Below are 57,115 nucleotides of genomic sequence, written 5' to 3' on the forward strand. Positions count from 1 at the left end.
CGGCCACCACCAACTCAGCTCACACGAACAAACCGAACTGCGCCACCGCCACCTCGACTGGTACCGCCAACTCGCCGCTGAGCAAGCCGGCTTTGAGTGGTACGGCCAACACCAACTCGACTGGCTACACCGCCTCCGGCGGGAAACACCCAACCTGCGCCAAGCGATGCGATTCGCACTGGCAACCGAACCCTCGGTCGCCCTGGAAATGGCCACCACCCTTCGTGGGCTGTGGACCGCGATCGGCATGATGCAACAAGGGCGCCGGTGGATCGAGAAGGCCCTGGACGAATGCCCCAGCGAACCGTCTTTACTACGACTGCAGGCGGTTATCTCCGTCGCAGAAGTGGCAGTCTTGCAAGTGGATGTGCCGACCCTGAAAGCCAGGCAGGCCGAAGCTCGCCAACTGCTCACCAGCGTGACCGAATCACGGGCCCTTGCCCATTTCACTGCTAATGAGGCCGCTCTGGCTCTCCTGGAGGGGCAGCCACAGTCGGCACGCGCCTTGGCTCAGCAATCACTGGAGAGCACCGATTACGTTCCGGTGAAGATATATGCGCTGCTGTTGATGATCGGGGCGTCCGCGGCCGGCGGCGACGCCCTCACCGCGGTGGCCCATGCCGAGGAAGGCCTTGCGCTATCCGAAGCCCACGGCCAGGACATCGTTCTGCGCACCTACCTCTTGGCGGCCCTGGCGCTCAGCCGCCTGGCGCTGGGCGAGCTCGACCAGGCGGCATACGCTGTCCGCGAAGGGCTGCAACTGTCGCGGATGATCAACGACAGCGTCACCTGCGCGACTTTTCTGGAGACGGCATCCTGGATCGCCGCGGCAAGACAGGAACCATGGCGCGCCGCCGTACTGATGGCCGCCGCCGGCGCCATCGGCCGCGCCGCCGGCGCCACCGGCGCCGTCTCGGCGTATATAGGGCCGTTCCACGAGGCTTGCGAACGTCAAATACGTGAGCAGCTTTCGCCTGCCGACTTCCGAGCGGCCTCATACGAAGGTCGATCCCAGTCCCTTGACGAAGCCACCGCCATCGTCCTCGACGAACCCTTCTGACATCGATTCGCTGTGGTCTTCAAAGACGTTGCCGCGTAAGAGCTGCACCGATACCACCAATCCATCCAACGAAAATGTCGCAACGGAGATTAATTCGTTTCAATTGTCGCAAAACAGCGGAACGTGCGACTGAATTCGCTCAAAACAATCAATTATTCATCAACATTGGCCGTGAATATCCCCTTCACGAGAAGAAGGCCGGATCGTAGTATTGGCCGATGCCGGGACACTCCACAACACGCGATCATGCGAAGCCCGGTGGCCTTTTCGACGGCCTCAGTAAGATTGTAATCCGCTGGCCGTTGCTGGTTGTCGGGCTTTGGCTCGCGGCATCGGCTGCAATGGTAATGACACTGCCTTCTTTGCATTCCCAGGCCGCCAAGGGGCAGCAATCCCCACTGCCCGACACGGCTCCATCGATTGCCGTTAACAGGCAGCTAGGCCGGACTTTTCACGAAATAGAGGGCGGTTCCCTGCTGTTCGTGGTGTTGACCGATGACCATGGCTTGAGCCCCAGCGACGAAAATGTCTATCGCAGGTTGATCGACAACTTGCGGCACGACACTCAGGACAGAATCTTGGTGCAGGATTTCCTCAGCACACCCGCTCTTCGCAAGGTTTTCGAAAGCAAAGACAACAAAGCGTGGAATTTGCCGATTAATCTTCCCGGCGATGGTCCGTCCGCGGCAACCCAAGAGGCGTATCGGCGTGTCGCGGAAATTGTCAAGACGTCTGTCACGGGAACCAGCCTGACTGCCAGCCTCACTGGTCCGGTTGCCACGATAGCCGACTTTCAACGGCTGGGTGCAGAAGATTCTCGCGTCATCGAAATCGGCACTGTAATCAGCGTTCTGGCAATACTTTTCGTCGTGTATCGCAATTTCGTCACGATGCTGATTCCGATTGCCACCATCGGCGTATCCGTTCTGTTCGCCCAAGGCACTTTGTCGGCCCTCGCCGAGCTGGGCCTGGCGCTGAACATGCAGGTCATCGGATTCATCAGCGCGGTGATGATCGGCGCGGGCACCGACTACGCGGTTTTTCTCATCAGCCGCTATCACGACTGCCTCCGGCAAGGCCTCGACAGTGACCAAGCGGTCAAACGGGCGATGCTGTCAATCGGCAAGGTCATCTTTGCATCGGCCGCTACCGTCGCCGTCACATTCTTGGCGATGGTGTTCACCCGATTGAAGGTGTTCTCCGCGGTGGGCCCGGCGACAGCGGTCTCGATCGCGGTGTCACTGCTGGCGGCTGTGACCCTGTTGCCGGCAATCCTTGTCCTGACGGGTCGGCGGGGCTGGATAAACCCTCGCCGAGAACTGACAACCCGGTTCTGGCGCCGATCGGGGTCCATGATCGCGCGACGGCCCGCCAGATTCCTCATCGGTAGCCTCGCGGCGCTGCTGGCACTCGCCGGAACTGCCGGCCTTGCCCACTTAAGCTTCGACGACGTCAGGTTCCTGCCGCGCGAGGTGGGCAGCGTAGCCGGATACGAGCAGATCAATCGTCATTTTCCGATGAATGCGATGACGCCGGCCGTCCTGCTCGTGCAATCACCACGCGACATGCGTACTCCTGCCGCGCTAGCCGACCTGGAAGCAATGGCCAACAGAATCAGCGAACTGCCGGAGGTCGCCATGGTTCGGGGTCTGACCCGGCCTTTCGGCGAGCCCGTCGAGCAGATGACGGCGTCGTTTCAAACCGGCGAAGTGGGTGGCAAGCTCAATCAAGTTTCAGCGGCCATCTCAGATCGCACCGGGGACCTTGACACGCTCGCCGGGAGCAGTAGACATATGGCTGGCGAACTGGCACGGATACGCGAACGGGTCATGGACGCAATGTCCGGTGCCGACAAGCTCCTCACCGCTTTAGAAGAACTGCAGGGAGTTCTGACCGCCAGCCCTACCAGCCAACAGCTCGCCGGTGCGGCGCAGATACTCGGCCGCATGACCGCGCTCAGCGGCAACTTGAGCGCCACAGTGTCAGGTGCGCGACAAGTTGCGGGTTGGGCAGGCCCCATAGTGGCTGCGCTCTCATCCAGCCCCGTGTGCAGCGCAGACTCCGCCTGCATCCGCTCGCGCGACGAATTGGCGTCACTTGTCGCCGCCGAGAACGATGGCACTCTCGGATCGATTGCTGCGCTAGCCGCGAGTTTTCGCGAGATGCGGGATCCCGCGACCGTCACCCTGACGACGAACAAGCTCGCGCAGCAACTGAGCCAGGCCATCAACTTCTTGAAAACCGCCGGCGGCCTACGTTCCCGGATGGCGCAGATGACGCAGGGAGCCAGCGCTCTGGCCGACGGTGGAGCGGCGGTGGCCGACGGAGTGCAGCAGTTGGTCGAGAGGACCAAGCAGCTGGGGACGGGACTGAGCGATGCGTCCACTTTCCTGCTGGACATCAAGCACGACGCGCACCGTCGGTCGATGACCGGCTTCTACATCCCGGCGCAGTTCATGGACACCGACGAATACAGAAGTGGCACGAAATTCTTTCTCTCCGACGACGGCCACTCGGCTCGGTACTTTGTACAAAGCGCACTCAATCCCTTTACCGCGCAAGCGATGGACCAAATCGGCAAAATCATCGACGCCGCAAAGTCCACCCAGCCGAACACCGAGCTGGTGGATGCCTCGATCGCGATGACCGGCATTACCGCCGGCCTCAAAGACACGCATGACTACTACCGAAGCGACATGGAGTTCATCTTCATCGCGACCGTCATCATCGTGTTCCTCATCTTGGCCGCGCTGTTGAGAGCACTCGTGGCTCCGCTGTATCTGATTGTTTCGGTTCTCATCTCTTATCTGTCAGCGTTGGGACTGAGCGTTATAGCGTTCCAACTGCTCTTGGGACAGGACTTGCACTGGAGCCTGCCGGGCTTGTCTTTCGTCTGTTTGGTCGCGGTCGGCGCCGACTACAACATGTTGCTGATATCCAGAATCCGCGAGGAATCAGAGCATGGCGTTCGCGCCGGAGTCATCCGAACCGTCGGCGCCACCGGCGGCGTTATCACATCGGCGGGGATGATATTCGCAGCGTCGATGTTCAGTCTGGTGACAGCCAGCATCACCACGATGGTGCAGGCTGGTTTCACGATCGGTATCGGAATACTTCTCGATACTTTCCTGGTCCGCACGGCTACGGTGCCGGCGTTGGTCGCACTCATCGGTCGCGCAAGTTGGTGGCCCCTTGGCGCCGAATTTCGATACCTGAGACACGTCGGCAGGCTGATGACGCCGAACCCTCAGGGTCGTTTCTCTCGCATTGTCCCCACATACTTCCGCAGTCGCTTCCGGTCCGCGAATTTGCCAGCCACAGCAGCAAGCATCACATCGCGGGCGAAGCGAGAGAAGCCCGGCGAGTCCATCCCTCACAGAGGCATGCCGGAGCGGCACCTGGGCATCCATGCGCTCCCTCTGTTCGGCTGTGGCGATAAGTCCCCACTATTGCTTCACCGATCAAAGGCGGCATCAACAAGGGCGGGCGCTGCAAGGCATCTCCGTGCCCCACGTGGCGACACTTTGCAGCACGCACTACCGCTGTTTGATCTCAGAAATGCATCGATGGCAGCCACGGTTAATAGAGCGGCCCGCGATGCCCACTGACCGGAAATTCCTGCCGCACGTGTTGCGAGCAGCGGCGGGCTACCCTACTTCACTCCATATCGCGGCGGTTCTGCCTGGATATGTAGCAATAGCATCCACAACGCTCGGCGTATCAACCACTAGATAAGGAGTTCGATCATTAAAGTATTCGTCGTAGGCGGCGACGGCTTCTGCGGATGGCCATGCGCCTTGAACTTAGCTGACGCTGGTCACGAGGTGATGATCGTGGACAGTCTGGTGCGCCGAAAGACAGATATAGATTTGGGGGTCAAGTCCCTTTCTCCGATTGCGAATATTTTCGAGCGCCTCCAGTCATGGGAACAAACGGGCGGCAGCCCCATCGGGTTTGTACAACTCGACATCGCCACCGAGTATGAGCGGCTCCGCGATCTACTCGCCCAGGAGCGTCCAGATTCGATCGTGCACTGCGCCGAACAACGCGCAGCACCGTACTCGATGAAAAACTCGGCCACCAAACGCTATACCGTTCACAACAACATCAACGGCACGCACAACTTGCTCTGCGCCATCGTCGAAACGGGGCTGGATATCCATGTGGTGCACTTCGGCACCATGGGCGTCTACGGATACGGCGGATTACAACGCGGCTCGATCCCTGAGGGATATCTGGAGGTCGAGATACCCGACGGCGATAACGGCACATCCCGCAAGCAGATTCTCTACCCGGCCGACCCGGGCAGCGTTTATCACATGACGAAGTCCCTCGATCAGCTGCTGTTCTACTTCTACAACAAAAACGATCGAGTTCGGGTTACCGACCTGCACCAGGGAATTGTATGGGGCACGAACACGGTGCAGACCAAGCGTCATCCGAAACTCATCAATCGTTTCGACTACGACGGTGACTACGGAACAGTGCTCAACCGCTTCCTGATGCAATCGGCGATCGGATACCCGCTGACGGTGCACGGTACCGGCGGCCAAACCCGCGCCTTTATCCACATAACCGATTCCGTTCGCTGTGTCCAGCTTGCGCTGGAGAATCCGCCGAATAATCAGGAAAAGGTAAACATTTTCAATCAGATGACGGAAGTCCACAAGATCCGGGATCTGGCGACAAAGGTGGCCGCCCTCACCGGTGCGGAGATCTCCTATCTCCCCAATCCACGCAATGAAGCGGCGGAAAATGAATTGCAGGTCGAGAATCAACACCTGCTCAACCTTGGACTCAAGCCCACAACCCTCACCGAAGGCTTGATGACCGAACTTGTGGACGTCGCGAAACGCTTCGCCTACCGCTGCGATCCCACTCGGGTGCCATGTACAAGCGCCTGGCTCGACAAGGCGCGTGGCGGCGAGGAGGAGGCCATGAGCGCCACTTCGATGATTCCGTTGGGCGCGCTCACCGCTGAACTGTGAGATAACGCCCGCCACTGCCACGGATGGTGCCGTGCTGGTGACGCGAAAACCGGTCTCTAATCCCCCAACGCAAGGTTGACTCGATGCGCATTTCCATCTTCACCGACAATTTCCTGCCGAAAGTTGACGGCATCGTCACCAGGCTCACCATGACGGTGCAGAACCTCACCGCCGGTGGGGATCAGGTACAGGTTTTCTGTCCCAGAGGTGCGCCTGCCGACTACCACGGAGCCGAGATCATAGGTCTGCCGTCAGTCCGGTTGCCGTCGTATCCGGAAGTGAAATTGGGGCTGCCCACGCGCACCGTTTCCGTTGCACTGGGACGGTTTCAGCCGGATGTAATCCACATTGTCAATGCGTTCGGCATGTTAGGCGTGGGGGGAATCTGGTCCGCCAAGCGCAGGAAAATACCGCTGGTTGCCAGCTATCACGTCGATCTGCTCAACTATGCCGACTTCTATGGGTGGCCCGGGCCGGTGAAGCGAGCCAGTTGGAAACTCGTCAAGACCGCACACAATCAGGCGAAGCTGACGCTTTGCACGTCGTCGCCGCTGGAAGCCGACCTTCGCAACAGAGGCGTCCAGCGCGTCGCAAAGTGGCAGCGCGGTGTGGACACCGAATTGTTTCACCCCCACCGGGCGTCGTCGGAGTCGCGCAATCGATTGCTGGGAAACCATAGTGACAACGGCGCCCTGCTCCTCTACGTCGGCCGTCTGGCCGTGGAGAAAGAGATCGAACAGATGCGCGTGGTGCTCGATGCGTTGCCCGACGCCCGGTTGGCCCTCATTGGTGACGGCCCACACCGAAGACAGTTGGAGAAATATTTCGCCGGCACCGCAACCACGTTTCTGGGGTACCTCAGTGGTGAACAGCTGGCAGCGGCCTATGCCAGTGCCGACGCCTTCTTGCTGACCTCCCGTACCGAGACTCTGGGCCTGGTCCTGCTGGAGGCGATGGCCGCGGGCTGCCCCGTGATCGCTGCCAATCGCGGCGGCATTCCTGACGTCGTGCGCGATGGCGTGACGGGGTTTCTGTACGAACCCGACCGTCCTGGTGACCTGCTCGCGCAGAGCAAGCGGCTACTGACCAATAGCGCTCTGCGCCAAGCGATGCGCAGGTCGGCGCGGCAGGAAGCCGAGCAGTGGAGCTGGACGTCAGCCACGGAACAGTTGCGGCGCAGTTATGTCCGCGCTGTCAGCGGGGATGCCGCGGACGGGCGCTTGATCGACAGTGGCGCCGCGTCGGGAACGTAATGGGGCCGACTCCTTCACCGCTAACGCGGAGACAGCAGTCGTTCGGCGGCGGTATACGGGTCCTCGCGTCCGTCGACCACCGCCTCGGCGAGCGCATCCAGATCGGTGCGTGCCCGCAGCCGTGTTTGCGCCAGCGACAGGATCTGCGCGCGGGCCCGGGCCAGTCGCCGGGCGCGGCTGTCGGAGCGGTGATGGGCGTCGATGACGGCCACCAGATCGGCGAGTCCCTCACCCCGGGCGGCGATCAAGCTGACGATCGGGGCGGCGGTTTCGGCCCGCAGGTCGCGCACGGTCTGCTCGGCTCCGTCGCGGTCGGCCTTATTCACCACCACGATGTCGGCGACTTCCAGCAGACCCGCCTTGGCGGCCTGCACCGCGTCACCCGCTCCCGGGTTGAGGATCACGACGGTGGGATCGGCGACGGCGGCGATCTCGATCTCGGACTGGCCTACGCCCACGGTTTCCAGCAGCACGACGTGATAGCCGAGGGATCCGAGCAGCCGGATGGCGGCAGGAACGGCGGCGGCGAGGCCACCGAGATGGCCCCGGCTGGCCACCGACCGGATGAGCACGTCGGAGTCGTTGATGTGCGCGGTCATTCGGATGCGGTCGCCTAGCAGAGCGCCGCCGCTGAAGGGCGACGACGGGTCCACCGCCAGCACCGCGACCCGTTGATCCTGCTCGCGATAAGCGCCGACGAGCGCGCCGATCGTTGTCGACTTGCCGGCGCCGGGCGGGCCGGTGATGCCGATTACGCGCACCGGCGCCGCCGGGCCGATGGCGGTCAGCACCTCGTCTCGGCGCTCGCCCTCGACGAGGCTGAGCAACCGTCCGGCGGCACGCGGAGAACCGTTGCGCGCCTTGATGATCAGCTCGGAGACGTCCAGGATCGGGTCCGTTCGGCAGGGCGGGTGGTGGCGAGAACCCCATTCTCGCAGTTTCTCGCGAGCAGACGCAAAAGCCCCGGGGAGCGCTCGCTCCCGGGTGCTTCTGCGTCTGCTCGCGCACCCATAATGGCAGCGTGAACATGATTGAGGTGCCCGGCGGCCGGGTGTGGTTCAAACGGGTGGGCACGGGCGACGGCCTGCCCCTCCTGGTCGTGCACGGCGGGCCCGGCTTGCCGCACTACTACCTCAGCTCACTGGAACGCCTGGCCGACGAGCGCGAGGTCATCTTCTGGGACCAGCTCGGCTGCGGTAACTCCGAACGTCCGTCCGACCCGGACCTGTGGACCATGCGGCGCTCGGTGGGCGAAATGGACGCCGTGGTCCGGGCGTTGGGGCTCAGCGCTTTCCACATCTTCGGCAACTCGTGGGGTGGCATGCTGGCACAGCAGTACGTGCTCGACGTGCCCTCGGGCGCGGTCAGCCTCACCATCTCCAACAGCGCCGCATCGATCCCCGTGTTCGCCGAGAACGTGATCCGGCTGAAGTCCGAACTGGACGCAGCCACCCAGGACGCGATCGATCGCCACGAAGCCGCCGGTACCACCGATTCTGGGGAATACCAGGCCGCAATCACCACCTGGAACGAAACCTACCTGTGCCGGTCGTTGCCCTGGCCGAGCGATCTTTACCGGGCCTTCCAAAACATGGGCGCCGAGATTTTCCAGACGATGTTCGGGCCCAGCGACTTTCACATCGTCGGCACCATCCGGGACTGGGATGTGGTGGACCGGCTCGGCGAGATCACGCTGCCGACCCTGCTGCTCGCCGGCAGGTTCGACGAATGCTCACCGGAGCACATGCGGGAAATGCACGAGCTCATCAAGGGCTCGCGTTTCGAGTTCTTCGAGAAGACGGCGCATCTGCCGTTCATCGAGGAGCCCGAGCGTTTCGACGGCGTGATGCGCGACTTCCTGCGCCGACACGACCGAGCTTGATCGCCAGCGAATGCGGGTACAGGCCAGCTGTGGTTGGCTACACATGATGAAGCTGCGGCGTGATCGCAATAAGGGGGACTCGGTGATGAAGCGTCAGGTCGGGGCGAGCCTGCGGGTCACCGTCACCGACCCCACGGCTCTCGAGTTCCAGATCGCGGTCGCGGCGCTACCCGGGCTGCAGATCGACGAGTCGCTGACGGTGAACCTGGACGGCAAGCCGGTCGCAGTGCGTGAGATCGCCGGCGAACACGGCACGAGGATCCACACCGCCGATGTCGGGGTGGGTGATCTGCAGGTCACCTATGAGGCCACGGTGACCGGGCGGGCCGAACCGATCGCGGTCCGAGATCTCGACGTCTCGACTTATCTGCGCCCCAGCCGCTACGCCGAGGCCGACAAGTTCTTCGGCTTCGCGGCCACCGAGTTCGGTCAGTTCACCAACTCCGTGACGCTGCTGGAGAAGGTGTCCTCCTGGGTGGGGACCAGGTTGAAATACGTTCCGGGGTCTAGTGATCCGATCGACGGTGCGACGGACACCCTGCTGGCCGGCGCCGGTGTGTGCCGCGACTACGCACACCTGGTGGTGGCATTGCTGCGCGCGGTCAATGTGCCGGCCCGGCTGGTCGCGGTGTACGCCCCGGGTTGCGACCCGATGGACTTCCATGCGGTCGCCGAAGCGCTGATCGACGGACAGTGGCAGGTGGTGGACGCGACCTGTCTGGCGCCCCGGCAGACGATGCTACGGATCGCCACCGGACGCGACGCCGCCGACACCGCCTTCTTGGACAACCACCGCGGTTCGATCGAGCTGACCGAATCGGTGATCACCGCGGTGACCGTCGACCCGCTGCCCCGCGACTCAGTGGAAGACCTGGTCGCGCTAGGCTGAGTTACCTGGCGCGAGCAGACGCAAAAGCGCCCAAAATTGGGCATTTTGGGGCGCTTTTGCGTCTGCTCGCGAGGCTTCAGTTCTTTCCGGCGTTGAGCTTGCTGACGATCGCCCGGAAGTCCTCGGTCACGAACGACTGGTGTTCGGCCGACAGCGCGTAGTCCAGGCTGGCCAGCACCGCGCGTTCCAGGTGAATGTTGAGCACCCGTTTGGTGCTCTCCACCGCCTGCTGCGGCAGTTCCATGATCTTCTGGGCGCACTCCACCGCCGCGGCGAACGGATCGTCGGCCACGTGGTTGGCCAGCCCCAGCTCGACCGCTCGTTGGGCGCGAATCCTGGTGCCGGTCAACGCATATTCCTTGGCCAGCAGCAGGCTGATGTGCAGTGGCCAGGTCAGTGGCCCACCGTCGGCGGCCACCAACCCCACCTGCACATGCGGGTCGGCGAGAAACGCGTCCGGGGCAATGTAGACGATGTCGCTGAGCGCCACCAGGCTGCAGCCCAGCCCGACGGCCGGACCGTTGACGGCCGCGATCACCGGGATCCGGCACCGCGCCATGCCCAGCACAATCTCGCGTCCGTCCCGAATCGTCTTGGCGCGCAAGGCGGCGTCTTCGGCCAGTTCGGCCAGATACGCGAAATCCCCGCCGGCGGAGAAGGCCTTGCCGCTACCGGTGAGCACCGCGGCCCGGGCCGATGCGTCGTCGGTGAGTCGCTGCCACAACCGGGCGAGTCCGACGTGCAGACTGTCGTTGACCGCGTTGAGGTCGTCGGGCCGGTTCAGCGTGATGATCCGCAGCGGCCCGTCGGCGCGAACGTCGATTTCGCTTGGCATGTCGTACATGTCAGACTCCCAATCCCAAGATTCGCGAGGCGATGATGTTCTTCTGTATCTGTGAGGTCCCGCCCATCACGCTCTGCGCACGGCTGTACAGGTAGGCGTTGAACAGCCCGGGGTCGCGGGTCCCGCCGACGGCCAGGGCCGCGTGCCCGACGGACTGCTCCACCCACGTCATCAGTAGCTTGTCCAGCGAGCCCTCCGGACCGTGGGACACCCCGTCGAGTTGCTCGGACAACCGGCGCCGCACGTGGTGTGTCAGCATCTCGGCCTGCACCGCCGCCCACGCCAGGTCATCGTCGACCTCTCCGTCACTGCGGGCCACCAACTCGGCGACCAGCTTGTTGTAGCGGGCCGCGTAGCCCAGGGTGGACGGTTCCCGCTCGTGCCCGACGACCGTCATGGCGACGGCCCACCCGTCACCGGGCGCGCCGACCATGCGGTCCGCCGGGACGGTGGCGCCGTCGAAGAACACCTGGCCGAACTCGTTGGTAACGCCGTTGATCATCTGCAGCGGACGCTGTTGCACGCCAGGCTGTTTCATTGACAGCACGAAAGCCGACAGGCCGCGGTGCCGTTTGGCACCGGGGTCGGTGCGGGCTAGCAGCAGGCACCAGTCGGCGACGTCGGAGTAGCTGGTCCAGATCTTGTGGCCGTGGATCACGTAGTTGTCGCCGTCCCGGGTCGCACTGGTGGTCAGCGACGCGAGATCCGAACCAGCCCCAGGCTCGCTGAACCCCTGACACCAGCGGTCGGATCCGTTGATGATGCCGGGCAGGAAACGCCGCCGCAGCGCGTCGCTGCCGTGGCGGCCGATACCCATGACCAGATAGCCGACGCTGGGACGCGGCGGAGCACCGGCGCGGGCAATTTCTTCGTCGACGATGACGTCGTAGACCGGCGGTAGCTCGAACCCTCCGTAGTCGCGCGGCCAGGACAGGCCGAAGAAGCCCTCGTGGTAAAGCGCACGGTGCCAGTCCGCCTGGCGGGCCCAGTATTCGTCTCCGGAACCGCCGAACTCTTTGGCGTGCAGGGAAAGCCACTCGCGTAACCGATGCCGGAACTCGGCCTCCTGCGGTGAGTCACGAAAGTCCACGGCCGACCTCCTTCAGGTTGACCGGCCACAGCTCGGTCGATGTCAGCGCGCGGCGCAGATATACATGCGCCAGGCACTCCCAGGTGTTGCCGATCCCGCCATGCACCTGGATCGACGTTTCGCACACGGTGCGGGTGGCGCGGGCGCAATAGACCTTCGCCACCCGCGCAGCCTGGATCGCGGCGGCCGGCCCGAGTTCGTCCACGGCCCAGGCGGCATGGCGCAGAATGCTCACCGAGCCCTCGATCAATGCCAGGCTCTCGGCGAGCAGGTGAGCGACGGCCTGGTAGGACCCGATCGACTTTCCATATTGCTCACGAATTTTGGCGTAGTCGCACGCGAGCGCGTGGGCGCCGCGCGCGCAGCCGAGAAGGTCTGCGGCCGTGCCGACCAAGGCGAGGGCCAGCCACCTGTCGGCAGCGTCGGCAGGCACCTCGCCCAATTGCGTTGCCGCATCGGCCACTCCGATACAGCTGCGGGTCAGGTCCGCACCACCGTCGTCGTCCCCGAGTTCAGCAGCAAGCACCGCGGTGCCCGAGAGCTGCAACGCCCGTCGATAGCCGCGGGTGTCGAAGGCGATACCGCCGACCGCCACCGTCGCGGCGCCGACAGCCGAACCGAGGTGGCGGCCCAGATCGTCGCCCAGCACCGGCCCGAGAAATGGAGCGTCGACCAGCCGGCGCCCGAATTCCTCGGCAACCAGCGCGACTTCGACCCCCGAGGCTCCGTCCGACCGCAGCGAACGCCAGCCCGTCTGCTCGATCTGCCTGTCCAGACGCGCGATCCGGGTCTGGTCGGCCAGCTCCTGCACCGCGGTGAGCCCGAGGTCGTCAGCCATCTTCGCCGCGGCATCGCGCAATTGCTGTTGTTCAGCGTTCAGACGTACATCCATAGCTCTCCTTGAGCACTCTGCGCAGCACCTTGCCCGACGGCAGGCGCGGGATCTCGGTCACGAACACCACCCGGCTCAGGCGCTTGTAGGACGCGAGTTTCGCCTCGACCCGGGCAGCGAGTTCGCAAGAATCGACCGGGGTGTGGGTGACCACGGCAGCGATGACGGCTTCACCGTTGGCGCCATCCGGTACACCGAAGACCGCGCAGTCTCGCACCGCGGGATGTCCGTGTAGCACGGTTTCGATTTCGGCGGGCGCCACCTGGAAACCCCGCACCTTGATCATTTCCTTGATGCGGTCGGTGATCCGCAACCAGCCGTCGGCGTCCAGCGACCCGACGTCTCCGGTTCGGTACCAGCCGCCGTCGAGGACGTCGGTGGTCGCCGCCGCCGGCAGGTAGCCCGCCATCAGCGAATCAGCCCGCGCCTGGATCTCACCCACCTCGCCGGGACCGGCCGGCTCGCCGGTGCCCAGCGAGACCACCCGCAACTGCACGCCCGGCACTGCGCGCCCGACGGAGTCCAGGCGCGCACCGCGTACCGGATTACAGGCGATCACCGGCAGTTCGGTGGTGCCGTAGGCCGGAACCCAGCCGATGCCGGTGCGCCGGGTCACGGTCTCGGCGATGCTGGCGGTGACCGGCGTGGCGCCCCACATGATGTACCGCAGCGATGACAGGTCGTAGGACTCCAGGCCGGGGTGCGACGCGATGGCCAACGCGATCGGCGCGACGGCCATTTCGACTGTGATGCGGTCGGTTTCGATGTGTCGCAGCATCTGTTCGACGTTGAACCGCGGATGCAACCTGACCGACGCCCCCGTACGCAGCGCGGTGAGGATGTTGAGCAAGCCGAGAATGTGCGACGGCGGGGTGGTGACCTGGAGCCGATCGCGGTTGGTCAGTTCCAGGGCGCCGCGCCAGTGCCCAACCGCCGCGTCCAACGATGCGTGGGTGTGCCGCACCGCCTTCGGCAGGCCGGTAGTGCCGGAGCTGAAGACCAACACCGCGTCGCCACGCGGCCGCGCCGCGGTGATTCCGGATTCGGCCGGGACTACCGGTTCGTCAAGGTGCAGCATGGGCATCACGCCGGCCAGCACCGGATGGTCACCGATCGCGTCGTCCGGGTCGGTGAGGGCCAGGGCGTGCTCGACCTCGTCGCGTTTCCACGCTGGGCTGATCAGCACGGCGGCCGCGCCGATCCGCCAGATCGCGTGCACGGCGGCGATGAACTCCGGCCGGTTGGATGCCATGAGCGCGACCCGCTGCCCGGCGACGGCCCCTCGCTTGCGTAGCGTCGCGACCAGACTGTCGGTCAGCGCGTCAAGTTCGGGCAGGGTGAAATGCCGATCCTCGAACACGAGCGCGGCCGGTTCGGTCACGTCTCGATCCCTCCGGCGGTCTTGAGAAGATCCTATCGTCTAGTGAGAATAGTATTCTCTAAAGTGAAGAATACAAGTGCGTGGAAGGTGCGTATGACGGAGGCCGCCGTGGTGACGATTCACCTGGACCGCAGGAAGGTGTCGGTGCCACTGGTCCCCGGCGAGACGTTGCTGGAAACCGCGCGGCGGGCGGGGCTGGACCCCCCTTTCAACTGCGAGGCCGGCAACTGCGGCACCTGCATGGCGCGGCTCACCGAGGGCAGCGCGACCATGCGCGTCAACGACGCCCTCGACGACGACGAGGTAGCCGACGGCTACATTCTGACGTGCCAGGGCATTCCGGACACGACGCCGATCACCGTCCATTACGAGTAGTCACGAAAGGCTGGCGCGCATGGCGAGAGGCATCATCTACGTCGAGACCTATCCCAGTTCGCCGGACCGCGAACAGGAGTACAACACCTGGTACGACGAAGTCCACCTGCCGGAACTGGTGAACCTCGACGGGATCGTCGCGGCACGCCGGCTGCGGCCGGTCAACGGCGACGGACCCTACATCGCGCTCTACGAGATCGAGGGTGACGATCTGCAGGCCGTGCTGGCGGGCATGAGCGGGGCCAAGCTGACCATGTCCAGTGCGCTGCAACTGGATCCGCCGCCGATCCCGCGGCTGCTCGAGGTGGTCGCCGAGTGTGGCGCGAAGGGCTAGGCCGGCGGTCCTATGGCGACCACCTGTTGGGGTGCGAACACCACGCACCGCCCGGTGACCGACGCGTCGGCGTCCCAGCGCACCGCGGCGGTGCCCGACAGCTGAAGCGTTGCGCCGCTGCGGAAGTCGACGAACAGCAGAGCAGCGGTGGGGTCGGCGAACAGGTTCCCGAAACTGTTGAACATGTTGTTGCCCGGGTAATCCGGCCATAACAGGCGACCGGAATCTACGCCGACGAAACCGGGCGGACCGCCGCGGTGCGACGCGTCGTTGCCGGACTCAGGGTGGGTGGTGCCCAGGAAGAATGTGTCGGCGGCGCGCACGAGATCGACGTCCTGTGGCCGTAATTCGTTGCCCCGGAACACATTCAAGCGAGTGTCAGCGGACGGTCCGCGGACCTGTCGCGGCTGGATGTATTGCGGGCAGTTGCCGTAGGCCTGGTCCACCTCGATCACCAGCTCATCGGAATCCGCGGCGGACAACATCCCGTTGATGCGCAGGCGACGGCGGGTCGGGAAATCCATCACGACCAGGCCGACCGGCTGGGCGGGGAGCAACCCGCGCAAGGGATCCGTCGCCGGCGGTGTCGCCGCGACCAGCAGGCGGGTGGGCGAGGCGACGTGCAGGAAGCCCGGATCACCGAACAACGGCGATACCCAGAGCCGGCCCGCGCCGTCACGGGCGCTCAGCGCGGCGAAGGTCGCCTTGGCGAAAAAGGCGCCGGCCCCGCCGCGCAACTCACCACCGGCCACCATCGGCGCCAGCCGCGCCGCCGCCGACTGCACACCGGCCTGTCGTTGCACGGCGAGTTCGCCGGCATGGAAGCCGACCGCGGCCGCTCGATGATCGTCTGCCAAATGGACCAGCTCCCTCGTTGTTCAGCAGACAACTGCAACAGAGCAGGAAGTATTCCGCGGCGTTGCCGTCGCTAGGCCTGCAGCCGGGGCGGCGGGCGATACTCGGGCTGGTAGCCCGCGACGTGGATCGGACTGCCGACCAGCCGCATATCGCCCGCAAGCACCACGACTTCCGCGGTCGCCTGCAAAGCCTCGGGCAGCGTGCGAACCGCTGCCGCCGGCACCCCGAGCGGGCGCAGCCGCCGTTCCCAGCTTGCCGCGGTGTCGGCCGCCAGTGCCGCAGTCACCACGGCCAGCACCTCGTCACGCCGGGTGACCCGTTGCGTCATCGTCTCGAAGCCGTCGACACCGGCCTCGGTGGCGAAGGATTTCCAGAATCCGTCGTGCGTGATGAACAGTGCCAGGTATCCATCGGCTGTCGGAAAAAGTTGAGCCGGAACATAATAGGAGTGGGCGCCATACGGGCGGCGCTGCGGCTCGGTGCCGTCGTTGAGATACGCGGCCGCGTGATAATTCAGCTGAGAGAACATCACGTCGCGCAGTGACACATCCACCTGGCCACCGCTGCCGGAGACGATCTTGGCCAAAAGGCCCAGCGCCGCACACATTCCGGTGGAGTTGTCGGCCGACGAGTAGCCCGGCAGGGTCGGGGGACCATCCGGATCACCGGTCAACGCGGCGGTACCGACTCCGGCCTGCACGACGTAGTCGAACGCCGGATCGTCGCCCCCGTTGAGCCCGAAGCCGGTGACGGCGACACACACGATCTTGTCGTTGTACCGACGCAACGTGTCGTAGGTGAGGCCCAGCCGTCGAATGGCAGACGGCTTCAAATTGACCAGCAGCGCATGGGATTTCGCAGCCAGAGCACCCAGCCGCTGCTGGCCGTTCGGCGAGTTGAGGTCCAGACAGACGCTGGACTTGTTGCGATTGAGGCTGGCGAAATAGCTGTCGCCGACGGTGCGGGAGATCTCGCCGCCGGCCGGCTCGATCTTGGTGACGTCGGCGCCCAGGTCCGCGAGCAGCATGGTGGCATACGGCCCGGCCAGCATGGTCCCGACTTCCAGGATCCGGATGCCGGCCAGCGGTCCCGTTCCCTCGCGAGCAGTCGCAAAAGCCCCTGGGAGCGCATGCTCCAAGGGGCTTTCACGTCTGCTCACCGTAGCTCCGCAGCCAGCTCGGCGATCATCTCCCGCGTCCGGCGTTTGGACGCGACGAGCTCGTCACGGTTGTCGCCGATCGGCAACAGCCGCACCGACAGATCGGTCACGCCGGCGTCGGCGAAACGGCGCATCCGGGCCAGGATCTGCTCCGGGTCACCGGCCGCGCACAGATCACCGACGTCCCGGGCGTCGCCGCGTTCGAGTAGCCGCTGGTAGTTCGGCGACACCTCCGCCTCGCCCAGGACGCGGTTGGCCCGTTCCTTGGCCGCCTCGACTTCCGAAGGCGCACAGAGGCATACCGGGATACCCGCGACGATTCGCGGCGCGGGACGGCCGGCATCGGCGGCGGCCTTGGTGATCTTCGGCGCGATGTGATCGCCGATCGCGCGCTCATCGGCCATCCACAACACCGTCCCGTCGGCCAGTTCGCCGGCCAGTTGCAGCATCACCGGTCCCAGCGCGGCGATCAGTACCGGCATCGGTGAGTCGGCGGCCAGCACGGTCGGATTGTGCACGGTGAACGAATCGTTCTCGACGTCAACCGGTCCGGGTCCGGCGACGGCGGCGTTGAGCACCTGCAGGTAGTCGCGGGTGTAGGCGGCCGGCTTCTCGTACGGCAGGCCGAGCATGTCACGGATGATCCAGTGATGCGACGGCCCGACGCCCAGCGCCAACCGGCCACCCGCCACCGCGTGCGTCGAGAGTGCTTGGCGCGCAAGAGCGATCGGGTGCTGAGCTTGCAGCGGCACCACGGCGGTGCCCAGCTCGATGCGGGAACTGCGTGCCGCCATTAGCGACACCATAGTCAGGCAGTCGAAGTCGTCGGGCACCTGCGGCATCCAGGCGGTGTCCAGCCCCGCGGATTCGGCCCACTCGATGTCCGCGACCAGCTTGGCGACCTTGCGGGCCATGTCGCCACGCTCGGCGCCGATCATCACTCCGACGCGCACGGTTCCTCCTGTGCGTGTTGGGAGGCGGGGTCCGGCGTTCCGGTGAGCGCGCGGATGTCGCGTACCAGGACGTCCAGTGCCGTTCCGGTGGGAAACACCGCGGCCGCGCCGACCGACAGCAGCTTGGGCACGTCGGCGTGCGGGATGGTGCCGCCGACCACGACCGCGATGTCCGCCGCATCGGCCGCGCGCAGTGCCTCGACGGTGCGTGCGGTGAGGGCCAGGTGCGCGCCGGACAGGATGCTCAGACCCACCACGGCGACGTCTTCCTGAACCGCGATCGACGCGATGTCCTCGATGCGCTGCCGGATGCCGGTGTAGATGACCTCGAAGCCGGCGTCGCGCAGGGTGCGGGCGACGATCTTGGCACCCCGGTCATGTCCGTCCAGACCGGGCTTGGCGACCAGAATCCGGGCCGCCACCTAGAACACCACCGGCTGCTGGAATTCGCCCCAGACCGCCTTGAGCGCGGAGACCATCTCACCCACCGTGCAGTACGCGTTGGCGCAGTCGATCAGCTTGTGCATCAGGTTGTCCGATCCTTCGGCGCTGCGGGCCAGTGCGGTCAAGGTGGATTGCACTGCGGCACTGTCCCGTTCGGCCTTCACCTTGGAAAGCCGCTTGAGCTGGAGGTCTCGCCCCTCGGCGTCGAGTTCGTAGCTCACGACGTCGGGCTCCGGTTCCTGCGACACGAACCGGTTGACCCCGACCACCGGACGGGCACCCGACTCGATGTTCTGGTGAATCTTGTAGGCCTCGTCGGCGATCAGGCCTTGCAGATAACCGTCTTCGATCGCGCTGACCATCCCACCGTGCTGCTCGAGGTCGGTCATGATCTCGACGATGCGGGCCTCGGTGGCGTCGGTGAGCGCCTCGACGAAGTAAGAGCCGCCCAGCGGGTCGGCGACGGCGGCGACGCCGGTTTCGTAGGCAAGGATCTGCTGGGTGCGCAGCGCCAGGGTGGTGGACTCCTCCGACGGCAGCGCAAACGGCTCGTCCCAGGCTGCGGTGAACATCGACTGGACGCCGCCCAGAACCGCCGCCATTGCCTCGTAAGCCACCCGCACCACATTGTTCTGCGCCTGCGGCCCGTACAGCGATGCGCCCCCGCAGACGCAGCCGAACCGGAACATCGACGCCTTGTCCATGCTGGAGCCGTAGCGTTCCCGCACGATGGTGGCCCAACGGCGCCGCCCCGCACGGTATTTGGCGACCTCTTCGAAGAAGTCGCCGTGGGTGTAGAAGAAGAACGAGATCTGCGGCGCGAATTCGTCGATGCTCATCCGGCCGCGTTCCACCACGGTGTCGCAATAGGTGACGCCGTCGGCCAGGGTGAACGCCATCTCCTGCACCGCGGTGGCGCCGGCGTCCCGAAAGTGCGCCCCGGCCACCGAGATTGCGTTGAACCGAGGCACCTCCGCCGCGCAGAACTCGATGGTGTCGGCGATCAGCCGCAGCGACGGCTCGGGCGGCCAGATCCAGGTCCCGCGCGAGGCGTACTCCTTGAGAATGTCGTTCTGGATTGTCCCGGTGAGCTTGGCCCTCGGTATTCCCTTCCGCTCCGCGGCGGCGACGTAGAACGCCAGCAGGATGGCCGCCGTGCCGTTGATGGTCATGCTGGTGCTGAGCTTGTCCAGCGCGATGCCGTCAAACAGGATCTCAAAGTCGGCCAGGGTGTCCACCGCGACGCCGACCCGGCCGACTTCCTCACCGAAGTCGGGGTCGTCGGAGTCGTACCCGCACTGGGTGGGCAGATCGAGCGCGACCGACAAGCCGGTACCGCCCTGATCCAGTAGGTAGCGGTAACGGCGATTGGACTCTTCGGCCGTGCCGAAACCCGAGTATTGGCGAAACGTCCACAACTTGCCGCGGTATCCGGACGCGAAGTTGCCCCGGGTGAAGGGGTACTCCCCCGGGGGCGGCGGCTCGGTGCTCCGATCCGCCGGGCCGTACACCGGCGCGAGCGGAATGCCCGATGGGGTCTGGGCTGCGTTATCCATCAGTGCATAACGTACTTGCAAAAAAAGAGAATGCCAATACCATAGGGTTGAGCTGGCTAAACGTCATATCCGGACACGTCAACACGCCCGCCGAGGGCCCATTGAGCACGGTATTGGCACGTCGGCGGAGCGTGTGAGCATGAGCACACCGGCCGGTTTCCCGGGGACCGTCGTCACGCCGGCGCCACCACCGATCAAGTGCGCAAACGCGGCCACCCGACCAGCCGGAGGCCGATCGGGCACCCCTCGCGCGCGCACTGCGGCAGTGCGGGAGGTGATTTATTCTCAGCGTGCGCCCGAAGAAGACGGGCCCACCGAACCGGAACAAACCGCACCCGCCGCAGGTTCGTAATCGGCGGAACCCCCCTCGCCCGACGAAAAGAGCCGACCTTGAGCTGCAGCAGACTGCCCGCCCTGTCGTCACCCCGGGTGGCGCCCTTGCTGGCCGCGGTGGTGATGTCCGTAGTGGCCCTGATCGGACCGCTGAGCGCCGCGCCACGAGCGGCCGCCGACCCCGGCTGTCCCGACGTCGACGTGGTGTTCGCGCGCGGCACTTTCGAGGCTCCCGGAGTCGGCGCGACCGGTCAGGCGTTCGTCGATGCTCTCAACGCGCGCCTGGCCGGCAAGACCGTTGCGGTCGACCCGGTCAACTACCCGGCGTCGCTCGACTTCGGCCGGGCGGTCGACGGTGTCGCCGATGCCAGCAGCAAGGTCGAGGCCGCGGCGGCCAACTGCCCGAACACGAAGATCGTCCTGGGTGGCTATTCCCAGGGTGCGGCCGTCGCGGCCTACACCACCACCGATTCAGTCCCGGACGGCGTTGCCCTGCCCGACGGGATCGGGCCCATGCCGCCCGGCGTGGCGCCGAAGGTCGCGGCCGTGGTGCTCTTCGCGCCGCCGTCGGACGGGTTCCTGAACCTGGTTGACCGCAGCGCGCCGCCGATCAATATCGGCCCTCTGTACGCCGCCAAGACCCTGCAACTGTGCGCCGATGGGGATCCGGTGTGCGCACCCGGCGGCCGCGACCGCGCCGCGCACAGCTCCTACCGGGACAACGGGATGGCCAACCAGGCCGCGGACTTCACCCGCAGCCGGCTGTCGCGGTAAAACCGCGGTAAACCTAGGCGCGGCAGAGGATTTCGCCATGCGGGATCCCCAGCCAACCGTCGGGGGTCGCCGCCCAGTCCCGCCAGGCCGCCGAAATCGCTTCCAGCTCATCGCTGTTGGACAGACCTGAGGTCACCAACTGGCGCGCCAGATCCGATTGCAGGATTCGATCGGCCCACATGCCGCCCCACCATTCCCGGGTGTCGGGCGTGGCGTAGCACCACATGCCGGCGGTGGGGGTGATGTCGTCGAAACCCGCCTGCTGAGCCCATGACAACAGACGTCGGCCCGCGTCGGGTTCGCCGCCATTGGCGCGTGCCGCCGTGTCGTACAACTCGAGCCACCGGTCCAGCAACGGAATGCGCGGAAACCAGACGAACCCGGCGTAGTCGGCGTCTCGAACGGCGACCACCCCGCCCGGCACGCAGACCCGGCGCATCTCTCTTAGCGCGCATACCGGATCGGCCACGTGCTGCAGCACCTGATGGGCATGGACGACGTCGAAGGTGTCGTCGGGGAAGCCGAGCGCGTGCACATCGGAGGTGACGAACGCGAGATTCGATGCGTTACGGCGCTGCGCTTCGGCGCGCGCCAGATCCAGCGCGTCGTCGGTGGGTTCGACGGCGGTCACCGCCCCGGGCGCGACCCGGGCAGCCAGGTCGAGCGTGATCGTTCCCGGTCCGCAACCGATGTCGAGTAACGACAGGCCCGGCCGAAGATGCGGCAACAAGTAAGCGGCCGAGTCCTCAGCAGTCCGTCGCCGGTGACTGCGCAGGACCGACTCGTGATGCCCGTGGGTGTAGACGTGTTGCTCGCTCATAGCCGACCAGCTTAGCGCCGTAACTCACTATTTAAGACAACAATCTCAATATATGAGACGTCTAGTCGACCGGCACGTTCAGAATCGGACGTTGTACGGCGGCACCGGGCCCGTCGAAATGCCACCACTCACCCGAATAGACGGCCAGTCCCCCGTGGTTCATCGCGTCCCGCAGTCGCTTACGGTTTGCCTGCGCCTCGACGCTGACGTCTTGGGTGGCAAAGGCATTCGCGCGCGAGGTGAAGTCGTCGAAGTCGGTGCCCATGTCTGCCAGGCAGATCCCGCTGACCAGTTGCTGCGCCGGGCATTGCGCTCGCCCGCCGGCATAGGTGACGTCAACCGAACGCCCCGCCTCGTGGCTGGTCGCGTACGGGCCGGGCCGTGCCACCCAGGCCGGATTGGGAACGATCTGGAACATCTTGACCTGGACGTCGTGCGGCCGATAGCAGTCCCAGAAGACGAGGACGTGGCCCTGCGGGCGCAGTGCGTCGGCCGCCGCAGCCAACCCGGGCGCCATGGATTGGTGCACCAGGCACCTCGCGTCGGCGGGATACAACTGCGTCTTGGTGAAGTTGTTGGTCGTCGCATATCGCAGGTCGATGATCGCGTCGGGCACCACCGATCGGATGTCGACGAACTGCGCGGCATGCGCCTCCTGGCTCAGCGGCGGCAGGCCGGGACCAGACGGGGCGGTGGTACCGACGGGCCGGACGAGCACCAACGTGGCCGAGGGGGAATCCGACCGGGTGCCGGGCGCCACCTCGCAGGCGGCCGACGCCGCCAGCAGGGTAGCCATCAGCAGAGCTCTGAGACAGCGCACCGAAATATTGTCCCGACCCGTTGAGCGCTCCTCGGCAGCGCCACGCCAATGGAACCACCATGCTCCGAATTCCCCTTGCGTTGAGATTAGTTTCAACGTAGCGTGAAACTATGACGAAAGCGCTCAACGGTCCCCAGACCACCGGCCGGGAATACCGCAACCTCAGTGAGCCGCAATACCGCCGCCGGCGGGAGAACAATGTGGCGGTCGCAATGCGGGATGGCACCAGACTGCTGGCCGACGTCCACCGCCCAGACGGACAAGGGCGCTTCCCCGCACTGCTGGCGGCGTCGCCATATCCGCGTCAGATGCAGGACTTCGGCGCTCCGGCCGGGTTCATCGAAGCCGGCGTGACCGACTTCTGGGTGCCGCGCGGCTACGCCCACGTGATCGCCAACGTGCGTGGCACCTGCGGATCCGAGGGCACGTTCGGCTTCGCCGATGCCCAGGAACGCCGGGACATGTATGACCTCGTCGAGTGGGTGGCCGCCCAGCCCTGGTGTGACGGCAACGTCGGCATGATCGGCATCAGCTACTTCGCGATAGCCCAACTCGAGGCTGCCGTCGAGCGACCGCCGCACCTCAAGGCGATCTTCCCCCTTGCCGTGACCGCAGACCTTTACGAAGCCGCCAGCCACCACGGCCTGTTCAGCTCGTCTTTCGTCACCCCCTTCCTGGCGATGACCGGGCTGACTTCCGAGCGCAGCGACAGGCTCTGGCGCAGTCTGCCCGTCTCGCTGGTTCGCCGGGTGCTACACACGCCCCGGCTGCACACGAAATTCGCGACCATGAACGGCGAAGCGGCGGTCACCATGCTGCGCCAACTGATCAAGCTGCCCCACGACCCGCACCCGTGGGACGAACTCTGGCTCGACGCGGCGGTCAACCACCCCGCCCATGATGAGTGGTGGGACGAGCGAAACCTGTTGCCCCTGCTCAAGGAAGTCGACATTCCGGTGTACCTCGGCTGCGACTGGGAGAACGTGCCGCTGCACCTGCCATCCACGTTCACCGCATGGAAAGGGTTGTCGGACAACGCTTGTGTGCGGATGGGCATGTTGGGCGAGTTCGGCCTCACCTGGCCGTGGGAAAGCATGCACACCGAAGCACTGGCCTGGTACGACCATTGGCTGAAGGGCCGCGACACCGGCATTTTGGAAGGCCCGCCGATCCGCTATTTCCTACCCGGGGCCGACGAATGGCGCACCGCCGAGTCGTGGCCGCCGTCGCAGGCGCCGCACCGTGAACTCGCCCTGCGCGCCGACGGCACCCTGAGCGAGGACGAAGGCGACCCCGGCTCCCTCGATTACCTGGTGCTGGGCGCCGGACTGGGTCGCGACAAGCCCAGCAAGATCGACCCACCATCGGTGTTGACCTGGACAAGCGCCCCGCTCACCGAGCAGCTCGATGTGGTTGGCGACATCGAGTTGCACCTGGTCGCGTCGGCAACGGCTATCGACACCGCCTGGATCGTGACCCTGCAGGACGTGGCACCTGACGGCAGCATCGCCGAGGTCACAGCCGGTTGGCTGCGCGCCAGCCTACGGGAGGTCGACGAGTCGGCCAGTCGGCCCGGCGCTCCGGTGCTGCCGTGCCGCAACCCGCAGGCCGTGCCGATCGGCGAGGACGTCGAATACCGAATCCCGTTGGTGGCCAACGCTCGACGCTTCCTGGCCGGTCATCGCATCCGGTTGGTGCTCACCAGCGACGACCAGGACCCGTCGACTCCCGCCATCATGAGCTTCCGCCATGCCAGTGTCGGCACCAGTAGCCGCAACACCGTCCGTTCGTCGTCGCGGTTGCTGCTTCCGGTGATCGCCTAGCGATCGCAAGAGCGGCGTAGCCGGTCGCGGCGGGTCGCGACCATCGGCACCCTAGCGATCGCAAGAGCGGCGTAGCCGGTCGCGGCGGGTCGCGACCACCGGCACCCTAGCGATCGCAAGAGCGGCGTAGCCGGTCGCGGCGGGTCGCGACCAACTTGAACTAGTCGATGCGCTCGGTGGCCATCTGCAGGATGGCCCGGGCGATCTGGTCGGCCGGTTCGAGCCCCAACACGCCGACGGACATCAACACCGACGATTTCTCCCGGTACACATGGCTCCACGCCCGCGCGTTGATGCGCAGGGTGGCCGAATCCGGCCGGTCGAGGGTGAAATCGTAGCGGGGGTCTCCCAACGCCGCGCACGCCTGCAACGTCGTGTCCAGCTGGTGCAGTACGCCGCGGGCGGTGCTCGAATCGGGGTAGACGGCGACTGCCTGGCTGACCGTCTGGATCATGGCGGGCCCGCCGGGTTTCAGGTCGTCGGTGATGCCGTGATAGCCCGCACTGCGGAATTCCGACCAACCGGTGCCGAACGTGACGTCGCTAATTCCGGCGGCACGGCAGGGTGCTGGCGCATTGGTGTCGCCGGGCGGCGGCTGCCGCAGATCCGCATGCGAGTGCGCGGTCAGCTCCTCGTAATTGGCGATACGGCGGACCTCTTCGATGCTGACGATCAGCGCGTCGGCGCGGGAGCCGGCAGGGGCGCTGGGGTGAGCCGAGGTGCCGCCGTCCGAACAGGCCGCGACCGTCAGCAGCACGCAGCCGGCAAGCAGGCCGCGTATTGGCCTCATCACCCGTGACGTCATGACAAGCCGTTCTCTGCGGACGGCAGTCCGCGGTCAGCGACGCATTCGCTGCGACGTTTCCCCGGGCGAGCGCACTCGCCCCTGTCCCCTGTTCTTTATTGCCCGCTCGCCATCCTACGTTGGGGTTAGAGTCGCCGCGTGCCCAAGATCAGCGCCGCGTCGGTAGAGGAGCACCGCGAACAGGTACAACGACGTGTGTTCGAAGCCTTCGCCAACCTGATGGTCGAGCACAGCTTCGACGCCATCACCATGGCCAAACTCGCCGCGGCGGCAGAGATCGGCCGCACCGCGATCTATCACCACTTCGCCGACAAGGAAGCGGTGGTCGTCGCGTTCGCCTCGCACGAGACGAGCCGCTACATCGACGGCCTGCGGGCCGACCTGGCCGATATCGACGACCCGGTGCAGCGCCTGGTCATCTACATCAGGCACCAGCTCGATGCCGGCGAGCAGTTCCACATGGGCTTGGGCCCCCAGCTGTACGGTGCGCTGTCGCACGAGACCATGCACGCCATCCGGGAGCACGTGTGCGCCATCGAGGACGTGCTGCGCGAGATTCTGCGCGACGGTGTGGCCCGCGGGCAGTTCGTCGTCGAGGACCAGGCCGCCACCATCTCGCTGATTCATGCCTGCCTGGGCCCGCGGGACCTGCCCGCGGCGGCGATCGAGCGATTTGTGCTGCGCGCACTGGGTAGGACACCGTAGGACGAGCGGGTCGGGCGGGACTGTGGTACGTTTCTGACAGATTGTCAAAATCTTTGACCGGCCGGTGCCGGGATGTGGAGCCGAGATGCGACGGAGGACCGCCGAGGCCGTCCGCCCCTTCTCCGTAGCGATGAAGGAAGGGTCGACGGCCGAGCACGAAGCGGCCGAGCACTCACCCTATGTGTCGGAACTGCTGTCCGGTCGGGTCAACCGCCGCGGCTACGCCGACTACCTGCTGCGGCTGCGCATGATCTACGAAGCACTCGAGGCCGCGGTGCGCGCTCGCCGCGACGACCCGCTGGTGGCCGCCGTCTACGACCCGTCGCTGGAGCGACTACCGGCCATCGACGCCGACCTGGACTACTGGGCGCCCGGCACCACGCGTCAGATCGAGTCCCCGGCCGCCCAGGTGTACCGGGACCGGCTAGCCGGCGCCTCGTGGGGCGGCGCCCTGGTGGCGCACCACTACACCCGCTATCTCGGTGACCTCTCGGGCGGACAGGCCATCGGCAAGATCCTCGACCGCACCTTCGGGCTGGACGGAGCCGGCCTGGCCTTCTATGACTTCCCGGTGCGCGCCAAGCCGTATAAGGATGCCTATCGGGCCAGGCTCGACGAGCTCGACCTCGAGGATGCCGACATCGACCGCGCGGTCGACGAGGTGCGCGTGGCGTTCAACCTCAACCAGGCGTTGTTCAACGAACTCGCGGAGAACCTCCCGGCCTACCGGCATTGACCATCGACTACCCCAAAGATGGCCTGAGGCAATGTCTTTGAAACGCCGCAGCGGCTAGGCGAATCTCTCCAGCCAGGTCGTCACCGCGTACAAGACGGCATAGGTGGCGACGGCGATCGCCACCATCGTCGCCAGCCGCCAGCGCAGTCGGCGGACCCCGCCCAGGCTGCACTGATTGCGTCGCCGCAACGCGACCACGGCCAGCAGTGCGAGTATGCCGAGGCCGCTCAGCCGAAACCACCATGCGTAGTTGCCGTACAGATTGTTCGCCCACGCCAATGCCGTTGCGCCGCTGATGATGCCGAAGGCCGCGAGCACAGTGGGACCGACGCAGCACAGGATGCCGACCACACCCCCGGTGATCCCGATGCGCCAGACTGGCAGCCGGCTGCTTTCAGCCGGCACCGCGAGCGCTAGATGTTCCTTGTCGCTAGCTCTCAATCCGCACGCCCTTCCAGAATGCGACGTGGTCTTTGATCTGCTGGGCCTGCTCACTCGGGGACGGGTAGTACCAGGCGGCATCCGGGTTCACTTCGCCGTCGACGGAGACGGAGTAGTAGTGAGCCGTGCCTTTCCACGGGCAGACGGAGGTGGTCGAACTAGTGGTCAGGTGCTCACGGCGCACCGAATCGGGTGGGAAGTAATGGTTTCCCTCAAGCCGAACGGTTTCCGGCGCCTCGGCCAGTACAGCTCCATTCCAGACAGCACGAATCATTTTCGCCAACCTTCGGTAATCGCCTTTGTGCAATAGCAGGCTATCCGGAAGCGGCGCGCACGCGAAGTGTCGTGCCGATGACAGTTGTTGACGGTGCACGGATGTGACGTGGTGTTCTCTCCGGCATGATGGACGCGGTTTTCCGCGGATTCGGCAAGCCTCGGGGCCACCCCGGTGACATGATCGTCGGCGCAATCGAGGAGGCAGATGTCGAACCAACCGGCGGATCCGCTCAGAGATCTTGCGCAGTCGCTCGGGGGCGGACAGGAGGTCGGCGATCTCCAGTTGAGGCACGCTGCCTGGGTGGCGCGCTGTGTCGGCCGGGGGGCATCGGCGCCATTGCACCCGAACGACGTGTCGGCCCTGGCTGAGAATCTGCAACCCCGGACATATCCGCCAGGGGCCGTGGTGTTCCGCGCGGACCAGGCGGCCACTGGCGTATGCATTGTCCGGCAGGGACGCATTGAGCTTGCAGTCGGTTCCGGTCGGCGGCGCGCTGTCGTCGACGTACTGCGGCCCGGTGATATCGACGGTGACATCCACCTGCTGCTCGACGTCCCACCGCCCTACACCGCGCGGACGTTGACCGAATCGAGTTGCCTCTTGCTGGACCGCCAAGCCTTCGATCGACTGCTCGCGGGCCATCCGGCGATCGCGCGGCGCTGGCTGTCCAGTGTGGCGCAACGAGTGTCGGCCAGTCAGGCCAGATTGATCGGATTGCTGGGCCGGCCACTGGGCGCGCAGCTGGCGCAGTTGCTGCTCGACGAGGCGGTGGAGTCGCGCGTCGAACTCGCCCAACGCACCATCGCAGCGATGCTCGGCGTCCGGCGGCCGTCAATCAACAAGGTGATCAAGGACTTCGAGCGCAACAACGTGATCAAGGTCGGCTACGCCGTCATCGACATCGTCGACCGCGACGCCTTAGCGGCTCTCGCACAATAGTTTTCGCCGGCCGATGCCGGGCCGCACGCCGATCAGCCGGGCGGAGGCGGCGGGTCCGGTTCGAGGTGCACTTCCGGCGGCAGGGGCAGTGGCGTGGGCGGCAGGCCACCGCCGAAGGAAGCCTGTCGCACGCCGACGACCAGCGTCAGAACGAAGGTAGGCGGGGTGTCGGGCGGAAAGCCCAGCACGCGTACGTCTTCGGGCACCGGGTCGGGGCGCAGGCAGATCGTCGCCAGACCCCGGCCCGCCCAGTAGTCGTCGGGCGGTCCCGGCAGGAGCCGGTAGTCGAAGATCGTGATGGTCGAGCTGCCGATCACCCGCTTGTCGAACGGGACGTAGACGCCGGGGAGTTCGTAAGGGTTAGCCGACTCCCGGTAACGGTTCTGGTTGGGGACGGTGCGCTGTCCTTCGAGTTCCACGGCCACCCGCTGATGCCTGGAGGGGCCGTCGGGGTACCACGACCCGCTCAGTTCGGCCCAATCCCAGCCGGGACTCGGCTGGCACTGCGGTTCGCCGTAGGGAATCCAGTGGACCGGATCACTGGGCAGCTGCACCTCCAGCAGCGCACCTTTGGGGATCAGCTGGGGGACCCAGGTGCGGTTCCACCAGCTCAGGTTGTCGCGATGCTGTTGGTTGAAGCTGTAGCGGCCCTGATTTTGCATGGGTTGCTGCGACGGCTCAGCGGTGGCAATGCCGATGGCCGACAACGCCGCCAGCGTGAAGGCTACGAACAATGGACGGCGCATCGTCACCCCATCGTGTGGTGTTCGTGCTGTTCATGCTGTTCGTGCTGCCCCGGCGGGTCGATCTTCAGCAGGCCCATCATTCCTCTGTCCTCGTGCGGCAGGATGTGGCAGTGGTAGACGGTCGTGCCCGTGACGTCCGGGCGGAAATACATGCGCAGGGTGTAGCGGCCGAACGGCGGTAACCGGAAGGTGTCCCACCAAACGTCGGGTTCGGTTTGCCAACTCGTGTCGCCGTCCGGAATGCCGTGGATGTCGACGACTTGAAATGGGTTGACATGAATATGAATTGGGTGCTGGAAGACGTCCTCGTTGATGAGTGTCCACTCTTCGATCGTGCCGGCCTCCACCTCGACGTCGATCCGGTGGTGATCGAATTCCTGGCCGTCGATCAGGAATTGGACGCCCATGCCCGTGCGGCCGGTGATGTCACCGGAGAACACCATGGTGCGGCGTCGGGCCACCGGCAGGTTCGGCATGCGCGGCGGCTCCACCAACCTCGTGGGCATGCGACTGGTGACGGCGGCGCCGCGCACCACCAACGTGCCCAGTGGCATTGCCGGACGGGGCCCGCCTGGGTGACCCTGATCGTAGGCCGCGGCGTAGACCCGGTACCGGCCCGTCTCGCCACCTTTGATGATGAACTCGGCCCGATTACCCGCCGCCAGCATGATGTTTGCTCGTGGTCTGGGCGCGGGATAGGGCGTTCCGTCCGTGCCGATCTGGTGCAGCGTGTGCCCTTCGACGTGCAACCAGATCGAGCGGTGCGGGCAGGCATTGAGAACCCGCCAGCGTTGCGCCTCGCCCGGCTTGATGCTGATGTCGGGCAGCACTTGGCCATTGAGGGGGAAGTACATCGACGACGGCACCGCCGGAATGGATTCGAACGGAGCGTGACCGGCCATCGGAACCACCACGGCGAAAGGCACCTCAGCGCTGTCGTCGGCGATCCACATCTCGTTGATGACGATGGTGCGTTCCCGCATCTCGGCTATCTCGGGCACCGCGTCGATGTCGCCCTCGACGATGATCGGGCCGCACAGCCCGTTCCACAGCTGATGCGCTGTCGCCGTGTGGAAGTGGGGGTGATACCAGTGCAGGCCCGTCGGTTGGTTGGCGGCGATGTCATAGCTGTACTGGTGATCCTGCAGGGGACCCAGCTGCAGTCCGACGTTGTCGCCGGGATCGTCCGGAGAAACCTGTAACCCGTGCGTGTGCAGGTTGGTGTCCACCAACTCCTGCAGGATGGTTGCCCTTCTCTCCCAACGGTTCCAGAAATCGTGAACGCAGGCCCGCCGGGTATCGAAACGCGGGTCGTTGGACTTCGAGGCGCAGTAGGGCACCATGAACACGTTGTTGGTCGGAATCCCTACCGGGACGATGCGGTTCTTGAGCAGCAGCCGCAAATTGTCTCCCTGCCGGATCCGCAGGATCGGGCCGGGAAACTGCCCGTTGTAGGTCTCCAGCGTCACCTGGCGGCCACCGAGGTCCACCGGATTAGTCACCACTTCCAGCGTGTAGTCCAAGACACCGTCCTGGCTGGACACCTGTGCCAGATCCCGAAGTTCTTCGCCTCCAGCCCGTGCCGGAGCCGCACTGCGTATGACGCCGGCGCCGGCCGCCGCGGCTGCCAACGCCAGGAATGTCCTGCGGTCCACCGGACTTTCCCACGGGCGGCGCCGCAGAAAGGCAGAATCCATTGCGAATCCTCGGTTGTCTGAAAACTTCGCGCAGAGCCTAACCCGGCCTGAGGACGTGGAACAGGGGAATTTACTTTCGTTCTCGGGCAGGTGCCGTAAGTGTCATCAAGACGACGATTCAGTTGAATTTCTGAGCGACTCGATAACGGATCCGAAGCCAACGGAAAGGTCTGGCCGCGCAAAAGGCGGGAGCGTAGTATCCGCCGTCATGAGTTCCCAGACTCACCGATGGGCGCTGCCCGCCATCGTCGCCTGCGCAGCCTCCGGCACACTGGTGACTCCCGGGTCGGCGCTGGCTGACCCGCATCGTCCGCACGACATCACCTACACAGTCAAGGTCGACGCTCCGGTTTCCAGCGCCCGGGTGATCTACATGGTCAACGACAGGTATACGGCGACGGCGCCGCTGAGCGCGACTGGCCGGGAATTCACGACCACCACCATGCTGGCCGACTCGGCCAAAGCGGGTGTGCAGGTGAGTATCCCACCGCCGTATTCGGCCAACGTGCATTGCGAGATAAACGTCGACGGCAAGGTCGAGACGATGGTCGATCAATTTGTCGCGTCCAGGCCAGGCAATGGCGAACCGGAGTCCTACGGCGTGCTGTCCTGCGGCAACTCGCCACTGCCGGTTCCGCAGTGGTGGGCAAAAATTTGCGACGCGTGGTGGTGTGTCGACAGTTCGTTTCCTTCCAACGCCCGCGATCTGGCCCGCGCGGACGTGCTGCGGGATTCCGACCCCGAGCGCAGCCCCACCTGGCCCCGTCACCCCGCCGAACCGGGCAATTAGCCGCCGGCTGGCAGTCGGCCAAATGGATAGCCCTGCCACAGAAGCGTTTACCTTGTTCCGACCGAGGGTAGTCGCCAGACTGTCCGGCAAACGTCCACTGGGAGTCACAGCAAATGATCACCAACATCTGCCCCGCGTGCGGTTACCCCACGCTGGACGCGGCGCTGTGCGCGTTCTGCTGTCCCGGCGAGGTGCGCGCCGGCAATCAGGGACTCGCGCCGGCGTCGTTTCAGGCACGTTCGTTCCAGGCACGGCCGCTTCGCGAATCGGCATGGTTGCAGCTCAAGGATTCGGACTCGTACTCGTACTCCGCCGCTGCGCGCGCCCGAATTTGGCCGGGGCCGCTGGCCAGCTGACAGCGATGTAAACAGCGGCGCGGCCGCCGCGTATTGCGTTGTCCCGGCTGAGAATCGGCGTCCCGGCTGAGAATCGGCCGCACGGCTGTTAAGTAATCGCCGGTCGACTGCCCACGCCGTTCGGGTTTCTGTCGCCTCCTGAGGCCACCACCGCCCTCGGGCCGGCCCTGCTCAATGGATTCCAGCAGGCAGCCCTTGCCGGGACGACCCGTCGAAGCCGAATCGGCGAAACCGATTTCGGCGTCGGCAGCTCCCTTGTGGGGCACGCACTTCCCGATACCGTCACGCGTCCGCATCCGCAACCGGCCGCCGGCATCACGCCGACGAACGGTTGTTGCGCCTGCGCGTCGGGGCGGGCTCCGGGGGGCGGGGCAGCGGCCGCAGCCGATGGTCGGACGTGAAGATCTGGCGTAGTAGTCCGAGGGCGATGACGACGGTGGTGGTCGCCGTCGAGCCGAGCACCAGGAACATGACCACGGCCTGCACGAGGACAGCCTGCAGCGGTGGCACGCCGGCGAGGATGAGACCGGTCATGGCGCCGGGCAGGAAGACCAGCCCGGTGGCCTTGGTCGATTCGATCTGCGGGGTGAGCGCCGAGCGCAGGGCCGTCCGGACGTAAGGCGTGGCGGCCTGGCGAGACGGCTGTCCGAGCGAGAGCCGCGCCTCGACCTCGTCGCGCTTGTCCCGGAGCTCGTCGACCAGCCGGCGGGCCACCAGCACGACGGCGGTCATCGAGTTGCCGATCATCATGCCGACAATCGGCACCAGGGTGCGGCTCTGCAGCGGGAAGACCCTCAGCCCGAACACCACTGCCAGGGTGACAACAGCGGCGACGGCGAACGCGACGACGGCCAGGCGGCCGAGCCGGGGCACCTCCGGGACGCGCCGGCGCGCGACGTCGCCGGCGTAGAGAACCATGCCCGCGGTCCAGGCCCACGACCACCATAGCGAGCGGCCCGGCTGCAGGAGCCACGCCAGCGCCACTCCGACAATCAGCAATTGGACCAGGGCACGCGCCGCCGCCCACAGCACCTGCCGCTCCAATCCGAGCCGTTGCCACAGCGAGATCCCGGCGGCGAAGGCGACGAGCGCCAGTGACATGGCCAACCCGACCCACGAGACCGGACCGTTCACTGCGCCACCTGCCCGGGGCCGGCGGGAACCGGTGCGATGCCCAGGCAGCGCCCACCGTCGATGCGCAGCACCCGGTCGGCGATGCGCGTCACCTGTTCGGCATCGTGGCTGACCCACAGCGCCGACAGCCCTGCGTCGGCCAGTTCCCGCACCGCCCGCTCGATCACGCGCGCCGCCACGGCGTCCTCCGAGGACGTGGGCTCGTCCAGCAGCAACACTTCAGGGCGGGCAATCAGGGTGCGCGCCATACACATTCGCTGCGCCTCCCCGCCCGACAAAGCGGTCGCATCGCGGTCCAACCACGACCCCGTCAACGCCACCCGGGCGAGCACTTCTTCCATCTGCGCCTCGCTGGCGTCCGGATCGGCGACGCGCAGGTTCTCGGCCACGGTGCCGGGAAACGGGGTCGGGCGCTGAAAGCACATCCCCACCTGGCGGCGCAGCCGCAACGGGTCTAGTTCGGCGATGTCGGCGCCCCGGAACAGCACCCGGCCACCGGTGGGCACCTCCAGCCGATTGCACAGTCTCAGCATCGTCGACTTGCCCGACCCGGAAGGCCCGAACACCGCGGTCACTCCCCCTTCGGGGACCGCGGCGTCGAACCCGTCCAGGGCGCGCACGCCGTCCCGCTCCACCTCAACGCCCTCGAAAGCGAACAGGACACGCTCGGCTCCCAACGACGGCACCTCCGTTCACTTGGTGTTGAGCAGCGTCATGAGCCCGTAGTCCATGTGAATCTGCTGGTGGCAGTGCAGCAGCGACATACCCGGCTGATCCGCGACGAAATCGACCTCCATGCTCTGGTAGCCGCCGAGCATGGCGACGTCCTTGCGTACGCTGGTGGGTGTCCCGGCGAAGCGGGTGATCTCGAAAGTGTGACGGTGCAGGTGCATGGGATGCATGTCGTCCGTCGCGTTACGGAAGCGCAGTCGGTAGCGCTTGTTCAACGACAGGTCGAGCATCGGTCGGTCCATGGAAAAGGGTGTGCCGTTGAACGTCCATAGGTTGAAGCCGCTGTCGGCGGCGTTGCGTTTCTCGATCAGCAGGTCGATGGTGCGGTCCGGCGGGGCCGCCGGCGCCGGGTGGGGCTGGGCGAACAAGCGGTAATCCCAGGTGAACGCGGGCGGCGGTGCCCATCGCGGCTCCCCGCTCTGCCCGGCGTATTCCACGACGATGCCCATACCGTGGCTGCGGTCGTCGTCGGAAAGGTCGCCGAGGACCCACACGCCCGGTGTTGTCATCGTCACGACCGCCGAGATCCGCTCGGCGGCGCCCAGCCACAGCACCGGCACCGTCGCCGGATTGGGCACCGGGTTGCCATCGAGGGCGATCACTTCGAAGGCGTGCCCGGGCAGGGCCAGGCTGCGGGTCTCGGTGGCGCTGCCGTTGAGCACATGCAGCAGCACCCGCTGCCCGGTCTGGACCCGGATCGGTTCGCCGTGACCGAGCATCCGTCCGTTGACGGCGAATGCGCCGTAGCTGACCTCGTATCCGTGCGGCTCGCCGCGGGCCAGCGACGCGTCCATGGCGGATTCGCCTGTGCGCTTCAGGTCGGGGTCTTCTTCGCCGGCCAGAAAGTCGCTGGCCATGTCACCGCCGCGACTGAAGACCGGCTCAAACTCCTTGAGCGTCAAGAAGATTTCTTGGTCGTAACGGCCCGGGTTCTGCTTGGGTTCGATGTAGACGGGACCTACCTGTCCGCTGTACTGGCCGCCGGAGAGGTCCGCGCGCGGCACCACATGGGTGTGATAGAAGCGGAAGCCCGCCGGCCCGGGGACGAAGGAGATGCTCCGCATTCCGTGCGGCGGAATGTAGGGGGTGCCCTCCTCGGCAGCGCCGTCGACGTCGACGCCGACGTGCTGGCCGTGCCAGTGCAGCTGTTCGGGGGTGTCGGTGTCGTTGTAGATGTCCACCCAGGTTCGCTGGCCCTCTTTCAATCGCACCAGCGGTCCGGGGAACTGACCGTTATACAACACGGTCGACACGATCTGATCGGGGGCCAACTCAACGGTGCCTTTTCCGATTCGCAGTGTGTAGTCCGGCTTGCCGCCAGGCGGGGACGGGGGCGCGGTTCGCGAACAGCCCGCCGCCGCGCCGGCCGCGCCACCCGCGGTGAGCAGGGTCGCGGCGCCGCTGAACTTCAGGAAGTCCCGCCGACTGGCGCCGCTCATCGGGGCTCGGCTGGGGTGAACAGTTCCACTGGATTACCGGACGGGTCGTCGAGCACGATCTGGCGACCTCCGGGCCCGGTGATGACGTCACTGCGGAAGGTGACCCCCGCGCCGCGCAGCCGCGCCACCTCGGCGTCGACGTCGGCAACGATCAGATGGATGCGGTTCCACCCGCCCGGGCCGGGTTTTGTGCCGTCGGCCATGGGCCGGCCCGCCGAACTCGTGGGTCCTGCCAGCAGCAGCCGCAGATTGCCGCGGGTGACGTCGGCGAACGCCGGCAGGTGCGCGCTGCGCACGTTGAAGCCGAGGTGGCTGGTGTAGAAGTCGATCGCGGCCGACACATCGTCGACGAGGTAACGGACGCTGACGATGCTGTCGTCGAGGTCAGTCATCACGGGTTTCACCTTCTCTGCGTTGGCGTCAGGGATTGAGCGAGGTAGCGCACGCGCGTGTGCAGGTCGGCGGCTACCGCGCGGAAAGCCGCCTGAGTGGCCCGCCCGGCACCGGCGGCGGCCGGGTCCGGAACGCTCCAATGGATGGCTTGTGCACCGCCGGAAAACTCAGGGCAGATTTCGCGGACCTTGTCGCATACCGTGACGACGCAGTCGAATCGCCGCCTGCGCAGCTCGTCGAGGTGCTTACTGCGCAGTCCGGTCGCGTCGATGCCGTACTCCCGCAGCACCCGAAGTGTGTTGGGGTGCACCGGTTTCGGGCTGGCCCCGGCACTGGCCACCCGCACCCGCGGGCCGGCGGCCTGCCGCAGGAATGCCTCGGCTATCTGCGACCGGCTGCTGTTTCCCGAGCACACGAACAACACCCGTACCGGCGTGGACCCGCGAGCAACGGGCGACGGGTTGTCCGTCCCCAGGCCGGGGTGCAAGGCAGCACCCGTCGCGGCGAGCAGTTGTGCGCACTGGACCAAGTCGATGCGGTAATAGCTGTCGCGACCGTCGGCCGAGCTGCGTCGTGCGGATACCAACCCGCCGGCACGCAGCCGGCCCAGGTGGTAGGACACCGCGTTCTGCGGTTGTCCGAGCAGTTCGGTCAGCTCGCCTACGCGCCGGTCACTGCGCGCCAGCTCAGACAGTAATCGCCAGCGCACCGGCTCACCGGCCAGCCGCAAGAAGGCGGGCGGGGAGGCGTCTGCCGCTACCGTGCCGGAATGCATCGACCCAAATTACATCAACTGCGGTTGATACGTATTCTGCTGGGTGTGCCAAACCCCGCTTTGGTGAACAGCCCTGAGATTGTTTCGAGTCAGGAGAGCAGATGCTGAAATCGGCGCTCTTCACCCGCGCGCCGGCCGCGGCGGTGCTGATCCGGCTGTACGTGGGCCTGGTGTTCGCGTGCGAAGGCTGGTTGAAGTTCGCGCGAGCCAACTCGCTGGGCGCCGGCCGGTTCCACAAGGCCGGGATCCCTGCGCCGTCGTTCTTCGCCAACCTCGACGGCGTATTCGAAATCGGCTGTGGCGTGCTGATTTTGATCGGTCTGCTGACGCGGCTGGCAGCCGTACCGATGATCATCGACATGCTGGGCGCGCTGCTGATCACCAAGCTGCCGATCATCTGGGGCCAGGCACCCCTGTTCCGCGGCCAGCACGGCTGGTGGGATTTCATCCACGAATCACGGGTGGATCTGGCCCAGTTGTGCGGGAGTCTGTTTTTGCTTCTTGCCGGGGCGGGCGCCTGGTCCCTGGACGCGTACCTCACGCGCGAGGATCCGGGGCAAGTGCCGCGCTGACAGTCCGTCGATGGGATGCGGCGATCAGACGACTCCGAGGATCACCAGGATCGCGCCGCCCACCACGCCGGCGGCCGCGAAGGCACCCGCCTTGCCCAGGTTCGCGCCGTCGAGCGGTTTCACCGGAACCAGCAGCGATCCGGCCATGATGAGGGCCGCCACCGCAAATGCCTGGGTGAGGGGCACATTCACCCAGGCTGATTCGATGAACAGCATGACGGCGATCAGCGCAGCGGTCAGCGGCGCGGCGAGGTGCAGCGGTTGAAAGTCTTCATCAGCCTTGGTCACCGGCAACGGTGCCCATGTGATGCCGACCGCCCCCGTGGCCAACCCGAATATCATCCCTGGAAGCCAGGATGTCTGCTCCGCTGACACTCTGGCGCGCGCCGTGATAGCGACGCGCGCGAACATCGCTGCGCCGGCCAGAACCGTGATCCCAAGGCAGTAGGCGAGAATCTCGATCAGGCCGCCGACGTGGCGCAGATAGGCTACGCAGAACGAGACCACCGTCGCGGCGAGCGCCCAGATGGGTGGCTGCAACCAGGCGGGACCGCGAATACTGCTCAGTCGCTTGTCAATTGGTTCGAGCCAGCGCTTGGCGAACTCGCCGCCGCGGTTACTCGACGCCCGGGCCAACCCGGCGCCCAGCGCTACGACGGTCAGCAGGCCCGCCGTGGTCCCAGGCGCAGCCTTCTGTGTCTGAGCGAAGCTCCAGCGTGGTGGTATCGGCTTGGACAGGTCCAGGGCGGTCCGGTACACCTTGCCATCGATGGTCAATTCCTGACGGCGATCCTTCAGCGTCCCGTCGAGCGCGAACGCTTTGCCGAACGCGCCCTGGGATGCGAGCAGATATCCTGGGCCTCTGCGACTTTCGAGGACGCCGAGGTTGAACCACCCGAGCGCGTAGTCCGGATTGGCTCCCACCGCTCGGCGAAGCGCGCTTTCGGCGGCGGCGTAGTCGTGCCTGCGGGCGAGTTCGACGCCCAGGTCATTGGCGGCTGCGAACGCGCCGGGATCACTGCGCAGGGCACGTCGGTTGAAGTCGATGGCCCGTTCGCTGTCGCCCGCCCGTTCGGCGACGAACCCCGCAGTCATCAGGAACACGGGATTGCTCGGGTCGGCTTGAATTGCCCTGTCCACGTTTGCTTTTGCCGGTCCGGTTGCTCCTACGCCGAGGTAGGCCAGCGCGACGTTGTTGTACACGACCTCCGGCCGGAAGCTGTGTTCGGTGAAGACGTCCGTCCAGCTCGCCGCCACGTTGTAATCGTCGATCGCGCCGCGCAGGTTGCCGGAGGCGCTTTCGTAGTTGCCGAGCTGCACGGCGGCGTTGTAGGACACGAGCGCGTATTGCAGGCTGGCGTCAAAGGATTCCGCGGATTTTTCTTTCGCGCGGTGGTATGCGTAGCCCTGCGTACCAAGCGATTCGAGCGGACGCAGCAACGCGACCGCCTCCGCATCGCGTTGGGCCTTGAGCAGCGCCGCCCCGCGACCGAGCTGGGCCCGCGCGACGGCCAGGTCGTCGTTCCAGCGCTGCAGACGGGCCCGTCGGGCGGCTTCGCCGAACTGGGCAGCGGCCTCGTTGAAGTCATTCTGGAGGAAAGCCACCTCACCGTAACGTAATGCGGGCGTTGGGTTTCCGGTGTCGAGCTGTTCCCAATGGCCGGTCAAATTCCTCGCACCGGGCAGGTCTCCCGCCCAGCGCAGCATGTTCTGCCATTCGTCGATGAGCTTGAGCTGATCGGGGGTGAGAGAGGATTTTTCGGTCAGGGATTGCTGCGCGGCCAATTCGGCGATCGAACGGAGGTCATCTGTCGAGCCCCACCCGCAGCCGTGGCTGATGATCTTCGGCCCGCTGGTCGTGAACTCGGCCGGCCAGTCGGCCAGCGCCGACGCGGCATGTCCGGAGACGATGGCATCGCGCCGCCAGGCCAATGACGGGCAGTCGGTGAGCGTGTCGGTCATAGGATCGTTGTCTCGGTAAGCAGGGATGAAACCCAGGTCCTCGACAATCCCGCCACCACGGCCGCCCGACGGCGTCAGGTCGTCCTGCAGCGGAGCTAGCGTCTCCGCTCCCGTCGACAGAGGCAGTGCCGCGTCGAACGGCAGGCCCCGGTCGAATGACGTCGGGGCGGGATAGAGCGCCACGGCGTCGGGATAGGCGGTCGAGGCGGAGCGCTCCAGGCGCTGGGCGACATGCTGTGCGGAGTCGAAGTGGTGGGCAGCCTGCTGCGCGGCCAACAAGACTTCGAGCGCGACACCCGGATGGTGCGGCGAATCGTCGACCGCGCGGGTCGCCAGCTTTATCGCCCGCTCGGGTTCACCGAGCCCGATGAACGCACGGGCGCGACCAAGATCGGCGTTGTGGCGGTCACCCAGCTCTGCAGCCCGGTTGTACTGCCCCACGGCCTGCTGGAGGTCGTCACGCGCGGTGAACGGATTGCTGTAGAGCAGTAACAGTCCCGCACGCAGGTAGGCATCGCCAAGGCCGGTGATCACAGCGGTGTCGCGGGGGAATCGACCGGCCAAGACCTGGAACGTCCCCAAGGCCATCCCGATGCTGGTGCGGGTATAGCTGTCGACGCGGGCGGGGCGGGGCTCCATGTCGCCGTAGAGTCGTCGCATTTGCGCCTGTCCCGTAATCCAGCCCGGCGTCGGGTCGTTCGGGCAGGCGACGGAGCTGTTCTGGTACTCGTTGAGCAGCGCTTCCATGGACGTCCGGTAGTCGCCGGCGACCAGCAGCAGCAGGTCGAGCTGCGCGTCGCAGCCACCCGACCCGCGGATCCGGTCGAGTAATGCAAAGGCCACCGGCGCCGCCTGGGAATGCTCGAGTTCCTTGCGCCCGTCGAGTTGGATCAGGGCCGCCGCCAGCGCCGTTGCGTTGCGTCGAAGTTGGTCGGCCGGGGCACTGGCCAGGATCGGCTCCAGTACTGCGTAGTGGTACGGATAGGCGAAGTTATGCGAATCGGGTGCTGACAACGGCACCAGCCACTCCGGTGACGTCAACACACCTGTGAGCACTCGCGCGCCCGGCTCACCCAGCGCGGCCACCGCGAAGGGATAGACGTCTTGGATGGTTGTTATCCGCTGACCGCTCGGCAATCCGATGGGTAGCTGGCGAAGTGCGGTGGTGCCGGTTGTGAAGGACCCGTCGACTGACGGAGTGAGGTCATCAGGGCGCAGGGGCAGCTTCTCGGCGGCGAGGTGCGCGGCCGGGGCGAGCGCGGCGATCAGCAGGAGACCCAGCAGGGCCAGCGCGCCCAGTGCCATCGTCATCGGCCGCGGTAGGCGCCGCCGTTCCGGCACTTTCGGCGGCGGTTCGGAACCGGCGTCGTGGACCGCGGCTTGGCCGTCCAGCTGTTGCGACGTCATCTGCGGCTCTGCCAGGCTGTAGCGGAAGATCTTGCGGGATAACGTCTTTGGCATCCAGACGAGCGCTTGTCATGGCCGTTGAACGCTGCATATCCTCGCGTCATGCCGTCACCCCGATCGCCGTCGTCAAGCGGTCGAGCAAGTGGCCGCATGTGGCTTTCTCAGGTTCGCAGCATCGACTGGCCGCCAGAAGGGGCTTAGGTCCCGATCTCGCTGCCAGATGACTGGTGCCCGGACGCGGCCCACGAGATAGTCATCGATTAGCTGCACTGCCCACGACGTGGCGGCAACGGACGACATCGTCGTCCAATGATTGGACCGCGGCGGTAATGGTCGATCGCCGATCACAACCGGTGGCCAGGGGCGGGATCGACCCCCGAAAAGCGGAAGGTCAGCGCAAGAAATTCCCAAGATGACCGCAGTACGCTCTCGCTTGCAAGCTATGAGATAGCTGCTGATACAGACGTAACGTCTGAGAAGAGGAGCGGAGATGCGCAGAAAGACCGCCATGAAGACCACACGGGGCCGCAGCAGATTCTTTGCCGGGTCGCTGATGTCGGCAGGCGTCGCCATCGCTGGACTCGTCCTCACCCCGGCAATCGCGCACGCCGACGGGTTCGCCAAAGGCCCCTTTACCTGGTGCCCCGGCCAGAACCCGGCCTCCGTCTCTCAAATCAACCCGCCCAACTGGGACTGGAACGTCTGCCACACCTATTGGTCGGTGTCCGGCGGTTTGGGGAATGTGGCCCCAAATGTCTGGGAAGGTGAGCTGCCGCCGCCGGGTATCCCGTTGGCGAACCTGTCCCGCCCAGCAGTCAACTGCGGGCTGTTCTACTGCCAGGATCCGGGCGGCCCCTACACGGTGGATCCGCGCATCCCGACGCCGTAGTCCGTTTTTTTCGAGTTCGGCGAGCGTGGCCATGATGGCGGCAACCGCACGTCCCGCCGGACTGGCGGTGCACTGACCGCCGCCTTCGGGACCAGTCATCGCGTCGTCAACAAGCTTTGCTAACCGATCCCCAAACAGAACACAGTCCTCCGAAATCGACACGGTCGTCGCAACCTCTCAAATCGAGAGTGTTGCGACGACCGCGTGAACTCGGCCACGCCGAGCGGGGCCGTTCTCATCGGTCAGGATTCAATGCCAACCATGGCCCCGACGGGGCTGTGGAGGTCCGGGTGGCCGAAGACCCGAGCAAGCTCTTCAACGCCGGCGTCAGGCCTACAACTGTTGCGCAGGCGGGAAATCCGGGCGCACCAAATTTTGTGCCGAACAACTACGGTGGCTACATCGTGCCCGGATCGTCCCTCGACGATCTCCGCATCCTGGTTAGCCAATGGTATGTACCGATGGGGCTCGATAATCAGCCCACGGGACCCGGAACATACAACGTTCAGGAATTCGCGGTTAACGTCAACCGATGAAGAAGGGTGCGCACAGCAGCAGCGTCGACTTGCAGCGAAAGAGGTGCGGTGAGAGCCATTAACGCACTACGCGCAGCAGTGACCCTCATTGTTGCAACGGCTGGACTGGCCGCTGGCGGATGCCGACAGGCATCCCACGCCGACCCACTTACATTTCCCGACCTCAGCAAGTACACCCCGGCCAACCCACAGGACTACGAGATACCCTTCACCACCCCTGGGCACCCCCCCGTTCCAATGTTCTACTTCCTCACACCCGACGGGATCAGCTGCAAGTTCAGCAACGGACCAGCCGCTGCGGGGTGCACCGGCAATAACTTTCCCGGTATCCCTCCTGCGGCCTCGAACCCATCGGAAGGCGTCAACTCGATCAGGACCGATATCGGTCTGCGGCAAACCAACACTCCGATTGCTACTGCAAACGGACCGTCCTTCAAGACGCTGCCGCCCTTCCACACCCTTACGGTCGACGGAGTGATCTGCGGCGTGGACGACGCCCAGACCACTGCTTGCAGAGATCCTCAAGGGCGGGCCTTCGTGTTGTCACCACGCGGCTCGGGGTGGCTACAGTTCTAGGGTCGGAGACACCTTGATACGCAAGGTAAGTCGCGAGGCGCTCATGGACAATCACCTCCGACGATCTGGTGGTGCCACCCCAATGCAGACGGCTCGCTACACGGTCGATGCGCTGCTCTACGTGAACAGGCTCCGCTCGGCCACCGCAATACTTGCTTCACACGGCGATCCTGCAGCGCGCCACTAACTGGCCGACGCCGCCCCCGACTTGAATTCCGCTCTCGACAACCTGTGCGAAGCACGGGACCGGCTGCTCAAAGCCGCTAGCGCCAACCGTGTTACCTGAGATTAGCTTCGGGAAATCGACGTTGCGACGCAAAGTCAACGCCCGCCGCCTTTTCGTAACTTTCGCAAATTTGCTACAGTTGGTTGGGTTCCGACGGTGAGATGAGAGGAAGTGAGACCCATGAGCAACGCCTCCGCGGAGATTGTGAGCCCGGTTCCGGCCGATGCCGATGGGCTTGCCGATGTCCTCAGCTTCATGGAGGCGCACGAGGCCCGTCACGGGACATCTCCCGAGCCTGCCTTCTTCTTGTCCGGCGCGGGCGTGCACGATCGTGTCGAACTGACCGAGCAGCTTTACGAAGTCCTCAAGCGTGTCGCCCACGCCCTTAGCCACGGCCAGTCCATAAGTATCTTGACTCGCGACCGAGAAATCTCCACCCAGCAGGCCGCCGAGATCCTCGGCCTGAGCCGCCCCACGGTAGTTCGCCTGATCGAGAACGGCGAGTTGCACGCGCACGTGCCCGGCGCTGTGCGTCGCAAGCTGCGGCTTGCCGATGTTCTTGCTTACCGCGAGGAGCTTCGCGCCCGACGCAACCGGTTCATCACCGAGAGCTCTGCAGAGTTCGCGGATGCCGACGCCGACGAGGTCGCCGAGTTACTCGCCGAGGCGAAACGCAAGCATTGACCGTCCGCGACGTCTGAAAGCTTCGCCGCGTGTATCGCGCCGTCCTCGACACTTGCGCCCTCGTGCCGAGCTTTCAGCGCGACTTCCTGCTGCAGCTAGCCACCGAGGAGGCCTACGCACCCGTGTGGGGGTCCGGGATCCTCGTCGAGCTGGACTATGTACTCGCCGGCTTGCACGACAAGCGCGGGATCACTGATAGCGCCAGGCGCCGTCAGCACCTTTTCGACCAGCTGAAGGCTGCATTTCCTGGCTCTGAGGTTCACGCACCCAAAGACCGCGACTACAGCTACGCCCTCAATGATCCCGCTGACGGCCACGTCGCCCACGCAGCGATCATCGGCAAGGCCGACGCCATCGTCACTGACGATCGCCGGGCCGGGTTCAGCACAGCACGCGTGCTCGTGGAGGCCGATATCGAGACCGTGCACCCAGATCAGTTCGCCGCCAACACGGTGTCAGCGCACCCGCATGCAGGAGTGCGCGCATTGCGAGAGATGTCGAATCGCCGAACCAACCCGCCGCAGAACCCCAAACAAATCCTCGAGCTGCTGGTGAGACGGCACAACATGACCGAGGTCGCTGAGATCCTGCTGCCGCTGGTGGCGGAAGACCCCCGGGGACGCTGCTGACCAACCTGGATGAAGATAACGCGACTGCTATCCACACACCAAAGACCGGACAAGAACCGGACGAATCAAACTATCCACCGAGTGCATGATGACCCGTGTCTATGCAGCTAGAACGTTGGTGGTCGGGGCCGGGATCGAAGCGGTACAAACTCAAACTCAACCCGGTCCGAGGTGCTCACGGACAACCGCGAGGTCCCGTGCGCGATCACGGGCGATTCGCTTCGACTTCACGGTGAACGCGGACTTCTCGATCACGATGAGCCGCATCCCGTGTGCGGTGATATCGGTGCGCTTGCGTTCGTCGTAGCGGCGGCGTTGCTCGGCGCGGCCGACCCCGGAGACGGTCTGGCGCCGGTCGAAGAACTCCACCGCTTCTGAATGCTGCTGCTCTTGGACCTCCACGACGAGCCCCAGGCTGGGCCAGTACCCGTCGACGGGGAGCTCCGTACCGCGCGGTCGCGACGGTGACGGATCTCCGCGGAGCCAGTCGAACCGTTGCTGGCGCTGTCCCTGAATCCCGAAGACCTCGTCGCACAGGTCGAGGACGTAGTGCTCGTCGGAGTCCGCGCGGCGGCAACACCCCTCGCGGCATTCGAAAGCGCCTCAACGCAGCCGGCCAACCCCGCTACCAAGTCCGATACCTGATCCGAGATCCGGACGCTCCATCGGGCTGGGTTGAAACGTCGGCCACCTTTCCGACCCTGCGCGAGGCGAAGGCGTTCAAATCCGAACGTGACAACGAAGCCGCGCTCGGTGCACGTCGATTCGACCCACGCCTCGGACGCACACCGCTGAACCGGATCTGGACGCAGTTCTCCGATTCCAAAAAGCCCGCGGTGTCACCGAAGACCTGGAGCGGATACGTCCAACACTGGGAACTGCGCATCGCGCCCCGGTTTGGTCACATCCCCGTCGACGAAATCACCCGCGCCGACGTTCAGGCGTTCGTTGACGGCCTGACGGTTGGCCCGTGGGCAAAGGTTTCCACGCTGCGGCTCATGCGCTCAATTCTCGATGTCGCCCACCAAGACGGGCGCATCCACCGCAACCCCGCCCTTGGTGTCTCAGCGGGCCGCATTCCCGAGCGGGATCGCCATCGCTACCTGTCCGCACAAGAAATCCAGACCCTGGCTACCGCATGCGGAGACCAGGGCGACGTCGTGACCATCCTCGCCTACACCGGCTTGCGTTGGTCCGAACTCGTCGGCCTCCGCGTCAAGGACATCGACCTGGCTGCCCGTCGGCTCTACGTCCGACGTGCCGCACCCGAGGTCGAGGGCCGCATTGTCATCGGGCCACCCAAGACCCGCGCCGGCATCCGAACAGTTCCACTCCGACAAGTGGTGGCGGACATCTTCGCCCGACGCATCGAAAACCGAATGCAGGACGATCCCGCTGTAACTTCCCCCAACGGAAAACTACTGCGCTCCAACAACTGGCGCCGTCATACGCACTGGAACAAAGCCCTGAAGAAGACTGACCTGGCCCCGCTCACTATCCATGATCTACGTCACACGTACGCCAGCCTGGCCCGTAAATCTGGGGCTGACCTTCGCTACGTCCAGAAGACCATGGGTCATTCCACGCCCACCGTCACCGCGAATATTTACAGCGATCTCTACGCCGACGAACTGGACCAGGTGGCAACAAATCTGGATCAGCTTCACGAGGCCGAGACGCAAACACCCAAGACCGGACAAGAACCGGACAAAGAAAACTGACAACCGAGTGCAAAGAACCGTGTCTATGCAGGTCAAACCGGTGGCCAGGGGCGGGATCGAACCGCCGACCTTCCGCTTTTCAGGCGGTGGTGCGGCCTACACCGATGTGTTTCAGCCGGTCAGACCGGATGTGCGACCGGTATTCGGACGTGTCAGATCAGTCGGTCTGGCTCGCTGGCCCCATCTTGGCCCCATGGAACCAGCTTCCCGACTAAGCCCGGACGCCCGTCGCTCATGGTTGGCGAACGTGTTTACGCCTTTAGATGGGTCTGACCCTAGCGTGTACCTCAACGGCCTAACGTACATCACTATATCAGTGAGGTACTGGCTTTTATTGAGGTATGGTGGTAGTCATGGCGCACCAGGACAGGGCGGTCAGCGCGCTGGAAGGCGTGCTTCATACCGCGCTGCGCGCGCGTAGCGCTGAAGGTCCGAACCGGGATCTGATCGTGACGCTGGACAATAAGGATCTTCGGGTCCGCTGGCTAACGGTCGGCTGGCCGCAGCAGGTCGAAGCGGCCCTGCACGATAAGCCCAGGCCGGACGTGATCGCCGCGCCGCGGATGTCACCGGGAGCGCGCGCTGTCGCCATGAAAGCCGGCATCGGCTGGGTCGATGAATCCGGTGCAGCTGACATCGTCATCAGGGATTCCTCGGGGACGACGATCATCATCGACACAAAGGGCAAGCCCCCGGTGCCCCTGGACTCGCGCATCGGGTGGAGGCCAGCCACGCTCGCCGTTTGCGAGGCCATCCTCTCGGGACAGGCAAGCCCGACCGCGAACTCGGTTATAGACGCCACCGGGATATCAATGGGCAGCGCGGTGACTGCGCTGAAATTCCTCGAGAAGGACGGGCATCTGGTCAGCTCGGCTGCGCGTGGTCCCAGTGCGGCGCGGCGCGTCGCGGATCGCGACGAGTTTCTCGACGCTTACGCGACGGCGGCCGAGCGGCTGCGCTCCGCGATTTCCATCCGCGTCGGTGTGCTGTGGCGAGATCCCGCCGCCGGGGCGATCCAGACCGGTCAGCTCTTGGAAGCTGCTGATATAGATTGGGCTGCCACAAGCGCACTTTCGGCGAGCATACTTGCGCCGATGCAGACCGAGGTAGCGCCCTTGGAGATCTATGTGGCGGGCAAGACGTGGAGTGATGTTCGCCGAGCCGCGTCGGCCGCTGGCCTCCAAGAGATGGATGGTGGCCGCCTGGTGCTGCGCCCGTTCCCCACACCGGCCGGTGCGAAACTCACCGAGACGATCGCCGACGGCTTTCGCTCGGTGCTGTGGCCTCGCGCGTACGCCGACCTCCGAATCAGTGGGGTGCGCGGCGAAGACGCGGCCGAGCACTTGCGTGAGGAGATGACGACACTATGAATGCCGACGTAGGACAGGTTCGGACCGCCGCGGCCAGGCGAGCAGCTGAACTCGCACTGGTGCGCGTGGTGCATCACTACGGGGGACGCCCAGAATTCGTGCTTCTCGGGGGATTGGTGCCCGCCCTGCTGTGCTCGAACTCGTCGAAGCGTCACGCGGGGACGTCCGATGTCGACGTTCAGGTCAACCTGGAAATTGCCGGTGGCTCAGTTCAAGCGGCGCGCTTGGAAGAGGCGTTGCTCAATGCGGGGTTTGAGCCTGATGACGAACGGGTGTGGCGATGGGAGCTAAACGACCCCGAGGGCGTGCGCGCTACGATCAAGTTCGAGCTGCTGGCTGATCTCGACGATGAGCCGAACAACGCGACTGTCGAGTTCACCGGCTGCAAACAGCTCGGGGCAGCGAACCTGCGCGGAACTGGATACGCCGCAAGAGACGTCGTGATTCAGAAGATCCAGGCAATCGACCACGGGACGCGGCGCGAGGCTGAAATCAAGGTCACCGGATTGGCCGGTTTCCTCCTCGCGAAGGTGGCTGCGGCTCACGGCCGCCGCAAAGAAAAGGACTGGTACGACATCGCATTCGTGTTATTGCACAACAACCACGGGGACGCTACCGCAGCGGCTGAACGCGTCTTGGAGGTTTTTGGTCTGCCGACAGGAGAGGTGCGCACCCAATTGCTAGACCTGCAAGCGAATTTCGCCGATTCGTCCGCCCAGGGCTCTCTCGCGTACGTCAAGCAGTTCATCGAGAACCACCCCGACGAAGACGCTGAGACCGTGGCGACCGACGGTCAGCTCGCGATCGCGGCATTCACTCAGCGCCTGCTGCGCTGACCCGCTGATCAAAGTGTCGTCCCAGGAACGGTACAAGGTCGGGGCAAAGTTGCGAAAGTCGCGAACAGCACCTGACTCACAGTCGCGTAGAGCGCTCACCGCGATTGGCCTCTGCACCGTACGTCGGCGTGTCGGATACGGACCTGCGGATCGTGGCCAACGCGAGCGAAAGCACTACCGAACTACGACTGCCGTCAATTTACCCAGGCTGTGTGCGGGCTCCCGATTGCGCAGGAGGCTTCGGCCACTTGAGGATTCGGATGCTGACTGACTGGTAGTCGGGGTTGTCGGGATCCGCCGTGCTCATGAGGTCGGCGACAGCCATCCCGTTTCCCGCGGTGTGGGGGCCGAATTGGCGGTAGTCGAAGCCCTCGGTATCGAAGTAGGTGAACTCAGGTCCCCCAGTCCCGCCAATGATGTTGCTATCGACTTTCGTCATGATCCTGCCGCCGTTGAGGTGCGCCAAGATCCGCTCACCGAAGGTTGTGCGGGGAATCGTGACGGCCATCGCGTCGGTACCAACCCTGGAGTTTGTCTTGGCGATGCTGCGCTGCACCGCGACCATCAGCTTAACCGCGTAGGTCACACCTTCGGGTTTCGGCTTCCGAAGCGCGCGCGGTACACGTTGGATCAGCATCTGATGCTGCCACTTCTCGGTTAATCCAGCTCCGGTGATCCGGTAACCCACAGCCCTCCCCTGTAGCCTGCTAACTCGCTTGACGGTGAAATTCGTGGGGTCCCCGGGCATGGGGCCGCCAGCCTCAAAGTTGGCGATCTCGGCGACCAACGGGTCGGTGCGGCCGTCGAAACCCGCGACCAGGATGCCGAGCCGCTTATCGGGCCATGCCTTGGGCAGCTTGCCGACCCGTTCCGAAGCGACGCGGGCTAGCGCCGCAACTCCATCTTCGAATAGGCCGTAATCACAAATCGTTTCGGCAATCCATTCCGACGTCGACCTCCTCTGCGCGCGATCAATCCGGGCAAGGCCGGTGAAGCCGATCGAGAAGTTGAAGTTCCAGCAGACGAGCTTCGTGTACTGGTCATCGACCAGCATGCCAGTGGCGGCATTCGTTAACCGACGATCAGCGACCTGGATGATCAGGTCGTCGGTGATCAGGGTCTGGATGAGCGTCACCCCGACACCCGGGCGATCCTGATTTGGCGGATTTCGCGCCGTAGGGCAAGGTCGCAGCCGATGGTGCGGTCATCCCACATGTCGGCAACACTATTCGCCGACACCGACAAGTTCGGTGATCATGCCAGCCCAGCCGTCGCGGCGGCCATTTTTCTATACAGCGTTGGGCCTCGAGCGGGAAGGTACTCATAAACCCGGCGGCATCTCGTCGTCCGGGGCAGGTGATGCCGGTGGGCCTCTCAGCCGTCGATGTCGCTACCCTCGCGGAGCTGCTGCGAAGGAGCCAGTCCGGGAAATGACAGCGGGTCGACCACAGCATCTACAAGCCGCACCGGTTCCCGGTCCCTTATCAGTGACGCCTTACCGTGCCTGCAAAACGCCTTCGTTTTTGGGCGCCGCCGTTCCGTACACTTCCAGCAGACGGGGATTTCAAGCTGCGCTAGTGCTCGACGATCATCGGGCCGCCCTCGACGTAGTCCGCCTGGCGCAGATGCGCGGCGATTTCGCGGAGCGCCTTGGCGTAGCCTCTCTGGAACTCTGCACCTGAGGTTGTCGCGTCCGCGTCGAGCCGGTCGGCCCATCCTGCGATGCTGCGCGCTATGCGCAGATGGTTGATGTACAGCGCGGGCTGCTCGCTGAGGACCCTGTTGATTTTCTTCGGGTCGTAGGTAGCGAGGTTGCTGTCGTCGAAGTTGAAAATGTCAGGTGCGGGCACGGGTTCGAGCGTAGGCGGTCTTTCGAGCCGCTATCAACGTTGCAGAGATGATTTCCGCCAGGGTGGTATGCCTGTCTGGCCGTACAGTGCTCGCTGTAGGCGGCCGAGCGCCGGTGGCGGCGTCTCCGTGTGGTACTCGCGATACACATTGAAGGCCACCATGACGTTGCCCATGAACTTGCTGTCGTCGTCGAGGCCCCTCATTCCCTCATCGAGGTATTCGTGGATTTCTTCGCCGGTCGCTCCTTCGGCGAGGCGCTTGTTGATCTCGCGGTACATCATCAGCGCCCATGAGGCACTAATTCGTGCGCGGTGTCTGTGGAACCAGAGTTCGCGGAATGCTCTGAGTTCAGGCGTGACGTCGACGTCGGTGAAGTAGGTGGAGGAGCCGGCGGGGATCTTCCAGGCCGAACGCCGCTTCGATCGTGTGGCCCATTTGCGGCCTACCGCGTGGGCTGATCCGCGCACGGAGATGGCGCCGGTGCCGTGGTTGTGGGCGGCGAGAGTTGGCCACAGGTAGAGCTCCGCAGTGACATGGCCGCCGGGCTCGAGGCGGATGGGGTTCGACAGGTCGAGCTTCAGATCCTTCGGATCGGTTTCTTTCTGAAGAAACTGCCAGGGCTGGAGTGTTGAGCGCCGTCGCCTTGGGGTCCAGCGATAGCGGCGCCGGACCTCGTAGGAGATGTTCTCGACCGAGACCGCTGTGCGGCCAACGTTGGTGACTCTTATTCGGCCATACTCGATGCCGAACGAAGACATGCGGTCCATCCCGGATCGGGCGATGTCTGTGAAGGCGGGCCGTCCACGTGCCATTGTGCTCCACGTTTGTCGCCCGCCCTCATCGGCGTAGCAGAACACCAGCTGGACCTTGAGCCGCGCTCCGGAGAGCTTGTAGAGTGCGAGATTGGCCAGGAAACCGAGGAGCGCGACTGCTGCGCTGCAAATCGAGACGATGAGCGCGGCGACGGACGTGCCGCTACTGGGATCAAGCACAGAGTCCGAGCCTACGTCGCGGGAGGGTATTCGCCGTACAGCCACGCTCGTCGCGTGCTCGCACCCATTCGTGTTGTTGGTCGGCGCGCACCGCGGCAGCCGCCTTCTCCGCTTCGTCCGCGTCGAGCGCCGCCTGCTGGGGCACCAACATCCCCAACGTCTACTTCCATGCCGCAGCCGCGGCAGTCAGCAGCGCGATTAGACACGAGAACTTGGCCAGGAATGCCGGTCCGCGGCGGTGTGGAATTCGAGTCACCCGAACACTATTCGGCACGGGAGCGGGAGTACGCATCGATCACGAAGGGGCTACGTAGGGCAGGCGCGCCGGTCACTCTGAAAACGGTGACTCCGAAAACGGTGCTGCGTAAGATGCGCAGGGGTGTAGCGTGATTCAAGGCTGCCGTTTTCCCGGAGGGTGAGGCGGGTTGGCTCAAGAAGAAGTCGTTGATGACACCGTTGCGTTGAATCCGGTCGTACCGAGCCAGGCTATCCTCGCGGTAGTCTTCCATGTGCGTCGGTATCGTCGCACCCATTAACAGTGCTTTCAACGCCTCATTGAGGCACCGGTACGCCAGCGTCTGCGCAAAAATCGATACCGATTGGCAACCGGCTTCTGAGACAGGCCCTCCGTGAATCGCACAGTTGCGCAACCGCTTCAGTCGACGCAGCTGGCGGTCGAACGTCTCGCCTTCTGCATCTAGGTGCCTGGACATCGAAGTCGGAGTTTCCAGTATGCTTTCGAGCTCTCCCAGTCCTCTCGCTAGCCTGTGGTCGGCGTCGGCATAGATCTTGTGCAGTTCGACGACATGGCCAGCCGCCGCGACGCGGTCGTATGCCGTGTGCGGTCCCATAGAACTCTCTATCGCGGAACGAATTTGGTTGATGCGCTGCCTCAGGGCAGCATCTGGCTTGATGTCATTCACGCACCACTTGATTGCGAGTATTGAGAAGTTATTTATGAAATGAATTACACGACTGCGACTTTGGGCCTTCTTGAAGTAGTCAGACACGAAGTCGGACCAGTACGTCTTCCCACCGGTTGTCCAGGTGTTCATGTGCTCAATAGCGCGCACCGCGGCCATGACCGTAGCCTGAGGACCTTCGCGTACCGCCAGCGACAACGTCCTGTCCATCGCAATGACATCCTCAAGATCATGGAGAGAGCCCGCATCAAGCGTCCGCTTGTTCGGCGCCATCTGCTCGACGTCGTAGCCGAAGCGATCGTGATCCGGGTAGTACATGTCCGGAATGTCTTCCTTTGGGCCCCAATCAAGGAGGGTAGAAGGACTTCTGCCGACAAAGAGAATCGCTCCGTTCATGGTCTGCCAAGAGCCCTTCTCGGTTCGGTTTGCCACCTTGAGCGCCTCAACGAGCGACCTGGCTCGGGATTCTGCTGCGTGGATCTCAATGTTAGGCAATACGACTCGCGCATACGCCTGGCGCCAGTCTGACTCCCAGGCCTGGTCGCCTTTGCGCAATGGGGCCGCCTCGGCTGGGGGGAGGTTGAGCAGCTCCACCGGCGAGACCTTGAAATTGCCAGCCGTTGACGGATCTCCGATCGCAGAAGTTAGAAATGCAGCGTTGTAGAACGTGACTTGGCCATGGCTAACCTCATTCTGCGGCAACGTCGCAGGTTCGAGTCGTAACCAGACGATGCAGTCGGCGCGTTCAGGCTCGCGAGTGAGAACGTTGCCACAAAGCTGCAATCGTCGCCAAAGCGGTTCCTTGCTTTTGTCTTTGGTGAGTGTCGGAGCATGCTGGACCCCAGCCTCCGTGTCGAGCTCCTCCTGGACCCTGTCGAAGGAGTTCCCAACGAGGCCGCGCAAGTCTGCGAATAGGCCGAACGGCCCAAATACATCTAGGTTTCTGCGCTGGGCAATTGCGGCAAGCGTGTCCCGGCGGAATGCTATCTGGTCCACGGGACGCTTCACATTGTCAGCGGACGTCCAAAGGTCGTGCCATGCAGCGAGAATAGCTCCATGGGAGGCTAATTCGACGCTGAGCTGTTCGAGGCCTAGACGGATAGCTTCGCGCACATTGACGTCGAGAGTAAAGTGAACTTCTACTTTTGTCGTAGGCGGATGGGGGATCAACTTCTCCAGGCGTGAAGTGACCGATTGAGCGATGCCATCAGAGACGTTGTGCGGTAGTAGCTTTCGTAGGAAGGTCGCGATGGGCGATGCTGGCGTTGCGGGAGGAGTCGACGTTATGAGCATTGGAAACAGTAGTTCGATCTGAGCCGTAATCGTCTCGACATGCCTGGTCAACTTTGGTCCCGTCTCTTTGACGCTGGCGCTGAAGTCAGCCATCACCTGTTTCCAGTCGGCATACTGCTGTGATACGAACTGACGGCTATCGGTTATCCAGTCGGTGAGGTCTGCCGATGCGGCCGGCAACGTCATGGTGGCACCCGTGCTTGTGATCGGTTTGTCGTACTGAAGCTGCAGATTGAGTTCGTCGACTAACAGGCGCTCATTCGTCATCTTAAAGTTCGCCATGATTCACACCTCATCGCCCAGGCAACGCGGACGGCCTTAGTTCGAGGTTGTCGCGGTCTGGTGCTTCAACCGTGCCAGCCCTCTTCTTGCCTTCGCCGATACTCGTCCTCGAGATAGCTGTCGATTTCGTATTGCTCGCGCGCGTCGATTTCTTCCTGCGTGGCCTCGAGAGTGATGTCACGAACATCGTCCATACCCTCAAGATCGAGTAAGTCGGCAGGTAGTGCCAAACGGCATACCCCGCAAGCAAATTGGCGGGCCTCGATAGTCACATCGACGAGGTGCCAGGCATCATGACCGATGTCGTCAGTTTCAGTGTACATCGTGCCCCGGTGTGTCACACCGTAGCCGAGCCATCCGTTGTATCCGCACGCTGGACATTCACGTCGCTCAGGATCGTAGTCTGGTGCGCTACTCATGGCCGGATCGTCGATCCCGGGGTCTCGGTCGGCGAGTTCTAGGAGTGCGTCGTCGCTGAAGCCCATCTGTGTTAGACGATCGAAGATGCGCCTGGCGGCGGCTTTAAGCTCTTCTAGCGCAAGCATTCTAGCCTGCTGCACCTCTTTGAGTCTCTCGTCGACCTGAGCGAGCAAGTCTGCGCCCCAGAAGGTGGCTCGGTCGAGAGTGGCGTCATGGGCCGCGATGACTCCGAGAATTTCCTCGTTCAACCGGGTCATGATCGTGAGCGCTTCATTGAACGCCGTGTTATCGACCTGACCGCTATGCAGCGCGAGATTTCTTACGGTGAGCACCTTTTGGTCCGCTTGAGGGTTGAAGTTCACTGAATGTGAGTGCTTCAAGATCAGCAAACAGTCCCCAACCAGTTTCGTCTTCGCTTCGTGCGCCGACATACCCGGCACCTGCACGCCCGAGTACATCAGGAGAGTCCTGGGATCCTTTTCAGCGATCAGCGTCGGTGAGATTAGTGTGAGTGCCGCCTTCGCCAACAGTTCAACGGAGGTGCCTATCGAGGCGGCTCGGTCGAGCTGATCGAGCGGTTCCTCAGCGGCGGCCAGCGCGCGTCGGGCGTGCATAGCCGCCACGGTGAACAAATGCTTCGGGAGATCCTCATGGGCTAGCCCGCGCCCGATGCCGGGCCATATCGTCCGTGTCGGCGACGGTGATGACGCTACTGGTGTTGACTGCGGTGCCGGTGGCGTCGTCACTGTGCACCCCGAGACCAAGAAAGTCGCTCGTCGAGTAGCCCATTTACGCTCGTAGGTTCACCGCCGTGCTCGCGGACCGACCAGCGCAACGCCTTCGACAGCCGGCGTTCCTCATCGATCGCGTCGAGATCATGCATAGCCGCTAAGCCTAACGGTGTCAGCGTGTTGGGTGTCGGAAATATTCGGGCGCACCGCGCGCCACTGAGGAAACCCAAAGTTTGATGCTCTGCATGAGCGGCCCTGACCGTGAGGCCGCGCCGAGCTGCGGCACGGTCGTGAAGAGCAACCACGACGGTTTCGTGCGTGCAGAGCAGGCATCGTCAGCGACTTCTACTGCGACGAGGCTGAACCGCCCGACTACTGCTGGGTCTGGATCGAGTGCAAAGGATGGGCCGGAGTCCCAGGGATTCGTCCGGCATACGCCTTCCCGGTGGTGTAGCACATCTGATCAGCGGGGCGAAATGCGCCGCGGCACACAGCTTGTCGGTACCCGCGCGCAGCCTCGAGCCGGTGATGACCAACATCGCCGAACTCGCGGCCTGCGGGGGTTTCCTGGAAGTCGCGGTGGCCGGCCAGATCAGTCACTGCGGCCAGCAATAGTTCAACGAGTCGGTGGCCTCTGCTCAAAACCGCTACCTGACTAGGAGATTCGCCTGGGACAAGCCACCGCGGGGCATCGATCGCGGAATTGATGGCCGCGACCCTCAGCCACTGGGCGCTGTTGGCGTTCCACCCACCTGGAAGCCCCAGGGAAACCGCTTCCGCCGCTTGCGGTCGGCGGCGGCCGATCACGAACCGGGACCGCCGGGACATCATGCGGGTGCCGTTCTAGAACATCGCGGTGACCACCGCGAAAATAGTTTGCGCCGTCCCTCCTTTACGGAGGATCATTGTCGACGTTCAGCCATGCGCAAGAGGGGATGGGGCTGTTGCCCACTGCCTACGGAGTCCGCGCCGGCGTCGTCTGGCCCAGCGATCTGGCCCTGCCGTCCAGGCCGCCAGCTCTCGTGTACCTGGACACATTCGCCTACATCAACCTGGCGAAAGTCGCGGTGGGGACCGCTCCACCCGGCTACAAGGACCTCTTCGCGGCCTGTCGGCAGGCGCTGGCCGACGGCCGCGCGATGTTCCCGCTGTCGTCGACGCACGTCCTGGAGATCTACAAAATCGCCAGCGTCGCGCAGCGCCGGGACGTCGTAGCGGTGATGGAGGAATTGTCCGAGTTCAACTTCCTCCTCGGACGCCCCCAGATCATGGAGCTCGAGTTCGAAGCCGCGCTCAACGATCTGCCGACCATGACGATCGCCCCGCAGGGCCACATCCCGCTTGTCGGAACGCACATGCTGCATGCATTCGGCAAGAAGGGCGGCATCGTCTTCGACGGAACCACCGCAGAGGAAGCATCGTGGTGGGCCGAAAAGATCTGTCACGACATGGGTATAGACACAGGCGCTGACCCAATGGCGAGCCTGAATCGGTGGGCGATGCGCCAGTTGGTCACCGGACCCGACGACCACGATGACCCCGCCCTGCTCCGGGCCGGATACAGCCTCGACGGCTGGCGCGACATGCTCAAGCAGCGGGCCAAGCGGGAGAACGACCTCGTCAGCAAGCTGGATGCGGATCCAGCGCTTCGGCAGACTAAGTTGCGCGACGTGATCAACGCCAACGAGCTGTACGTCGAGCTCGGACACCTGGTCGACCGGGCCCAGACAGCCACGGGACTGGCGCTGTCCCAGATTCTCGAGATCCAGGATCCCCCGAAGTCTGAATGCCTCGCCAAGATAAGGAATTTCAACGACGGGATGCCCTCAACCCGCGTCGCCGCGTCGGTAAAGGAGCGATACCACAGCGATCGTCGCCACGCATGGACGACGAACGACCTTCAGGACATCGACGCCCTCGCGATCGCGATGCCCTATTGCGATGCGGCCTTCATCGATAAGGCCGCCCGAAACCAGCTGGTGAGCAGCCGCGAGCTCAAGTTCTTCGAGACTTTCCTTCCTCGGCGCCCAGGGGATCTGATGGACTGGCTTGCCGGTCTGCCGACGCCGTAGGCGGCTAGCACTCGCGCCAATGTGAGTAGAAAGCCGCTGTGCCGCTTGGCCTTCTAGCGTTTGATGCCTGACCTATCCCACTCCGCGTCCACCCCGGACCCCTCGATACATCAGGCGCTGGCCGAGTCCAACAATCCTTGGCGTTCACCCGCGCAGTATCTTGAGGCGCTCCGCGCAGCCAATGCCCACGAAGATGCACGGGCCGACCGGTGACAAGAATCAACTGCGATGCTCCGGAGGGCCCGGTAGGCAGTCGATACGTCACTGTGACGCTTATGTACGGTCAATCCTGCTGTGTGGCATCATGTTTCGCGAAATTAGATAGATATCCTATTGTTATTCGATCACGAGCTACCGCTTCCGGCATCGCCCATTCACTGCGGGGCTTGCAAGCAAACTCTCCCACTACCGAGCCGTTTTCATTGCTAGGCAACATTGTTAGCGATCGCAATGCTGTCAACCACGCGGCCGGGAAGGTCGTTGCGGATTCTCCGGCCCTCGGCTGTGGAAAGAAAACTCGTGAGCAAATCGGGACGTTCCGGGGCGCCGAGTGGTACCGGTTCGAGGCGACGCCAGCCCCGAGCTGACACCGTTTTGACGGCAGTCAAGTAGGTGCGCTCATTCATACGGCCAAGAGTGCGCGCTCGCAT

General features: G+C 64.6%; 53 protein-coding genes, 1 tRNA gene and 1 pseudogene (1 of these 55 cut by a window edge). 24 read left to right on the forward strand and 31 right to left on the reverse strand.

Annotated features, from left to right (window positions below; all coding sequences use genetic code 11):
- The 4 genes and pseudogenes from AWC08_RS27455 to AWC08_RS27470 all read left to right on the forward strand — a co-directional run.
- Positions 1-1,060 (forward strand): annotated as a pseudogene (locus tag AWC08_RS27455) (hypothetical protein); the annotation flags it as partial.
- 218 nt (positions 1,061-1,278) lie between these two features.
- The gene (locus AWC08_RS27460) at positions 1,279-4,668 is read left to right on the forward strand and encodes an MMPL/RND family transporter (protein ID WP_083271203.1); all 3,390 of its coding nucleotides are present in this window, start codon (positions 1,279-1,281) and stop codon (positions 4,666-4,668) included.
- Positions 4,669-4,806: 138 nt separating this feature from the next.
- On the forward strand, positions 4,807-6,048 hold the full coding sequence (locus tag AWC08_RS27465; protein ID WP_069434080.1) for an NAD-dependent epimerase/dehydratase family protein: 1,242 nt from the start codon (positions 4,807-4,809) through the stop codon (positions 6,046-6,048).
- Positions 6,049-6,131: 83 nt separating this feature from the next.
- Positions 6,132-7,301, forward strand: a complete 1,170-nt coding sequence (locus tag AWC08_RS27470) for a glycosyltransferase family 4 protein (RefSeq protein ID WP_069434079.1) — start codon at positions 6,132-6,134, stop codon at positions 7,299-7,301.
- A 20-nt stretch (positions 7,302-7,321) separates the two neighbouring features.
- Here AWC08_RS27470 and AWC08_RS27475 read toward each other — a convergent pair whose 3' ends face one another.
- Entirely contained in the window at positions 7,322-8,188 is an 867-nt protein-coding gene (locus AWC08_RS27475; protein WP_065135511.1) for an ArgK/MeaB family GTPase, read from the reverse strand.
- 140 nt (positions 8,189-8,328) lie between these two features.
- Between AWC08_RS27475 and AWC08_RS27480 the strand changes: the two genes are divergently transcribed.
- Positions 8,329-9,183: a proline iminopeptidase-family hydrolase gene (locus AWC08_RS27480; protein ID WP_069434085.1), complete on the forward strand. Its 855-nt coding sequence runs from the start codon at positions 8,329-8,331 to the stop codon at positions 9,181-9,183.
- 85 nt (positions 9,184-9,268) lie between these two features.
- Entirely contained in the window at positions 9,269-10,072 is an 804-nt protein-coding gene (locus AWC08_RS27485) for a transglutaminase-like domain-containing protein (protein WP_069434084.1), read from the forward strand.
- 76 nt (positions 10,073-10,148) lie between these two features.
- Here the strand turns inward: AWC08_RS27485 and AWC08_RS27490 are convergent, their stop codons facing one another.
- The 4 genes from AWC08_RS27490 to AWC08_RS27505 are packed head-to-tail and all read right to left on the reverse strand — an operon-like array spanning position 10,149 to position 14,279.
- Positions 10,149-10,916, reverse strand: coding sequence for an enoyl-CoA hydratase/isomerase family protein (locus AWC08_RS27490; RefSeq protein ID WP_065135510.1), 768 nt, complete (start codon positions 10,914-10,916; stop codon positions 10,149-10,151).
- A gap of 1 nt (position 10,917) precedes the next feature.
- Positions 10,918-12,006, reverse strand: coding sequence for an acyl-CoA dehydrogenase family protein (locus AWC08_RS27495; RefSeq protein ID WP_065135509.1), 1,089 nt, complete (start codon positions 12,004-12,006; stop codon positions 10,918-10,920).
- Entirely contained in the window at positions 11,993-12,898 is a 906-nt protein-coding gene (locus tag AWC08_RS27500; RefSeq protein ID WP_065135515.1) for an acyl-CoA dehydrogenase family protein, read from the reverse strand. Before AWC08_RS27500 ends, AWC08_RS27495 begins: the two co-directional genes overlap by 14 nt.
- Positions 12,876-14,279: a class I adenylate-forming enzyme family protein gene (locus AWC08_RS27505; RefSeq protein WP_065135508.1), complete on the reverse strand. Its 1,404-nt coding sequence runs from the start codon at positions 14,277-14,279 to the stop codon at positions 12,876-12,878. The genes AWC08_RS27500 and AWC08_RS27505 overlap by 23 nt, the downstream gene beginning before the upstream one ends.
- Positions 14,280-14,372: 93 nt before the next feature.
- Between AWC08_RS27505 and AWC08_RS27510 the strand changes: the two genes are divergently transcribed.
- Positions 14,373-14,654 (forward strand): 2Fe-2S iron-sulfur cluster-binding protein, encoded by a 282-nt coding sequence (locus AWC08_RS27510; RefSeq protein WP_065135507.1) that lies wholly within the window; start codon positions 14,373-14,375, stop codon positions 14,652-14,654.
- 19 nt (positions 14,655-14,673) lie between these two features.
- Complete coding sequence (locus AWC08_RS27515; protein ID WP_065135506.1) at positions 14,674-14,988, forward strand: DUF4286 family protein; 315 nt, start codon at positions 14,674-14,676, stop codon at positions 14,986-14,988.
- Here AWC08_RS27515 and AWC08_RS27520 read toward each other — a convergent pair.
- From AWC08_RS27520 to AWC08_RS27540, 5 genes are all read right to left on the reverse strand, one after another.
- Entirely contained in the window at positions 14,985-15,845 is an 861-nt protein-coding gene (locus AWC08_RS27520; RefSeq protein ID WP_069435607.1) for a pyridoxamine 5'-phosphate oxidase family protein, read from the reverse strand. The genes AWC08_RS27515 and AWC08_RS27520 overlap by 4 nt on opposite strands.
- A 71-nt stretch (positions 15,846-15,916) precedes the next feature.
- Positions 15,917-16,984: a CaiB/BaiF CoA transferase family protein gene (locus tag AWC08_RS27525; RefSeq protein ID WP_372513484.1), complete on the reverse strand. Its 1,068-nt coding sequence runs from the start codon at positions 16,982-16,984 to the stop codon at positions 15,917-15,919.
- A 17-nt stretch (positions 16,985-17,001) separates the two neighbouring features.
- The gene (locus tag AWC08_RS27530) at positions 17,002-17,958 is read right to left on the reverse strand and encodes an LLM class F420-dependent oxidoreductase (RefSeq protein ID WP_085088523.1); all 957 of its coding nucleotides are present in this window, start codon (positions 17,956-17,958) and stop codon (positions 17,002-17,004) included.
- Positions 17,943-18,380 carry a cobalamin-dependent protein gene (locus AWC08_RS27535; RefSeq protein ID WP_069433419.1) on the reverse strand — a complete coding sequence of 146 codons (438 nt, stop codon included), beginning with the start codon at positions 18,378-18,380 and terminating at the stop codon, positions 17,943-17,945. Before AWC08_RS27535 ends, AWC08_RS27530 begins: the two co-directional genes overlap by 16 nt.
- Positions 18,381-19,958, reverse strand: a complete 1,578-nt coding sequence (locus AWC08_RS27540) for a methylmalonyl-CoA mutase family protein (protein WP_069433420.1) — start codon at positions 19,956-19,958, stop codon at positions 18,381-18,383. It abuts the gene before it with no gap.
- Between the two features lie 456 nt (positions 19,959-20,414).
- Here AWC08_RS27540 and AWC08_RS27545 point away from each other — a divergent pair, with 456 nt between their 5' ends.
- On the forward strand, positions 20,415-21,065 hold the full coding sequence (locus tag AWC08_RS27545) for a cutinase family protein (protein ID WP_083271106.1): 651 nt from the start codon (positions 20,415-20,417) through the stop codon (positions 21,063-21,065).
- 13 nt (positions 21,066-21,078) lie between these two features.
- Here the strand turns inward: AWC08_RS27545 and AWC08_RS27550 are convergent, their stop codons facing one another.
- On the reverse strand, positions 21,079-21,885 hold the full coding sequence (locus AWC08_RS27550; protein ID WP_069433422.1) for a class I SAM-dependent methyltransferase: 807 nt from the start codon (positions 21,883-21,885) through the stop codon (positions 21,079-21,081).
- Positions 21,886-21,946: 61 nt separating this feature from the next.
- Complete coding sequence (locus AWC08_RS27555; protein WP_083271103.1) at positions 21,947-22,681, reverse strand: M15 family metallopeptidase; 735 nt, start codon at positions 22,679-22,681, stop codon at positions 21,947-21,949.
- Positions 22,682-22,815: 134 nt separating this feature from the next.
- Here AWC08_RS27555 and AWC08_RS27560 point away from each other — a divergent pair, with 134 nt between their 5' ends.
- Positions 22,816-24,528: a CocE/NonD family hydrolase gene (locus AWC08_RS27560; protein WP_069433423.1), complete on the forward strand. Its 1,713-nt coding sequence runs from the start codon at positions 22,816-22,818 to the stop codon at positions 24,526-24,528.
- A 160-nt stretch (positions 24,529-24,688) separates the two neighbouring features.
- Here AWC08_RS27560 and AWC08_RS27565 read toward each other — a convergent pair whose 3' ends face one another.
- The gene (locus tag AWC08_RS27565) at positions 24,689-25,318 is read right to left on the reverse strand and encodes a sensor domain-containing protein (RefSeq protein WP_083271107.1); all 630 of its coding nucleotides are present in this window, start codon (positions 25,316-25,318) and stop codon (positions 24,689-24,691) included.
- 153 nt (positions 25,319-25,471) lie between these two features.
- Here AWC08_RS27565 and AWC08_RS27570 point away from each other — a divergent pair, with 153 nt between their 5' ends.
- Together AWC08_RS27570 and AWC08_RS27575 are read left to right on the forward strand one after the other, a co-directional pair.
- Positions 25,472-26,038 carry a TetR/AcrR family transcriptional regulator gene (locus AWC08_RS27570; RefSeq protein WP_065135807.1) on the forward strand — a complete coding sequence of 189 codons (567 nt, stop codon included), beginning with the start codon at positions 25,472-25,474 and terminating at the stop codon, positions 26,036-26,038.
- A gap of 85 nt (positions 26,039-26,123) precedes the next feature.
- On the forward strand, positions 26,124-26,774 hold the full coding sequence (locus AWC08_RS27575) for a biliverdin-producing heme oxygenase (protein WP_069433425.1): 651 nt from the start codon (positions 26,124-26,126) through the stop codon (positions 26,772-26,774).
- Positions 26,775-26,828: 54 nt separating this feature from the next.
- On the opposite strand, the gene AWC08_RS27580 is transcribed toward AWC08_RS27575, so the two are convergent.
- The gene (locus tag AWC08_RS27580; protein WP_065135809.1) at positions 26,829-27,215 is read right to left on the reverse strand and encodes a hypothetical protein; all 387 of its coding nucleotides are present in this window, start codon (positions 27,213-27,215) and stop codon (positions 26,829-26,831) included.
- Positions 27,205-27,489 (reverse strand): DUF427 domain-containing protein, encoded by a 285-nt coding sequence (locus AWC08_RS27585; RefSeq protein WP_065135810.1) that lies wholly within the window; start codon positions 27,487-27,489, stop codon positions 27,205-27,207. Before AWC08_RS27585 ends, AWC08_RS27580 begins: the two co-directional genes overlap by 11 nt.
- Positions 27,490-27,696: 207 nt before the next feature.
- On the opposite strand from AWC08_RS27585, the gene AWC08_RS27590 reads away from it, so the two are divergent.
- Positions 27,697-28,431, forward strand: a complete 735-nt coding sequence (locus tag AWC08_RS27590; protein ID WP_065135811.1) for a Crp/Fnr family transcriptional regulator — start codon at positions 27,697-27,699, stop codon at positions 28,429-28,431.
- A 32-nt stretch (positions 28,432-28,463) separates the two neighbouring features.
- Here the strand turns inward: AWC08_RS27590 and AWC08_RS27595 are convergent, their stop codons facing one another.
- On the reverse strand, positions 28,464-29,177 hold the full coding sequence (locus tag AWC08_RS27595) for a hypothetical protein (protein WP_232007832.1): 714 nt from the start codon (positions 29,175-29,177) through the stop codon (positions 28,464-28,466).
- Positions 29,178-29,179: 2 nt separating this feature from the next.
- Positions 29,180-30,874, reverse strand: a complete 1,695-nt coding sequence (locus AWC08_RS27600) for a multicopper oxidase family protein (RefSeq protein WP_083271104.1) — start codon at positions 30,872-30,874, stop codon at positions 29,180-29,182.
- Between the two features lie 208 nt (positions 30,875-31,082).
- Here AWC08_RS27600 and AWC08_RS27605 point away from each other — a divergent pair, with 208 nt between their 5' ends.
- Together AWC08_RS27605 and AWC08_RS27610 are read left to right on the forward strand one after the other, a co-directional pair.
- Entirely contained in the window at positions 31,083-31,664 is a 582-nt protein-coding gene (locus AWC08_RS27605) for a hypothetical protein (RefSeq protein WP_065135813.1), read from the forward strand.
- A 113-nt stretch (positions 31,665-31,777) separates the two neighbouring features.
- Positions 31,778-32,020 carry a hypothetical protein gene (locus tag AWC08_RS27610; RefSeq protein WP_065135814.1) on the forward strand — a complete coding sequence of 81 codons (243 nt, stop codon included), beginning with the start codon at positions 31,778-31,780 and terminating at the stop codon, positions 32,018-32,020.
- A gap of 315 nt (positions 32,021-32,335) precedes the next feature.
- Here the strand turns inward: AWC08_RS27610 and AWC08_RS27615 are convergent, their stop codons facing one another.
- The 5 genes from AWC08_RS27615 to AWC08_RS27635 are packed head-to-tail and all read right to left on the reverse strand — an operon-like array spanning position 32,336 to position 36,493.
- A complete protein-coding gene (locus AWC08_RS27615) occupies positions 32,336-33,154 on the reverse strand; it encodes an ABC transporter permease (protein ID WP_069433426.1) in 819 nt (272 codons plus the stop codon).
- On the reverse strand, positions 33,151-33,831 hold the full coding sequence (locus AWC08_RS27620) for an ABC transporter ATP-binding protein (RefSeq protein ID WP_082986567.1): 681 nt from the start codon (positions 33,829-33,831) through the stop codon (positions 33,151-33,153). Before AWC08_RS27620 ends, AWC08_RS27615 begins: the two co-directional genes overlap by 4 nt.
- Positions 33,832-33,846: 15 nt before the next feature.
- On the reverse strand, positions 33,847-35,325 hold the full coding sequence (locus AWC08_RS27625) for a multicopper oxidase family protein (protein ID WP_069433427.1): 1,479 nt from the start codon (positions 35,323-35,325) through the stop codon (positions 33,847-33,849).
- Positions 35,322-35,717, reverse strand: coding sequence for a VOC family protein (locus tag AWC08_RS27630; RefSeq protein WP_065135825.1), 396 nt, complete (start codon positions 35,715-35,717; stop codon positions 35,322-35,324). Before AWC08_RS27630 ends, AWC08_RS27625 begins: the two co-directional genes overlap by 4 nt.
- Positions 35,718-35,725: 8 nt before the next feature.
- Positions 35,726-36,493 carry an arsenate reductase/protein-tyrosine-phosphatase family protein gene (locus tag AWC08_RS27635; RefSeq protein WP_065135818.1) on the reverse strand — a complete coding sequence of 256 codons (768 nt, stop codon included), beginning with the start codon at positions 36,491-36,493 and terminating at the stop codon, positions 35,726-35,728.
- Between the two features lie 101 nt (positions 36,494-36,594).
- Here AWC08_RS27635 and AWC08_RS27640 point away from each other — a divergent pair, with 101 nt between their 5' ends.
- Positions 36,595-37,065: a DoxX family protein gene (locus AWC08_RS27640; protein ID WP_065135819.1), complete on the forward strand. Its 471-nt coding sequence runs from the start codon at positions 36,595-36,597 to the stop codon at positions 37,063-37,065.
- 24 nt (positions 37,066-37,089) lie between these two features.
- Here AWC08_RS27640 and AWC08_RS27645 read toward each other — a convergent pair whose 3' ends face one another.
- Entirely contained in the window at positions 37,090-40,488 is a 3,399-nt protein-coding gene (locus AWC08_RS27645) for a tetratricopeptide repeat protein (RefSeq protein ID WP_069433428.1), read from the reverse strand.
- Positions 40,489-40,924: 436 nt separating this feature from the next.
- Here AWC08_RS27645 and AWC08_RS27650 point away from each other — a divergent pair, with 436 nt between their 5' ends.
- The 4 genes from AWC08_RS27650 to AWC08_RS27675 all read left to right on the forward strand — a co-directional run bounded on the left by AWC08_RS27650 (position 40,925) and on the right by AWC08_RS27675 (position 43,974).
- Complete coding sequence (locus tag AWC08_RS27650; RefSeq protein ID WP_069433429.1) at positions 40,925-41,323, forward strand: hypothetical protein; 399 nt, start codon at positions 40,925-40,927, stop codon at positions 41,321-41,323.
- Positions 41,324-41,613: 290 nt separating this feature from the next.
- On the forward strand, positions 41,614-41,859 hold the full coding sequence (locus AWC08_RS27655) for a DUF4185 domain-containing protein (RefSeq protein WP_142283849.1): 246 nt from the start codon (positions 41,614-41,616) through the stop codon (positions 41,857-41,859).
- Positions 41,860-42,841: 982 nt separating this feature from the next.
- Positions 42,842-43,345 carry a helix-turn-helix domain-containing protein gene (locus tag AWC08_RS27670; protein ID WP_069433432.1) on the forward strand — a complete coding sequence of 168 codons (504 nt, stop codon included), beginning with the start codon at positions 42,842-42,844 and terminating at the stop codon, positions 43,343-43,345.
- Between the two features lie 29 nt (positions 43,346-43,374).
- The gene (locus tag AWC08_RS27675) at positions 43,375-43,974 is read left to right on the forward strand and encodes a PIN domain-containing protein (RefSeq protein ID WP_069433433.1); all 600 of its coding nucleotides are present in this window, start codon (positions 43,375-43,377) and stop codon (positions 43,972-43,974) included.
- 156 nt (positions 43,975-44,130) lie between these two features.
- Here AWC08_RS27675 and AWC08_RS38730 read toward each other — a convergent pair whose 3' ends face one another.
- Positions 44,131-44,376, reverse strand: coding sequence for a hypothetical protein (locus tag AWC08_RS38730; protein ID WP_232007833.1), 246 nt, complete (start codon positions 44,374-44,376; stop codon positions 44,131-44,133).
- Positions 44,377-44,564: 188 nt separating this feature from the next.
- Between AWC08_RS38730 and AWC08_RS27685 the strand changes: the two genes are divergently transcribed.
- Positions 44,565-45,695 carry a tyrosine-type recombinase/integrase gene (locus AWC08_RS27685; protein WP_069433439.1) on the forward strand — a complete coding sequence of 377 codons (1,131 nt, stop codon included), beginning with the start codon at positions 44,565-44,567 and terminating at the stop codon, positions 45,693-45,695.
- A 41-nt stretch (positions 45,696-45,736) separates the two neighbouring features.
- Here the strand turns inward: AWC08_RS27685 and AWC08_RS36155 are convergent.
- Positions 45,737-45,798 (reverse strand) — tRNA-Phe (locus AWC08_RS36155).
- 250 nt (positions 45,799-46,048) lie between these two features.
- On the opposite strand from AWC08_RS36155, the gene AWC08_RS27690 reads away from it, so the two are divergent.
- Positions 46,049-47,065 carry a hypothetical protein gene (locus AWC08_RS27690; RefSeq protein ID WP_036429123.1) on the forward strand — a complete coding sequence of 339 codons (1,017 nt, stop codon included), beginning with the start codon at positions 46,049-46,051 and terminating at the stop codon, positions 47,063-47,065.
- Positions 47,062-47,901 (forward strand): nucleotidyl transferase AbiEii/AbiGii toxin family protein, encoded by an 840-nt coding sequence (locus AWC08_RS27695; protein WP_069433435.1) that lies wholly within the window; start codon positions 47,062-47,064, stop codon positions 47,899-47,901. Before AWC08_RS27690 ends, AWC08_RS27695 begins: the two co-directional genes overlap by 4 nt.
- 199 nt (positions 47,902-48,100) lie before the next feature.
- Here AWC08_RS27695 and AWC08_RS27700 read toward each other — a convergent pair whose 3' ends face one another.
- The 5 genes from AWC08_RS27700 to AWC08_RS27720 all read right to left on the reverse strand — a co-directional run bounded on the left by AWC08_RS27700 (position 48,101) and on the right by AWC08_RS27720 (position 54,276).
- The gene (locus tag AWC08_RS27700) at positions 48,101-49,036 is read right to left on the reverse strand and encodes a hypothetical protein (RefSeq protein WP_008253501.1); all 936 of its coding nucleotides are present in this window, start codon (positions 49,034-49,036) and stop codon (positions 48,101-48,103) included.
- 439 nt (positions 49,037-49,475) lie between these two features.
- Positions 49,476-49,751 carry a hypothetical protein gene (locus tag AWC08_RS27705; protein ID WP_008253499.1) on the reverse strand — a complete coding sequence of 92 codons (276 nt, stop codon included), beginning with the start codon at positions 49,749-49,751 and terminating at the stop codon, positions 49,476-49,478.
- A gap of 33 nt (positions 49,752-49,784) precedes the next feature.
- Positions 49,785-50,744 (reverse strand): hypothetical protein, encoded by a 960-nt coding sequence (locus tag AWC08_RS27710; RefSeq protein ID WP_008253498.1) that lies wholly within the window; start codon positions 50,742-50,744, stop codon positions 49,785-49,787.
- A gap of 263 nt (positions 50,745-51,007) precedes the next feature.
- Complete coding sequence (locus AWC08_RS27715) at positions 51,008-53,242, reverse strand: hypothetical protein (protein WP_008253497.1); 2,235 nt, start codon at positions 53,240-53,242, stop codon at positions 51,008-51,010.
- A gap of 65 nt (positions 53,243-53,307) precedes the next feature.
- Positions 53,308-54,276 (reverse strand): hypothetical protein, encoded by a 969-nt coding sequence (locus AWC08_RS27720; RefSeq protein WP_036428439.1) that lies wholly within the window; start codon positions 54,274-54,276, stop codon positions 53,308-53,310.
- A gap of 1,022 nt (positions 54,277-55,298) precedes the next feature.
- Between AWC08_RS27720 and AWC08_RS27725 the strand changes: the two genes are divergently transcribed.
- Positions 55,299-56,465 (forward strand): hypothetical protein, encoded by a 1,167-nt coding sequence (locus AWC08_RS27725; protein WP_136244620.1) that lies wholly within the window; start codon positions 55,299-55,301, stop codon positions 56,463-56,465.
- 425 nt (positions 56,466-56,890) lie between these two features.
- Here the strand turns inward: AWC08_RS27725 and AWC08_RS27730 are convergent, their stop codons facing one another.
- On the reverse strand, positions 56,891-57,115 hold the 3' end of the coding sequence (locus tag AWC08_RS27730; RefSeq protein WP_008253494.1) for a helix-turn-helix domain-containing protein. 804 nt of this gene lie beyond the right edge of the window; only the last 225 of its 1,029 coding nucleotides appear in the window; its start codon lies beyond the right edge, outside the window — the gene reads right to left on this strand; it ends in the stop codon at positions 56,891-56,893.

This window comes from Mycobacterium gordonae, from assembly GCF_002101675.1.
In the GTDB taxonomy this organism is placed as follows: domain Bacteria; phylum Actinomycetota; class Actinomycetes; order Mycobacteriales; family Mycobacteriaceae; genus Mycobacterium; species Mycobacterium gordonae.

What these genes read in the sequence shown, in the direction of transcription:
- AWC08_RS27460 (WP_083271203.1), top strand. Translation starts at nt 1,279, where the DNA reads ATGCCGGGACACTCCACAACACGCGATCATGCGAAGCCCGGTGGCCTT.
- AWC08_RS27470 (WP_069434079.1), top strand. Translation starts at nt 6,132, where the DNA reads ATGCGCATTTCCATCTTCACCGACAATTTCCTGCCGAAAGTTGACGGC.
- AWC08_RS27480 (WP_069434085.1), top strand. Translation starts at nt 8,329, where the DNA reads ATGATTGAGGTGCCCGGCGGCCGGGTGTGGTTCAAACGGGTGGGCACG.
- AWC08_RS27485 (WP_069434084.1), top strand. Translation starts at nt 9,269, where the DNA reads ATGAAGCGTCAGGTCGGGGCGAGCCTGCGGGTCACCGTCACCGACCCC.
- AWC08_RS27490 (WP_065135510.1), bottom strand. Translation starts at nt 10,916, where the DNA reads ATGTACGACATGCCAAGCGAAATCGACGTTCGCGCCGACGGGCCGCTG.
- AWC08_RS27500 (WP_065135515.1), bottom strand. Translation starts at nt 12,898, where the DNA reads ATGGATGTACGTCTGAACGCTGAACAACAGCAATTGCGCGATGCCGCG.
- AWC08_RS27510 (WP_065135507.1), top strand. Translation starts at nt 14,373, where the DNA reads ATGACGGAGGCCGCCGTGGTGACGATTCACCTGGACCGCAGGAAGGTG.
- AWC08_RS27515 (WP_065135506.1), top strand. Translation starts at nt 14,674, where the DNA reads ATGGCGAGAGGCATCATCTACGTCGAGACCTATCCCAGTTCGCCGGAC.
- AWC08_RS27540 (WP_069433420.1), bottom strand. Translation starts at nt 19,958, where the DNA reads ATGGATAACGCAGCCCAGACCCCATCGGGCATTCCGCTCGCGCCGGTG.
- AWC08_RS27545 (WP_083271106.1), top strand. Translation starts at nt 20,415, where the DNA reads ATGTCCGTAGTGGCCCTGATCGGACCGCTGAGCGCCGCGCCACGAGCG.
- AWC08_RS27550 (WP_069433422.1), bottom strand. Translation starts at nt 21,885, where the DNA reads ATGAGCGAGCAACACGTCTACACCCACGGGCATCACGAGTCGGTCCTG.
- AWC08_RS27555 (WP_083271103.1), bottom strand. Translation starts at nt 22,681, where the DNA reads ATGGCTACCCTGCTGGCGGCGTCGGCCGCCTGCGAGGTGGCGCCCGGC.
- AWC08_RS27560 (WP_069433423.1), top strand. Translation starts at nt 22,816, where the DNA reads ATGACGAAAGCGCTCAACGGTCCCCAGACCACCGGCCGGGAATACCGC.
- AWC08_RS27565 (WP_083271107.1), bottom strand. Translation starts at nt 25,318, where the DNA reads ATGAGGCCAATACGCGGCCTGCTTGCCGGCTGCGTGCTGCTGACGGTC.
- AWC08_RS27575 (WP_069433425.1), top strand. Translation starts at nt 26,124, where the DNA reads ATGCGACGGAGGACCGCCGAGGCCGTCCGCCCCTTCTCCGTAGCGATG.
- AWC08_RS27585 (WP_065135810.1), bottom strand. Translation starts at nt 27,489, where the DNA reads ATGATTCGTGCTGTCTGGAATGGAGCTGTACTGGCCGAGGCGCCGGAA.
- AWC08_RS27590 (WP_065135811.1), top strand. Translation starts at nt 27,697, where the DNA reads ATGTCGAACCAACCGGCGGATCCGCTCAGAGATCTTGCGCAGTCGCTC.
- AWC08_RS27595 (WP_232007832.1), bottom strand. Translation starts at nt 29,177, where the DNA reads ATGCGCCGTCCATTGTTCGTAGCCTTCACGCTGGCGGCGTTGTCGGCC.
- AWC08_RS27600 (WP_083271104.1), bottom strand. Translation starts at nt 30,874, where the DNA reads ATGGATTCTGCCTTTCTGCGGCGCCGCCCGTGGGAAAGTCCGGTGGAC.
- AWC08_RS27605 (WP_065135813.1), top strand. Translation starts at nt 31,083, where the DNA reads ATGAGTTCCCAGACTCACCGATGGGCGCTGCCCGCCATCGTCGCCTGC.
- AWC08_RS27610 (WP_065135814.1), top strand. Translation starts at nt 31,778, where the DNA reads ATGATCACCAACATCTGCCCCGCGTGCGGTTACCCCACGCTGGACGCG.
- AWC08_RS27625 (WP_069433427.1), bottom strand. Translation starts at nt 35,325, where the DNA reads ATGAGCGGCGCCAGTCGGCGGGACTTCCTGAAGTTCAGCGGCGCCGCG.
- AWC08_RS27630 (WP_065135825.1), bottom strand. Translation starts at nt 35,717, where the DNA reads ATGACTGACCTCGACGACAGCATCGTCAGCGTCCGTTACCTCGTCGAC.
- AWC08_RS27635 (WP_065135818.1), bottom strand. Translation starts at nt 36,493, where the DNA reads ATGCATTCCGGCACGGTAGCGGCAGACGCCTCCCCGCCCGCCTTCTTG.
- AWC08_RS27640 (WP_065135819.1), top strand. Translation starts at nt 36,595, where the DNA reads ATGCTGAAATCGGCGCTCTTCACCCGCGCGCCGGCCGCGGCGGTGCTG.
- AWC08_RS27645 (WP_069433428.1), bottom strand. Translation starts at nt 40,488, where the DNA reads ATGCCAAAGACGTTATCCCGCAAGATCTTCCGCTACAGCCTGGCAGAG.
- AWC08_RS27650 (WP_069433429.1), top strand. Translation starts at nt 40,925, where the DNA reads ATGCGCAGAAAGACCGCCATGAAGACCACACGGGGCCGCAGCAGATTC.
- AWC08_RS27670 (WP_069433432.1), top strand. Translation starts at nt 42,842, where the DNA reads ATGAGCAACGCCTCCGCGGAGATTGTGAGCCCGGTTCCGGCCGATGCC.
- AWC08_RS27690 (WP_036429123.1), top strand. Translation starts at nt 46,049, where the DNA reads ATGGCGCACCAGGACAGGGCGGTCAGCGCGCTGGAAGGCGTGCTTCAT.
- AWC08_RS27695 (WP_069433435.1), top strand. Translation starts at nt 47,062, where the DNA reads ATGAATGCCGACGTAGGACAGGTTCGGACCGCCGCGGCCAGGCGAGCA.
- AWC08_RS27715 (WP_008253497.1), bottom strand. Translation starts at nt 53,242, where the DNA reads ATGGCGAACTTTAAGATGACGAATGAGCGCCTGTTAGTCGACGAACTC.
- AWC08_RS27720 (WP_036428439.1), bottom strand. Translation starts at nt 54,276, where the DNA reads ATGCACGCCCGACGCGCGCTGGCCGCCGCTGAGGAACCGCTCGATCAG.